The 45,621-nt window shown below is 40.6% G+C and carries 47 protein-coding genes (1 of these 47 cut by a window edge); 12 read left to right on the top strand and 35 right to left on the bottom strand.

Annotation, left to right across the window (positions count from 1 at the left end; genetic code table 11):
- The 8 genes from ABLT31_RS10030 to ABLT31_RS10065 all read right to left on the bottom strand — a co-directional run.
- Window positions 1–154: the start of a MotA/TolQ/ExbB proton channel family protein gene (locus tag ABLT31_RS10030; protein ID WP_367751250.1), read on the bottom strand. It extends 674 nt beyond the left edge of the window; 154 of the gene's 828 nt are visible here — the first part of the coding sequence; the start codon lies at window positions 152–154; its stop codon lies beyond the left edge, outside the window.
- Between the two features lie 257 nt (window positions 155–411).
- The gene (locus ABLT31_RS10035) at window positions 412–1,308 is read right to left on the bottom strand and encodes a hypothetical protein (RefSeq protein ID WP_367751253.1); all 897 of its coding nucleotides are present in this window, start codon (window positions 1,306–1,308) and stop codon (window positions 412–414) included.
- A 137-nt stretch (window positions 1,309–1,445) separates the two neighbouring features.
- Complete coding sequence (locus tag ABLT31_RS10040) at window positions 1,446–2,156, bottom strand: hypothetical protein (RefSeq protein ID WP_367751255.1); 711 nt, start codon at window positions 2,154–2,156, stop codon at window positions 1,446–1,448.
- A 297-nt stretch (window positions 2,157–2,453) separates the two neighbouring features.
- On the bottom strand, window positions 2,454–4,157 hold the full coding sequence (locus ABLT31_RS10045) for an acetate/propionate family kinase (RefSeq protein ID WP_367751257.1): 1,704 nt from the start codon (window positions 4,155–4,157) through the stop codon (window positions 2,454–2,456).
- Between the two features lie 183 nt (window positions 4,158–4,340).
- Window positions 4,341–4,571 (bottom strand): hypothetical protein, encoded by a 231-nt coding sequence (locus tag ABLT31_RS10050; protein WP_367751259.1) that lies wholly within the window; start codon window positions 4,569–4,571, stop codon window positions 4,341–4,343.
- 86 nt (window positions 4,572–4,657) lie between these two features.
- Window positions 4,658–5,770: a hypothetical protein gene (locus ABLT31_RS10055; RefSeq protein WP_367751261.1), complete on the bottom strand. Its 1,113-nt coding sequence runs from the start codon at window positions 5,768–5,770 to the stop codon at window positions 4,658–4,660.
- Between the two features lie 44 nt (window positions 5,771–5,814).
- Entirely contained in the window at window positions 5,815–6,243 is a 429-nt protein-coding gene (locus ABLT31_RS10060; protein ID WP_367751263.1) for a YugN family protein, read from the bottom strand.
- 62 nt (window positions 6,244–6,305) lie between these two features.
- Window positions 6,306–6,992, bottom strand: a complete 687-nt coding sequence (locus ABLT31_RS10065) for a TVP38/TMEM64 family protein (RefSeq protein ID WP_367751265.1) — start codon at window positions 6,990–6,992, stop codon at window positions 6,306–6,308.
- An 88-nt stretch (window positions 6,993–7,080) separates the two neighbouring features.
- Here ABLT31_RS10065 and ABLT31_RS10070 point away from each other — a divergent pair, with 88 nt between their 5' ends.
- From ABLT31_RS10070 to ABLT31_RS10095, 6 genes are all read left to right on the top strand, one after another.
- Window positions 7,081–7,839: a YheC/YheD family protein gene (locus tag ABLT31_RS10070; RefSeq protein ID WP_367751267.1), complete on the top strand. Its 759-nt coding sequence runs from the start codon at window positions 7,081–7,083 to the stop codon at window positions 7,837–7,839.
- A gap of 86 nt (window positions 7,840–7,925) precedes the next feature.
- Window positions 7,926–9,035, top strand: coding sequence for a S8 family peptidase (locus tag ABLT31_RS10075; RefSeq protein ID WP_367751269.1), 1,110 nt, complete (start codon window positions 7,926–7,928; stop codon window positions 9,033–9,035).
- A 187-nt stretch (window positions 9,036–9,222) separates the two neighbouring features.
- Complete coding sequence (liaF, locus tag ABLT31_RS10080; protein ID WP_367751271.1) at window positions 9,223–10,008, top strand: cell wall-active antibiotics response protein LiaF; 786 nt, start codon at window positions 9,223–9,225, stop codon at window positions 10,006–10,008.
- Between the two features lie 12 nt (window positions 10,009–10,020).
- Window positions 10,021–11,169 (top strand): HAMP domain-containing sensor histidine kinase, encoded by a 1,149-nt coding sequence (locus tag ABLT31_RS10085; protein ID WP_367751273.1) that lies wholly within the window; start codon window positions 10,021–10,023, stop codon window positions 11,167–11,169.
- Window positions 11,135–11,779: a response regulator transcription factor gene (locus ABLT31_RS10090; protein ID WP_367751275.1), complete on the top strand. Its 645-nt coding sequence runs from the start codon at window positions 11,135–11,137 to the stop codon at window positions 11,777–11,779. Before ABLT31_RS10085 ends, ABLT31_RS10090 begins: the two co-directional genes overlap by 35 nt.
- Window positions 11,780–11,841: 62 nt before the next feature.
- Window positions 11,842–12,558 (top strand): CAP domain-containing protein, encoded by a 717-nt coding sequence (locus ABLT31_RS10095; protein ID WP_367751277.1) that lies wholly within the window; start codon window positions 11,842–11,844, stop codon window positions 12,556–12,558.
- A gap of 94 nt (window positions 12,559–12,652) precedes the next feature.
- Here the strand turns inward: ABLT31_RS10095 and ABLT31_RS10100 are convergent, their stop codons facing one another.
- The 7 genes from ABLT31_RS10100 to ABLT31_RS10130 form a co-directional block, all read right to left on the bottom strand.
- The gene (locus ABLT31_RS10100) at window positions 12,653–13,093 is read right to left on the bottom strand and encodes a CHRD domain-containing protein (RefSeq protein ID WP_367751279.1); all 441 of its coding nucleotides are present in this window, start codon (window positions 13,091–13,093) and stop codon (window positions 12,653–12,655) included.
- Between the two features lie 177 nt (window positions 13,094–13,270).
- On the bottom strand, window positions 13,271–13,618 hold the full coding sequence (locus tag ABLT31_RS10105) for a DUF1360 domain-containing protein (RefSeq protein ID WP_367751281.1): 348 nt from the start codon (window positions 13,616–13,618) through the stop codon (window positions 13,271–13,273).
- A 208-nt stretch (window positions 13,619–13,826) separates the two neighbouring features.
- A complete protein-coding gene (locus tag ABLT31_RS10110; protein WP_367751283.1) occupies window positions 13,827–14,516 on the bottom strand; it encodes a WbqC family protein in 690 nt (229 codons plus the stop codon).
- Window positions 14,517–14,528: 12 nt separating this feature from the next.
- Complete coding sequence (locus ABLT31_RS10115) at window positions 14,529–15,077, bottom strand: GNAT family N-acetyltransferase (RefSeq protein ID WP_367751285.1); 549 nt, start codon at window positions 15,075–15,077, stop codon at window positions 14,529–14,531.
- Between the two features lie 41 nt (window positions 15,078–15,118).
- On the bottom strand, window positions 15,119–15,799 hold the full coding sequence (locus tag ABLT31_RS10120; RefSeq protein WP_367751287.1) for a PIG-L deacetylase family protein: 681 nt from the start codon (window positions 15,797–15,799) through the stop codon (window positions 15,119–15,121).
- A 3-nt stretch (window positions 15,800–15,802) separates the two neighbouring features.
- Entirely contained in the window at window positions 15,803–16,954 is a 1,152-nt protein-coding gene (locus tag ABLT31_RS10125; protein WP_462976480.1) for a glycosyltransferase family 4 protein, read from the bottom strand.
- A gap of 170 nt (window positions 16,955–17,124) precedes the next feature.
- On the bottom strand, window positions 17,125–18,060 hold the full coding sequence (locus ABLT31_RS10130) for an NAD-dependent epimerase/dehydratase family protein (protein WP_367751289.1): 936 nt from the start codon (window positions 18,058–18,060) through the stop codon (window positions 17,125–17,127).
- Window positions 18,061–18,278: 218 nt separating this feature from the next.
- On the opposite strand from ABLT31_RS10130, the gene ABLT31_RS10135 reads away from it, so the two are divergent.
- Window positions 18,279–18,767, top strand: coding sequence for a glycosyltransferase family 2 protein (locus tag ABLT31_RS10135; RefSeq protein ID WP_367751291.1), 489 nt, complete (start codon window positions 18,279–18,281; stop codon window positions 18,765–18,767).
- An 89-nt stretch (window positions 18,768–18,856) separates the two neighbouring features.
- On the opposite strand, the gene ABLT31_RS10140 is transcribed toward ABLT31_RS10135, so the two are convergent.
- Both ABLT31_RS10140 and ABLT31_RS10145 read right to left on the bottom strand, forming a co-directional pair.
- On the bottom strand, window positions 18,857–19,003 hold the full coding sequence (locus tag ABLT31_RS10140; protein ID WP_367751293.1) for a hypothetical protein: 147 nt from the start codon (window positions 19,001–19,003) through the stop codon (window positions 18,857–18,859).
- 195 nt (window positions 19,004–19,198) lie between these two features.
- Window positions 19,199–20,083, bottom strand: a complete 885-nt coding sequence (locus ABLT31_RS10145; protein ID WP_367751295.1) for a UDP-glucuronic acid decarboxylase family protein — start codon at window positions 20,081–20,083, stop codon at window positions 19,199–19,201.
- A 1,052-nt stretch (window positions 20,084–21,135) separates the two neighbouring features.
- Here ABLT31_RS10145 and ABLT31_RS10150 point away from each other — a divergent pair.
- The 3 genes from ABLT31_RS10150 to ABLT31_RS10160 are packed head-to-tail and all read left to right on the top strand — an operon-like array spanning window position 21,136 to window position 21,624.
- The gene (locus ABLT31_RS10150; protein ID WP_367751373.1) at window positions 21,136–21,294 is read left to right on the top strand and encodes a DegT/DnrJ/EryC1/StrS family aminotransferase; all 159 of its coding nucleotides are present in this window, start codon (window positions 21,136–21,138) and stop codon (window positions 21,292–21,294) included.
- The gene (locus ABLT31_RS10155; RefSeq protein WP_367751375.1) at window positions 21,236–21,367 is read left to right on the top strand and encodes a DegT/DnrJ/EryC1/StrS family aminotransferase; all 132 of its coding nucleotides are present in this window, start codon (window positions 21,236–21,238) and stop codon (window positions 21,365–21,367) included. The genes ABLT31_RS10150 and ABLT31_RS10155 overlap by 59 nt, the downstream gene beginning before the upstream one ends.
- 20 nt (window positions 21,368–21,387) lie before the next feature.
- Window positions 21,388–21,624: a hypothetical protein gene (locus ABLT31_RS10160; protein WP_367751297.1), complete on the top strand. Its 237-nt coding sequence runs from the start codon at window positions 21,388–21,390 to the stop codon at window positions 21,622–21,624.
- Between the two features lie 302 nt (window positions 21,625–21,926).
- On the opposite strand, the gene ABLT31_RS10165 is transcribed toward ABLT31_RS10160, so the two are convergent.
- The 7 genes from ABLT31_RS10165 to ABLT31_RS10195 all read right to left on the bottom strand — a co-directional run bounded on the left by ABLT31_RS10165 (window position 21,927) and on the right by ABLT31_RS10195 (window position 29,142).
- Entirely contained in the window at window positions 21,927–23,003 is a 1,077-nt protein-coding gene (locus tag ABLT31_RS10165; RefSeq protein ID WP_367751299.1) for a glycosyltransferase, read from the bottom strand.
- Between the two features lie 329 nt (window positions 23,004–23,332).
- Window positions 23,333–24,187, bottom strand: a complete 855-nt coding sequence (gene rfbD, locus ABLT31_RS10170; RefSeq protein WP_367751301.1) for a dTDP-4-dehydrorhamnose reductase — start codon at window positions 24,185–24,187, stop codon at window positions 23,333–23,335.
- Window positions 24,184–25,200 carry a dTDP-glucose 4,6-dehydratase gene (gene rfbB / locus ABLT31_RS10175; RefSeq protein WP_367751303.1) on the bottom strand — a complete coding sequence of 339 codons (1,017 nt, stop codon included), beginning with the start codon at window positions 25,198–25,200 and terminating at the stop codon, window positions 24,184–24,186. The genes rfbD and rfbB overlap by 4 nt, the downstream gene beginning before the upstream one ends.
- Window positions 25,201–25,222: 22 nt before the next feature.
- Window positions 25,223–25,768, bottom strand: a complete 546-nt coding sequence (rfbC, locus tag ABLT31_RS10180; protein WP_367751304.1) for a dTDP-4-dehydrorhamnose 3,5-epimerase — start codon at window positions 25,766–25,768, stop codon at window positions 25,223–25,225.
- A gap of 4 nt (window positions 25,769–25,772) precedes the next feature.
- Entirely contained in the window at window positions 25,773–26,654 is an 882-nt protein-coding gene (gene rfbA / locus ABLT31_RS10185) for a glucose-1-phosphate thymidylyltransferase RfbA (protein WP_367751307.1), read from the bottom strand.
- A gap of 160 nt (window positions 26,655–26,814) precedes the next feature.
- Window positions 26,815–27,915, bottom strand: coding sequence for a glycosyltransferase family 61 protein (locus ABLT31_RS10190; RefSeq protein WP_367751309.1), 1,101 nt, complete (start codon window positions 27,913–27,915; stop codon window positions 26,815–26,817).
- A gap of 45 nt (window positions 27,916–27,960) precedes the next feature.
- Window positions 27,961–29,142, bottom strand: coding sequence for a glycosyltransferase family 4 protein (locus ABLT31_RS10195; protein WP_367751311.1), 1,182 nt, complete (start codon window positions 29,140–29,142; stop codon window positions 27,961–27,963).
- A gap of 312 nt (window positions 29,143–29,454) precedes the next feature.
- Here ABLT31_RS10195 and ABLT31_RS10200 point away from each other — a divergent pair, with 312 nt between their 5' ends.
- Window positions 29,455–30,219, top strand: a complete 765-nt coding sequence (locus ABLT31_RS10200; protein WP_367751313.1) for a glycosyltransferase family 8 protein — start codon at window positions 29,455–29,457, stop codon at window positions 30,217–30,219.
- 198 nt (window positions 30,220–30,417) lie between these two features.
- On the opposite strand, the gene ABLT31_RS10205 is transcribed toward ABLT31_RS10200, so the two are convergent.
- From ABLT31_RS10205 to cuyB, 11 genes are all read right to left on the bottom strand, one after another.
- On the bottom strand, window positions 30,418–31,200 hold the full coding sequence (locus ABLT31_RS10205) for a hypothetical protein (RefSeq protein WP_367751315.1): 783 nt from the start codon (window positions 31,198–31,200) through the stop codon (window positions 30,418–30,420).
- 12 nt (window positions 31,201–31,212) lie between these two features.
- Window positions 31,213–32,367, bottom strand: coding sequence for a mandelate racemase/muconate lactonizing enzyme family protein (locus tag ABLT31_RS10210; protein WP_367751317.1), 1,155 nt, complete (start codon window positions 32,365–32,367; stop codon window positions 31,213–31,215).
- Between the two features lie 57 nt (window positions 32,368–32,424).
- Entirely contained in the window at window positions 32,425–33,177 is a 753-nt protein-coding gene (locus tag ABLT31_RS10215; protein ID WP_367751319.1) for a class II aldolase/adducin family protein, read from the bottom strand.
- A 40-nt stretch (window positions 33,178–33,217) separates the two neighbouring features.
- Window positions 33,218–34,345 carry a UDP-galactopyranose mutase gene (gene glf / locus ABLT31_RS10220; RefSeq protein ID WP_367751321.1) on the bottom strand — a complete coding sequence of 376 codons (1,128 nt, stop codon included), beginning with the start codon at window positions 34,343–34,345 and terminating at the stop codon, window positions 33,218–33,220.
- Window positions 34,346–34,686: 341 nt separating this feature from the next.
- A complete protein-coding gene (locus ABLT31_RS10225; protein WP_367751323.1) occupies window positions 34,687–35,610 on the bottom strand; it encodes a glycosyltransferase family 2 protein in 924 nt (307 codons plus the stop codon).
- A 118-nt stretch (window positions 35,611–35,728) separates the two neighbouring features.
- Window positions 35,729–36,910 (bottom strand): glycosyltransferase, encoded by a 1,182-nt coding sequence (locus ABLT31_RS10230; protein WP_367751325.1) that lies wholly within the window; start codon window positions 36,908–36,910, stop codon window positions 35,729–35,731.
- Window positions 36,911–36,950: 40 nt separating this feature from the next.
- Complete coding sequence (locus ABLT31_RS10235) at window positions 36,951–38,882, bottom strand: glycosyltransferase (protein WP_367751327.1); 1,932 nt, start codon at window positions 38,880–38,882, stop codon at window positions 36,951–36,953.
- 158 nt (window positions 38,883–39,040) lie between these two features.
- Window positions 39,041–40,291 carry a glycosyltransferase family 4 protein gene (locus ABLT31_RS10240; protein WP_367751329.1) on the bottom strand — a complete coding sequence of 417 codons (1,251 nt, stop codon included), beginning with the start codon at window positions 40,289–40,291 and terminating at the stop codon, window positions 39,041–39,043.
- A 36-nt stretch (window positions 40,292–40,327) separates the two neighbouring features.
- Window positions 40,328–41,551, bottom strand: a complete 1,224-nt coding sequence (locus tag ABLT31_RS10245) for a glycosyltransferase family 2 protein (protein ID WP_367751331.1) — start codon at window positions 41,549–41,551, stop codon at window positions 40,328–40,330.
- Window positions 41,552–41,900: 349 nt separating this feature from the next.
- On the bottom strand, window positions 41,901–42,935 hold the full coding sequence (locus tag ABLT31_RS10250; protein WP_367751333.1) for a TauD/TfdA family dioxygenase: 1,035 nt from the start codon (window positions 42,933–42,935) through the stop codon (window positions 41,901–41,903).
- Between the two features lie 37 nt (window positions 42,936–42,972).
- Window positions 42,973–43,680 carry a cysteate racemase gene (gene cuyB / locus ABLT31_RS10255; RefSeq protein ID WP_367751335.1) on the bottom strand — a complete coding sequence of 236 codons (708 nt, stop codon included), beginning with the start codon at window positions 43,678–43,680 and terminating at the stop codon, window positions 42,973–42,975.
- Between the two features lie 450 nt (window positions 43,681–44,130).
- Here cuyB and ABLT31_RS10260 point away from each other — a divergent pair, with 450 nt between their 5' ends.
- A complete protein-coding gene (locus ABLT31_RS10260) occupies window positions 44,131–44,949 on the top strand; it encodes an ATP-grasp fold amidoligase family protein (protein WP_367751337.1) in 819 nt (272 codons plus the stop codon).
- Window positions 44,950–45,621 lie beyond the last annotated feature (672 nt).

Consider the following 45,621-nt stretch of genomic DNA (forward strand, 5'->3'; position numbering starts at 1 on the left):
TGGAACAAGCTGTTCCCCCGAAAACAATAAGTACGGAAGGAATATCAACAAATCCTGTCGCTCCCGCCAAACCGCCTGCGACTAAAATGGATGCTACTAGTATGACTGTTCCTGCGGCTAAGCCAGCAATGGTCCCTATATCTTTCTTTTGCATCTTTCTCTCTCCCTGTGGTGAGTTACCCTATCATCCTGACTTCTCCACGGGGCAAGCCCTGTGGGTTCTATGGGTCACATATTGCTTCTCACTATTCGTACATGGATAGGCGTTCTGTGGAACACTTAAACACTTTAGAGATAGGAACTCACAATAGGGGTGATACCCGACGAACAAGCGATCCACTGACCACATTAGCGTTCGTCTTCTCTCCAAAAAGAAGAAGGAAGCGAAGTCGAACTCCCCTGGATATCGAACTAAACTGCTTTTTTTCCCTTAAGTGAAGGAAACTTGATTCCACTATTCATGATGACCTTACGATGAAGGGTTATTTCTTCTATACATTGATCATGTTGAACGATAAAACGTTCAAAGAATTCATCACATCGTTGTTTGTTTGGTTTTTGCAGATCATCTTCTGCACAATACAGAAGAAATGCAGAATATAAATCCCGTTGTATTTTTACCCTATGGGGAAGGATATGCCATCGTTGAGATAAGGGTTTCTTGATTACTCCATCTAATACATGATCATACTGACTGGCTTTAAATGACCAGGTGTTTACCTCTTTTACGGTTCCGCCTGTTATCTCAAAACGGTATTTGGCTTGTTGGATGAAGTAGCCCGGACTTCGTTTGCCGATGCTTTTTCCAAAGCGCTTTCGCCGGTTATATTTGCCGGTCTTCTCGTCGATGGTGACTTCTTTTGCTTTCTTTTGAAGTCCCTGGATATTCATCGATTCGATCAGCAATTCATCACCCATCGCACGCAATCGGTTAACCTCTTCGTTATGAGCGTACTTGCGGCTTTCGGCTGCCTTCCGGTGTAATTCTCGAAGTTGGGATTTGGCTTTTCGATGCCGTTTGGAAAGTCTCCATTCCTTCTTTCCTTTTTTCACCGTACCATCTGGATTGTAAGAATTGGGATTGGTTGCTCGAAGAGAACGGTCTAAATACCGTTGCAGAAGGTAAATCTTGTGCTCGTAGGAAAAGGTGTTTTCTGAACGCTCAGCAAGATTCTTCAAGATGACCTGTTCTTTCGTTACAATGGCAACCGACTGGGTTCCAATGTCACAGGCCGTTCGACCTGATCCATAGGTATGACGGAAAGAGCCGTCTTTTTTTCGTTTGGCAACAGGCAATCCTTCCAACACGACTTGGATAAAATATCGGGTTTTCCTGCGAATGACCTTGCGGACGATTCGATTATTCCGTATCCGATAAGTGGAAAGAAGAGGTTGACCTAACCGATACCGCTCTACATTTTGTTGAACAAGTTGTTCTCCGTGCTTTAGTAGTTAACAATATGGGAGAGGGTTTCCTGAATAAATAGATCCTCCCTTTTCACCAAAAGGGGGAATTTCATCCCGTTAAAACTCACAAAGAAGGCATTTTCTTTTTCATCGTATTTGAGAATAATGCACCTTTCCGCTTGTTTGCCTTGAAACGTAATAAAATCGGACCTCTTGTAGAAGTAAGGTTTCTCTGCGTTTCGAAAAAGCAACCCTTCTATCGAGTTCCAAGCCATTTCACAAACCGTCCATACCGTTACCGCATCAGGCAGGGTATATTTAGTTTTTCGCAGATATTCTCCGTATTTTCGTGCGTATTCGAATGTGACCTCATACTGATTTCGTAATTCCTCCAACTTTTGCTGTAGCTTCTTTTTCTCTTTCTCCAGCTGTTTGATCTCCTGATCTGACCTGGCTTTTTCGATCCGTTCATAGAGTAAGCGATACTGTTTTACGGTCCGCTTATATTCCTTCGTCCGGGTCATTTGTTTGTAATTTTTCAATAATTTCCCGTGAACCGTATTGCGAATGACACGCAAATGCTCACCGATCCGCTGCATTTTCCAATCTTGAGAGGGGGATACAATCAACTCGATTTCTACCACATGAACAGGAGAATCATCACGCATGATTTTTACCTGCTTTTCATACTCGTTTTTCGGTTTCCGTTGGCGGGTTTTTGTTTCTTTGATGGATATCTTCTTTGCCATGACCATTCTCCTTTCCACGTTTTTGGTAAAACACACAGGTAATTTATTACTAAGTTACCATAAAAGAACGTATGTTTCTACCAAAAAGAAAGAGATTGGTCGCTCCATCAAGCAGCCTGATGGCTGCCTTGGAGCGAAGCTGATTCATCCCAAGGGCAAGCCTATTGGGTTTTCTCAGCTGAAAAGTCTATAACATAATCATATCTATTAAATCGGCGGAAATCGACATTTTCTTTAATATTATTTCTGGGAAAATAGAATAAAAAAGGTTCCCTTAACGGAAACCCCACACTTAACCTATATAATGAGCTGATAAGCATCTCTTGCCATAATTAATTCCTCATTAGTCGGAATGACGAGAACTTTGACCGGTGAGAATTTAGTGCTGATAAAGCGCTCCCCGCGTTTATTAAAATTCGCTTCGTGATCAAGGTAAACGCCTGCATGCTCCAAGCCCGTACAGACCATTTCGCGAATTTCAGGACTATTCTCCCCAATGCCAGCTGTAAAAATGATCCCATCTACACCATTTAGCCGAGCTAAATACAAGCCGATATAAGTATGTAGCTTCGTTGAAAAAATATCAATGGCTAATCGACAGCGTTCATTCCCTTCGGCTGCCCCCTTAAGCACTTCACGGATATCATTCGACACACCAGAAATGCCAAGAAGGCCGCTTCGCTTGTTTAAAACCTCTATTGCCCCGTGAACGTCCGTTTGTTCGATCTCTGCCAAATAGGGGACAATCCCGGGATCGATATTCCCGCTCCTTGTTCCCATACTCACCCCGGCCAAAGGCGTCATCCCCATAGAGGTATCATACGATTTTCCATAGCGAAGGGCTGTAACCGATACCCCATTGCCAATATGGCAGCTGATCAACCGGAGCTTTTCCTTTGGAATTTCCATCATCTCCTCAGCTCGCTCCATCACATACCGATGACTTGATCCATGAAAACCGTATTTGCGGATTTTATGGTCCAGATAATACTCGTAAGGAATCGGGTAAATATAGGAAGATGGAGGCATGGTCTGATGGAACGCCGTATCAAAGACCGCCACCTGAGGCAAACCCGGGAACAGTTTTTCTGCCCACTCGATTCCCAGCAAATTGACCGGATTATGCAGAGGGGCTAATGGAGACAGCTTTCGGATAATTTCTTTGGTTTCTTCTGTAATAAGAACGGATTGATCAAAATCTTCACCGCCATGAACCACCCGATGGGCGATCGCATCGATCTGATAAGGCTTCATTTGTTCAGAGATGGCTTGAATGTGGTGACCATAGGCGTCCTCTGTCACTTTCTCGATCACGCCAGATTCGAGGATGGTCTTGCTTGGCATCTCATACAATTTATACTTAATCGAGGAGCTGCCGCAATTGAACAGAAGAATCGTTTTAGGACTCATGACCCGTACCTCGCGATAGGCATCTAGCTCAATAATTTCAACAAGGTCGCCATTTTTTAAATTGGCTGCATTTCCCTCATCCGTATCAACATGAAACTCTAAAGAATAGTTGGGGCTTACGCGACAGAGAACATTTTCTAGAATGACAGAGCGTTCCCCTCTGGTTTTCACACTTACAATATCTTTATCCTTCACCCCGATTCTGCCGGCATCCTCTTCATCCATATGAATATGGCGGACAGGGAGAATGACGCCTTCTTCTAGCTCCACTCTTCCTTTCGTTCCTTCAATAATAATGCCTGGGGTATTTTTTAAGTCTCCGGAATCCCGCACAGGCGGCTTGACTCCCAATACAAAGCTGTCCGTCTTTGATATCTCGAGCTGCGATTGCTTCCTTTCCGGCCCTAATATCCGAACGTGGTGAATCTTACCCTTAGGGCCTTCAATCGTCACGGTCTCTTCGCAAGCATATTGACCAGGTTGCTTTAAGTCCTTCATCTTTTTCAGCTGATACCCTTTTCCGAACAGAATATCTACATGTTCTCTTGTCAGATGGATATGTCGATTGGAAATTCCAACGGGTACTTTCATTTGATCCCTCCGGGCGCCACGCTTTAATTAGGTTTATATGACTTAGGATGTACATTTAGGCTGAAATTACGACAAGAATACTTGGCAAACGCAAAGCTTTGGTTTTATTAATTCCCAATAGGAAAAATGGGATATTTTCACATATTGAGAAATCTCTCGAATCATGTGAAAATATCCCATTCATTATTGGCTGGTATCCTCTAATTTATCTTTTAGAGTCTGATAGAATAGAAAGATCATTTCTGTGGCGATAATGAGAGGAATGATGACGACCATCATCGTCACAAGAATATTGTCCACATCACCCAGCCAGTTCGTAATGTTTAGATTTCGGTACAGATAGAAGAGAAACAAACCTGTGAAAAGGGCAAACAATCCTTTCTGGACATGGATTTTAGCCTGAGGGTTTTCCATAATGTCTCTTTCCCCCTTCTATTTTTCCTGCTTAGTTTTTAAGACGAAAGAGGAAAGAAAATGGTTTCACCTTTTGGATATTTTTCTTAAAATTGTTCAGCTAAGGAACTTAATTCTAGCTTCCACCGATCGAGTAAGCTCCCCCTAGTTACGTGAAAACTCATGGTTTTGCGCTGATCTTTTTGCAGCTTTCTCTTCAGGTTCACAACGGCGGTCACCTGCTTGGATAACAGTTCAGTCCCATCAGTTTGCTGTCCAAGCGAGTCAATCCTCATGCCTTCCACATCATCAAGCTCTGCCAATAATTGCTGAACCTTTTGTTCCTCATATTGATGAAGCAACAACTGAATAACACTTTCATCTTGCTCATTCACGGCCGTGATAAACAAGGAAACCAATTCTTCAGGCTTCCCGTGAACGATTCGATCGTGGAGAGTTCCCGAGGCTTTGCTGATCATGAGATCATGGCCCGGATCCGGAACATCCCGACGGTGCGTCGTGCTGTCTTTAAAGTGGATGCAAAAATGTCCAGGAAAGTTATTCCAGGTAATGGCCCCGCCTCCATGCGGCATACCATGCATCGAAGCTGCGAGGGTCTTCCCTTCCGTCCGAACAAGGATGGCCCTTCTCTTCCAGCTCCACTTCCCGTTGTATATCTTCTTCATGATCTCTGTATCTTCAGCTGAAATTGGCTGAACATCGGCATGCTGGCTTCCTGCCCGCCGCTGGACGGTAAAACGCAGGCCAGTTTCAACATCAATCACTTCTGCATACCCTTTCCGAGGGAGAAGACGCGCCGCGTCCTGCCAAGTCACCGATTGGCCAAAGTGATGCTTTCTCAGCATAGCAATATAGAATCGAATCTTTGCTTTCGTTTCTGGTGAGAGCCATATCTTTTTTCCCTCTTTTAATTCAAAAAGGTTATAGGAATAGCTAACCATAAATACTTTTGCTTCTTTTCCCTTCTTCACTTCCAGAAAGGCATAAGGAAGCTCTGGTCCCCGTTCTACGGGGATTTCCTTTCCTTTTAGAATTTCACGAACTAAGGTTTTGTTCTGGATATGAAGCCGGCTTTCAAAAGAAGCATAGGGAGAAGATTTCACGATGAAGGTCACTTCATCTCGACCTGATCCCCTCGCTTCCGCTGATAGCGGCAACAGGAGGATAAGAATAAGTAAAGAAACATAAGCACGCCACATTTGAGTCAATATCCTCCCTACAAAAAGTGTACCTGGGGATTATTCTAATGAACGAATGGCAAAATTCTCGACAGAGCAGCCCTTGCCTCTTCGACTCTCTGTTCCACATCGTGGATATCCCCATCCACCTCAGCAGGCGTCTGAAACTGGTTGACCAGGGTGTTCAATTGTCCAGGCAGCTGATCAACAAGAGGGATAGAGTCACTGAAATTTCGCGTATGAACAACGTGGCGCAGCAAGAAGGGCTGCTGGAACCTTAAACGAGCATTCCCGTCATCCAACTCCCCATCCACCACTTGTACCGGGACACGCAAGTAAATGGTTTCACCGCCGTCACGTTCCAGCGCTGTATCGAAGTATCCGCTATCGTACTCCCAATTCCCGCCTAACACAAAGCCCTCCTTTGCGAAAGGGTCCTCAATTTCACCGTATCTAGCCTCTTTCCCTTCAATTTCAGAGGGGACAGTAATCATATGCTTTCTCTCCTTTCCCTAAAAAGCGTTCTTGAAAGATAGTTTTCCCATGGCGTGAAATTTCATGAAAGCTTAATTTTTTTCTTCACGACCCTTATGCCAATGGCCAGGATCAGACCGAAGCCTACAACTGCCAATAAAATTCTGGTTTTATTCTCGGAAAAATAAATCAAATCATTTCCAATCACGGATTGAAGGAAGATTGCCGGCATTTTTCCAATGGCCGTTGCAGCAATGTAAGCTTGAGCCTCCACTTGCGAAAGACCCGAGGCCAAATTTAAAGCGACCGGAGGGACCACCGGGAATATTCTTAGGGTTAAGATGGACTTAAACCCATTTTTCTTTAGAAACTCATTGAGTTTCATCAGCTTTGGATACTGATCTACCTTCCGTTGTGCCCAATCTCTTCCTGTCGTTCTTGCCAGGTAAAACATCAGAATGGATGCTGCCACTGCGCTGATCCAATTAATGAAAAAGCCTCCGACCAAGCCAAAGACTAAGACATTGGCAGCCACAAGCACAAGAAAAGGAATCACTGGCAAAAAAGTTTGAAGCATTATTAATCCTCCGCCGATCAGGACAGCTCCCAGCCCCAATTCCCGCAGCCAATCGGCTATGGAATGAATATCGACCCCTGATAGAAACTCTCGCAACGGACTTATATAGAACACCACTCCGGCTCCTAGCATTAGGATTAGAATGATCCAGCCTTTTTTCATTGCTCCGCCCATTTTTATCACCTCGCTCACTTAGTTTGTCAGTCCTGGGCATCCAACCATTCCACTTTTTCCAGAAAGACATACGATAAAATATACCAAATCCTAGGAGAGGATATCTGTGTATAAACGTAGATATCAATACGTCGTAAGCAAATGGACTAAAACTCAATTACTAATGGAAAACGAAGTGATTCGGAGCTATATACCAGAGACCAGGCTCCTGACCCGGCAGAACCTGCTTCAGATGCTCTCAGATTACCCCGTTTTGTATATCAAGCCGGATAATGGAATGAAAGGAAAAGGAATTATTCGTCTCGATCAAGGGGAGGGCTATTACTGGCTGCACACGGGGGAGTGGGTTAAGCCCTGCGAAACTATAAAAGAAGTTATTCAATATTTAAAGAGAATGACAAAACATAATAAATATCTGATTCAAAGAGGGATCCCATTGATTACCCTTGATGATATGCCCATAGATTTTCGAGTTTTGCTCCAAAAACCGCAAGATGACTGGGTTTATTCCGGAATTGTCGGAAAGCTGGGAGAAAAACACAGTATTACAACCAATTTGGCTTGTGGCGGAAAAGCCATTCCCTTTCGCCTAGCCATGGCGGATACATTAGGGCTCGCTTATGAAGAAATCAGAGATTTAAGGGATGAACTGCGTGATCTTAGTTTTCTCATTGCAGATGAATTAACTTTTACCTATCCCGGCCTCCGCGAGCTCGGTATTGATTATGCGGTTGATACCGATGGGCAGGCCTGGATCCTCGAGGTTAATACCACGCCAGGGCACCGCTTATTCAAGGGATTGCCCAATGATAAAATATATAAAAGAATTATCCGCAATATCAAAATGATTGATACTAATACTTGATTTCCCTTTTTTTAGGGTTTTTAACCAATTTCTCCTGATTACATAAGATGATTATGGAATAATCAGGAGAGAAGGCGATTGCCCCAATGAAACATAAAGATCACCTTTGCGTGATGTATGCCAATGAAAACGATTTGCTCCATTTTTACTCCAACCTTCCCGCCATGGCCAAGCAACGAATTAAGCTTTATCCCAAATGGAATGCCCTATCCCTTCACAATCAGGATTATGAGATTCTGAAAAATCGAATGTCGGTACAAGGTGAAGCTGAAACGAAAGGTCTGGTTATCGAGAAAAATATCCTTTATAAGCTTCACTACTCCGATACTTATACCGAAAAACAAGTCATGCCTTGGGGAATCAGCCGAGTCGAGGCTCCTCCCGTTTGGTCCGCTACTGAGGGCGAAGGGGTCAAGGTGGGCATTATCGACACAGGGATAAATGGGCGACACCCTGATCTTAGGGATAATGTCAAAGGCGGCATCAACACCGTCGATTCCTCTAGCCCTTTTGTGGATAGAAATGGACATGGAACTCATGTTGCAGGGACCGTTGCTGCAGTGAATAATCAGATTGGCGTGGTCGGGGTGAGTCCCAAAGCCCAGCTTTATGCCCTCAAGGCCTTTGATGACGAGGGAAGCGCCACGCTAACCGATATTGCTCAGGCCATCGACTGGGCCATCGACAATAATATCCGCATCTTGAATATGAGCTTTGGGTCACGTCAAACCAGTCAGGTTCTCCACCATGCGATAAAAGCCGCTTTTAAAAAAGGCGTGATCATGATTGCTTCCGCAGGAAACAGCTCAGAATCGCTCGACTATCCGGCCCGTCACCCCGAAGTTCTGGCCATCGGCGCGGTTGATAAACGAGGAAAGGTCCCACCCTTCAGCAACTTCGGGAGTACCCTGAACTATGTGGCACCAGGTGTCGACATCCTGTCCACTTGGCCCCAATCGCCCTATTACAACACCCTTTCCGGCACTTCCATGGCCACCCCTCATGTGTCCGGTATCGTTGCCCTCCTGCTCTCGAAGGCACCACAGCTCACCCCTTCCCAGGTCAAACGAATTTTAGACCGCTCGGCCCAGAAGCTGCCGCGCATTACTACCCGAAAACAAGGGCGAGGTTTTGTGAAAGCTAAGCGAGCCCTCCTTGCATTAAACCGATTAACCAAGAAAGCATCTCCGTCTTAGGGCGGAGATGTTTTCCGTTTTCAGGCAGTAGGAGCTTAGAATGAACATCCTTATAATAAGGCTAGGTATACCTTCATTGAGGGAAGCATGCGGCTGTGATATATTGAACATAGCCATAGCTTGACCTTCTTGCTATGGTTTTCCTGTGCATAACCATTACTTCCCCAAAGCGGAGGTGAATCAACCGATGAACCGATCAAGCACCACGAGATACTTTCTTGGACTTATCATTATCTTTACCGGAATCGGAATTTTATTTAATACGCTTGGCATCATGCACTTTCACCCCGGGAAACTGTTCCCTTTTCTTGTCCTTTACTTTGCGGTCCGCCTGCTCGAACGCGGCAAGAGAATCTTCGGGGGAATCCTGCTCCTGTTTGGCGTGCTTTTTTTCCTGGATGCCTGGCTATCCATTCGAGTGGGCGATATTATTGGCTTCGTTATCTCCATCGCGATCATGTACTGGGGCTGGCAGTTCATCCGTTCCAAGAAGAAAGAAATCGAGCCGCCGCCTGCCTCCATTCCCCATGCAACAACGCAGACACACATTGAAACAGACCCTGTTCCCCCCCATCAGAGCGGTTCCGATTACACCATGGGCTTCCCTAAAGTGAAGCAATCCCTGATCGGGAACCTTTTCTTGACAGGAAATCGCTGGGAATTGAAGGATATGAACATCTGGCATGGGATCGGAGAAGTAAAAATTGATCTTTCCCGGGCCCTCATCCATCATGGGGAAACGGTTGTCATGCTCAATGGATGGATCGGTGACATCGATATTTATGTACCGTATGATCTTGAAATCTCATTCATTGCCCAGGTGAATGTAGGAGATATTGATGTGTTTGGAAATAAGCAAGGCGGCCTAAACCGATCTGTATCTTTAACCACCTCGAATTACCAAAATGCCGAAAAGCGTGTTCGCATTATCGTCAACCTTCTCGTCGGCGATATCGATATCACCTACGTGTAGGAGGCTGTAAACGTGCCAGGTAGAACATTGACAAATATCCAGTGGCAGTTTATGCGGCATGCGATGTGGGGGGCATTAGGGGCGGTGACGCTGGGAGGCGGGCTGTTTGCCCTGGCTTGGCATCAGACCGCGCAGTTCGATTCCCTGCAGATATGGCTTAATGAAACATGGGGGTCGACGATTCCCCCTTTCCCTGGCTTTATCGCTATCAGTACCATGATGTTTTTATTATGGCTGGCAGCCCTTGCTCTGGGGACCAGCTTTGGGTATATCTACGGGAACTTATTGAAAAAACGTCTTGAAATCCTTCTCCAGTCTGCCATGCAGCTGGAACGCGGAAATCTCGCTGTTCGCATTCCCGACCTCGGAAACGATGAGATTGGCCAGCTGGCCAGGCAACTCAATGAAATGACGATTCGCTTCCAGCAGCAAGTGGCTTCCCTGCAGCGATTGTCTGCCCATAACGCGGAGTTGACTGACCAAGTCAAGCAAGCGGCTATTGTAGAAGAGCGACAAAGGCTGGCCCGTGAACTTCACGATGCGGTCAGCCAGCAGCTGTTTGCCATCTCCATGACGATGGCTGCCCTTAAACGGACTCTCCTGCAACATCCGGAAAAAGCGAGCAGACAAGCCGAGTTGATTGAAGAAATGGCCTCCGCCGCCCAATCGGAGATGAGAGCCCTCCTTCTGCACCTTCGTCCCGCCCACCTCGAAGGAAAAATGCTCCGACAGGGTATTGAGGATCTATTGCATGAGCTTCAAGCGAAACACGCCTTAGCCTTTCACTGGTCACTGGATGACCTGCCGCCGCTGCCCAAAGGAATAGAGGACCATCTCTTCCGCATCCTGCAGGAAGCCTTATCCAATACGCTCCGGCACGCTAAAGCCACACGCGTGGAGGTAAAATTGGCCATGATTCCCAATAACGTCCGATTGAAAATTACCGATGATGGGATCGGCTTTTCCTTGGAAGATAGCCGCAAAGCCTCCTCTTACGGCATGGCGCTGATGCAGGAACGCGTCGCCGAGATCGGAGGCGTACTGACCGTCTCGTCCGCTCCCGGCCAAGGAACGCTGATCGAGGTAACCATTCCGATTATTGCAAAAAGAGGAGGCGAAGCAAGCCATGAGCAAGACAATCAAGGTGCTGCTGGTCGATGATCATGAAATGGTGCGAATGGGACTCGCAGCGTATTTATCCACCGAAGAAGACATTGAGATTGTGGGAGAGGCCTCAAACGGCCAAGAAGGGGTCAAGCTGGCTGAACAGACTAAGCCGGACGTGATTTTGATGGACCTCGTGATGGACGGGATGGATGGCATTGAAGCCACGAAGCAAATCCGAAGCGTTTATCCGGAAGGAAAAGTCATTGTCCTGACAAGCTTCATTGATGATGAAAAAGTTTATCCCGTCATTGAAGCAGGAGCCTTTAGCTACCTCTTGAAGACTGCCCGTGCCCCGGAAATTGTCCGGGCCATCCGCCAGGCGAATCAGGGCCTGCCCGTACTGGAGTCTCAAGTCGCAGGCAAGATTATGAATCGTTTCCGCCAAGGGGAAAGCAAATCCCTTCCCCACGACCAATTGACCGTACGCGAGCTGGAAGTTCTTGGACTAATTGGAGAAGGAAAGTCCAATCAGGAGATTGCCGAACAATTATTTATTGGAATTAAAACCGTAAAAACCCATGTTAGCAATATTTTGAGCAAACTGGGCGTTGAAGATCGTACCCAAGTCGCGATTTATGCCCACCGGCAGGGGCTTTGCAAGTAACCTTTACCACTGAATGAACCCGTGCCCTTGATGACACCCTAATGGCAGGAGGTGCATCAAGAATGAAGCTCAAACGATTAATTATACCCACCCTCTTGCTTAGCTTAGCCATAAGCGGCTGCGGCCTGAACTCCCAAGGAGCCCTTCCGGCCGAGAAGCCGCCGGTGAATGTACAAAACACAGGAAAAAGCGCGGTAAGGATTCAAAATGCCCAATATCCTTCCGGCGGCAATGCCGGCCAAGCCAACCAGTGGCAATGGCAGATCATCCCGCTGCAGCCGAATCAGCAGCAAACCATTCCTTGGCAGCCTGCTCCTGGACAAGGGAGAGAAACGCCTCCCCCTCACCCGGCACAGCAGCAGCCAGCACAAAATAACGCACCAAACACTGCTGTCACCTTATCTAACGACGAACAGCAGATGCTTAATCTCGTAAACCAGGAACGCCAGCAGAACGGCTTAAGCCCGTTGAAAGCAAATCCGGAGCTGACCCGTTTGGCACGAACCAAATCCCAGGATATGATTAATGGTAATTACTTTTCCCACCAATCCCCTACATACGGATCTCCGTTCGACATGATCCGAAATGCAGGGGTAAGCTTTACCACGGCTGGAGAAAATATCGCTGGAAATCAAACCGTAGAAGGAGCTCATAGAGCCCTGATGAATTCTCCTGGTCACCGCGCCAATATTTTAAGCAATCAATACGATCAGGTAGGAATCGGAATTGTTCCTGGCGGACCGTATGGCAATATGTTCACGCAGATGTTTATTAAGTAGTAGGACATTTAGGGATGAAAAAACCGCCAGTGGATGGCGGTTTTTTCAAGAGAATGATGAGCAGCTGCACCAGCTACTTAAGAAGTTAATGCCCTCAGCCACAAACGTGGCCTCCGCCATGTTTGCGGCGGCGTCCATGGCGTATCTGTCCGCGAACTTCTCCTTCCGGATTTTGCACCGTATGGACGTTCACATACGTGTTCCCAATACTCATTTCATGCAACAAGGTAGATAAAGAGTGTCCAGCTAAGGGCCCTACCAAATCTGCCGCTCTAATAATCCCTCGGACCACCCCACGGCGGGCCGATACTCCCCTTCGGACAGGACCAAACAAGAACGCCACAACATCACCATTTTCACCTCTTCTCCCCAGATGAATATGGGCTTCAGTTGCCTTCCGGATATTATCCACTACCAGCGTGAAATGCAGCCTGCTTCCATCCTCGCTCAAGCGAAAATGAGTCATACCTGTCGCATTGGTTACCACAGGAGGCACCTCTTCCGAACCTCTCAAACGCGCAACAAAAGTCCGCAAATTCCTTCCTCCTCTCCTATCATTGATATACTCTATTCTTCTTGGAAGAAAAAGGATTGGAGGTTTGCCTAATTTTGATAGAGTTGGTTTAAGCTATCGCTTGTCCAATACCTTAAGAAAAAAAAGTGTTGAGAAAGCTTGGATTTCCTACACTTCCGACAAGTCTAATGAAATTTACTACACTCTAGAGGCAATGATTGCCGCTCCACCGGCTACAGCCAATATAAATAAAACCGGCAGTGATAATGGTACAAGCCAATATAGCAACACAACTGCCGTTGTAGACCAGATGCCCATACACCAATGGCAGCTGATCAGGGACCCGATCACGTAACGTAGACCAGATCCTTTGATATCCACATTTCGCATCATGTGACCATGTTCATCTGTTTCATAACGTTCTTCTAGGAAGGGAGCACGCAGAAAAGCTGTGATTTCATCGTAGACAATGAGATGAGTGAGGCGAAAACTGGCGAGGATTAAGATGAACAGATGAAGCCAAGAGATATCCCAAAGAAGTTCCATGGCGAAGACCTCCTATTTCGTTGGTTTGGAGCAGGATTTGCAGGATGAAGAGTTAGCTTTTTTCGGAGCTTTGGTATCCATCCACTTTTTTACACTTGAGGATCTTGAGCATTTGCAGACGGGGGATTTTTTATTCACAGGCACTTACCTCCGATTTGAAATTTTTCACCTGATAATAAGGTATGGAGGTGGTGGGAAGAGGGTGTATCTAGATTTTCTGGTTCAAATAATCTCGGCTGGCTATTCCGCAATTGAACAAGAGATCAATAGACGATAATTGAGGCACAAATTCCTTACTGTGCAATTGAGGATACACGGGATGGTTAAACTGATGATATAAAACACTTATATTATTCTTTCGGAATAATGCTTCATCAAGATAAGCCTTACCCGAGGGTCCTGACAAATAGATATCCGCTCCGGTTTCCTTACAGATATTAAGAAGCAATTCCGATTTGTTCCCGGTGACATGAAGATCGGAGGCTTTTATGATTGTTGTGTTAATCCCAAGTGCATGGGATATATAATCTATTATCGCTATATTCAATTCAGCGAGGTAACCGCTATTCCTTTCAAGAATTCTTTTTATCGACTTATAATGTTCTTTAAAATGCGGGTGCTGATAGTAGGCATAGTAAAGTGTTTTTAGGTACTTTTTCATGATTCGACTATCCTGACTATTGCGGATGTCTTTAATTAGCTTAGAAGCACTAAGTCTAGGCAGAACTGGCAAGGTCAAGTAGGTGATCCCGTTTGAAGTTAGTATGCGATTCCGGTTCTGAAAGTAGTTTTTCCTGTAATCCACATTATCCAGAAGCACCATACAATCCGCATGCTTCATTTTTTGGAAGAACCCTAACCAAGGCAGATGTTCCGGTTGGTGAATAGTAACGATCATACAGCTCCACCCTTATTTTTTTAAGTAAACGAGTACATAGCGAATGCTATCCTCATCCATAAAATGGTCATCAAAGATTTTCATGCTTGTTTTCCCTCTTACTTGGAAATAGCGTTCTAAAAACGGGCCATCAGCTATATTGACACCGAGGTGGTGGGCCAATGGCAAAGATGCCCGATGATCCGTTCTGATGATTGCCGTTCCCCATTTGAGTTGATTATTGCTAAGCCAATTCTCGTATACTTTTGCTAAAAGCATCTTACCAATCTCCCTTCCCGCATAATTTGGGTGTACAGCCAAGCGATGCAGGTGACAGGTATCGGGTAACGGAATCGAACAGATCACAAAGCCGACTAGTCTATTCTTAGCTACCACACCATAACTCACTTCAAATTTTCCTGGTAAGTCAGATAAAAAATGAGATTGATCCCACATTTCATTGGAAAATTTATTTCCCCATTTTTGATGGGATTGTTCTTCTACTTCAAGGAGATCAGGCAAATATTGTTTGAACCTATCTTGATTCAATTTAATAAGTGATAGGCCATTATTTTCAGACATTCTCTATTCACTTCCTCTTATAAGGATGAGCACTTGGCTTATTAAATCATTGATCGAATAATATAAAATTTCTCAGCGAATGGAACTCCTGCTTCCATACCGCGGAATTGGGCCAACAGTTTCACATTTTGCTCCGAAATCAAATCACGGCTTTCACGAAGCTGTGATGCATGTTTTCGCAAGGCCTCGATCTTCTTATCAATGGAATCACTGATATCAAGATACAATTCCCCTATGCTGATAAACCTTGGGTGTTTCCATACTATTAAGGGATACTCAAACATGGCAATCAATTTCAGCTCCAAGCCCGGCTTTGGTCTCATCGCTGCCATGCATGCCTCGTATAACTGTTGGTGGTCCTGATGAAATCCCGGCAAGGGAATAAAAACCATCGTAGGGTGAAAGGTTCTGATGATGCCATCTATTTTGGATATGATTTCCCGCTTGGGAACCGTATCCAGCCAGGACTCTTTATCGTCATACAGCACTTGAACGTCATTGCATCCCAAATATTTCACAGCCTTAACTAGCTCTTTCTTGCGTGTATCCGCGGATATAGTCTGTCCTGCATGGTACATATACGTGTTCCCTACGGCTCCAACCACCACTTTAACGCTGTTCCCCAAACGCGATGCTTTTTCTATCAGACCTGCACATCCCAATACTTCATCGTCTGCGTGAGGCGCAATAATTAATACTCGTTCCTTGCCTAATGAAAGCATCCATCATCTCTCCTCTCCTTTAATCGCAGTTTCATAAATAGCTAGTACTTGTTTCGTCATTTTGTCTAGTGACAGATGTTCCCTCCCCCAAGATGCTGCTTTTTTAGCTAATCGACTTTGGAGTTTTTGGTCTTTCAGTATTTTGTTGATTTTTTTGTATAGTTCTTCGCTGTCTCCCGGCGAGCTAAGCAATCCATTCTTTCCATGTTGAATCATTTCAGTTATCCCTCCCACATTGGAAGCTATGATTGCCTTTCCGGCAACCTGTGCTTCCATAAGTGAATAAGGATAATTTTCCTGAAGGCTTGGCAGTACAAATATATCTGATTCGTTTAGGAGGGAAGGTACATCTTGGCGCCTTCCTAGAAACTTGACACCCTTTCGCAGCTTCAATTGTTTGCATTGTTTTTTTAATGATTTTTCATTTTTTCCACGGCCTACGATCCAGCACTCCCAATCGCTTCGCTTTTCTTTCAGTTTCGCCAGGGCCTCCAAGAGGCATTGCTGCCCCTTGACTTGCTCCAAGCGCCCCGTGCATAATATTACTTTTTTCGAAGATGGCTTCTTAATGTCAGATTTTTTCTTCATTTCTTCTAAAAATGACTTTACATCAAGTCCATTATGAATGACTGACATTTTATCGGTAGATATGTTACAAAGTTGGAATAGATTTTTCTGCCATTTTGAAGGTATGATGGTGTGCTTGCTTTTCTGTATAACTTGAGATTCAACCGAGGAGATGAAATTGAAACCCGGAGTTCCTTGCTTTATTCTGCCGAGATAGAGCCACTCTGCAGTTACGCAGCCATGAAGAGTCAATACGAGGGGAACTTGTTTGAATTTAAGCGATTGTACCGCATATGCGGAAGCAATATCTTGTGCGTGAATGAGATCGTATTCATCGGCACCGATGTACTTTAATATAGCAGTTAAAATATCAATTCGTTCTTGCAAAGTCGTTATATATGGGTCCAGCTCGGGATCCTCTATAAAGGCAAGTTTTTCATTCATTATTTTTCTATCTTTCTTGATTTGCTTTTTGTTTACATATTGACCTCTAGTGTAAATGCCATAGTCTCCAGATTTATTACGTGCAAAAATATCAACCTGATGGCCAGCATTTTCTAGTCCTTGCTTGAGTTCCTTCATATACATTCCTAATCCTCCCATGGGAGGATAGGAAAAAATGGTGATCAATAGAATTCTCAAATCCTTCCCTTCTTTCCGACTAGCAAAACTTAATAGGATATTTTATGTAGCAAGTCGCTTATTTGAAAGGTACAAGGAACTAGGTAAAGAAAGAAGATAGAATCGTTCTGTTTGACTTAAGAATTTTTATCCGAAATTGCCTTATAATATTCAATTGTTCTCATAATACCTTCATCTAACCCAATTGTAGGATTCCAAGCCAAAACCTGCTTGGCTAGGTCAAAATTTAAGCTGCTGTGCTCTATATCCCCCATCCTTTTGTTACGATAAATCGGTCGCAAAGACGAGCTCAGCTGTCCGGAAATAATGTCGCATAGAGTTTTCACACTTGTCTGCTGGTTTCTTCCAATATTAAAAACTTGATTATCCCCTCTGCCAAGTGCAAGAATATTTGCCGCAGCCACGTCTTTCACATATACAAAGTCACGGGTCTGTTTGCCGTCCCCGTATATAACAGGACAGTTCCGTCTAAGCATTTCTTGAATCAAGATGGAAACTACTCCCCCTTCCCCTTGTAAAGATTGCCTCGGACCATAGACATTGGCATATCTAAATATTGTATAGGGCAGTCCGAACAGCTCCCTAAACAATTGTATATATCTCTCTGATGCCCATTTCGATATCCCATAAAAGGACATCGGATTCGGAGGTGTACTCTCCTCGATTGACATCTCTCCTTGATCTCCATATACAGCACAGGAAGACGAGAAAATGAATTTTTGAACCTTATAGCGAACCGATAAGGATAATAATCTGATGGTTGCAAGTATATTAATCTCAGCATCCTCGAAAGGATTATTTAGTGAACGGGACACTTGTATTTGTGCTGCATGATGAATCACCAGATCAGGCCGTTCTGAACGAAATACTTCTTCTATTTCACTTGAGGCAACATCGACTTGATAGAATTTTACAGAAGAAGGAACATTAGTGCGAACACCTGATGATAGATTATCAATGACGATTGGAATGTAGCCCTTGTCGAGTAAAAGATCTACAATATGTGAACCGATAAAACCTGCTCCACCTGTAATTAAAACTTTTTTTACCATACCATTCCCCCCATTTAAAAATTTTCAGGCACATTACTATGTTATTAAGAAATAATAGAAAGGAATGGTCTATGGTTTAGTATTAAAAACACATTTCAGTCCCATTTGATAGTTAGGGCTGGCAAAAGGCAAGAAAACTCCTGCTTTCACTTTTACATCCTTTTGAATACATTATCTTTAAAAGAATATCGATTGAAACAATTAAGGGGGAAGTCCAAATGCAACCTGAGGTTTCTGTCGTTATGGCTGTCTTTAACGGAGAGGATTATCTGCAGGAAGCTGTAAACAGCATCTTAAAACAAACCTACCGAAATTTTGAATTTATTATTATAAATGACGGTTCTCATTATCATACAAAAGAAATTCTTGATAGAATACCAGACCCTAGAGTAAAAACCTACCATTTCCGTAAAAATCGCGGTGTGTCCTTTGGGCGAAATTTTGGGATACAGAAAGCAATAGGGAGATGGATCGTCCTTCAAGACGATGATGATATAAGTCATCCAACGAGAATAGAACAGCAATTGAGGTATATAAAATCCAATCCAGGGTTAGTTGCTGCAGGTTGCCTGGTACAGTTTATTGAAGGAAAAACACCTGTAGGCGAAGAGTTCTTAAAAAGACATGAAAGGAAAATAGACCAATTTCGAACAAGAAAACTGATTAATATTAGAAGATTTTATGGTCCTCCATTCTGCTTTTCCTAAGAAACGAATTGCCCACTTGCTTAAAACAAAAAAGTGTAGAGAAAGGCTTGGTTTCCCCACACTCCACAACAACCCAATTTCCAATTAGGTTACACTCTATAGGCAATAATCGCCTCTCCGTCCGCTACAGAAAAAAAAACAAAACCAGCCATAATAACAGTACAAGCCAATAGAGCAAAACGACAGCTGATCACGTAACTCAAACCAGATCCTTTAATATGAACGGTTCTCATCATATGTCCATGTTTATCCGTTTATATTTTCTAAAGAGTATAAATTCATTCACCAACCCATCTAGCAATTTTTATTGACCACCTTCTGCTCCCCAATAGGTCATAGCAAAACCCATGGAACAAGATGGTGTTCCATTCGTATATTTGCTTATGTCAACAATCTAAGAAAATAGTTAATGGTTTCTTTTAAACCGTCTTCTAATTTGACCTTTGGCTTCCAACCCAGTTTTGATATCGCGAGTGAATATCAGGTTGCCTTTGCTTTGGATCATCCTGCGGAAGCAATCGAAAAGCTATTTTTGACTTCGATCCCGTCAAACGAAGTACCATTTCTGCAAGCTCTAAAATAGATATTTTAGCAGGATTCCCCAGATTTAAAGGACCCATAAATCCTTTTTCTTGTTCCATCATGAGGCTTATTCCCTCAATAAGATCATCAATATAGCAAAATGACCGAGTCTGTGCACCATCACCGTAAATCGTAAGTTCTTCACCTTTTAAAGCTTGAACAATAAAGTTACTTACAACCCTACCGTCATCCGGACTCATGTTCGGACCATAAGTGTTGAAAATTCTGATTACCTTTACATCTAGGTTATATTTGCGGTAATAATCGTAACACAGAGTCTCCGCACATCTTTTTCCTTCATCATAACAACTGCGCTCTCCAATCGGATTAACATTCCCCCAATAATTCTCTTTTTGTGGATTTACAAGGGGGTCACCGTAAATTTCTGAAGTAGAGGCATGCAATAATTTGGCGTTTAATTCCTTCGCCAAATCTAAAACATTGATGGTTCCCAGGACACTTGTCTTTATTGTTTTAATTGGGTTCTGTTGGTAATGCACAGGACTTGCCGGGCAAGCCAAATTATAGATTTCATTCACTTCAAAACACATAGGCCTTACCACGTCATGCCGCACTAATTCAAATCGTGGATTATTTAGCAAATTAAATACGTTTTTCTTTGACGCTGTTAGGTAGTTATCCAAACAAATTACTTCAAAACCTTCCTCTAGCTTTTTCTGACACAGATGGGAGCCAATAAAACCGGCACCTCCTGTAATTAGAACACGCTTCATGGGCAATATTTTTCACCTCTTGATACAAATGGGATGGAATGTTATAATTAAATTTTAGATTTATAAGTAAAGCAAGAATATTCATCATCCGTCCTATAGCAAATTCATAAATTCAATGGAGATCAATTTATCTTAATCATAAGGTATGTCTTAGAGGCAATTTGAGAAACGGCTACTAACATGATTATCTGAAAAAATCTAGTAAATTACACGTAGATAGAGTGCATTTACTCGAATTAAGAGTTAGGCCATGATAAAAAGACTTATGCCTCTCAAGGTATTTTTCCAACGTATAAGGAAGATTTAATGAACCAATTTCTGCTAATCTATCTTGAAGTTGGTCTGAGGCTAATACCTAATCGCCAATATATGTTGATTGAATGTATGAATATTTACTCATTTTATGGCAGTATCTGAACTTAAAAGACGCTGGTGAGTTGTATCTTGATATAAGCGAAACCATTGATAAAAAATAGAGGCTTTACACAAACACAAATCACAACTAAAGGAAACCCAGCATCTTATTCAAGATTTGGGCTGCTAAAAGTGAGGATGAAATCAGTGTAGATTTTGCTAAAAATATCACTTACTTAGAGCGATGTTCAAAATGGAAGAGTGCCTAGATGTTGTTTTTAACGATAGACATAATCGAAGGAGACGATTTTCTTCGTCTCCTTCGTTGAGATTTTATTTATGGAGCGGAATACCCATTGTCTCGGAACCGAGAAGCTAGACGGTATCAACGAAGTATTTCAGAGAGCATGGCTGGGCATCGGTCCGAAAGTCAGATAATTTGGAAAATCATGGAATAATTACATCGGTTGCAAAGTTTCAGTTGGAGTTATTGCTTGTACGGCAGCATTGCATTTAGCTCTGGCAGCGTTTAATTTTCCCAGAGGAAAAAAGTGCTGGTGCCGGTCGTGACTTTGCGGCTACGGCTATGGCTATTCTATACAACAACCTGGAGCGATATTTATCGACATTGATGAAGCTACTCTCGGCATCAGTTTCAGAAATTTGGAAAAAAATATGATCATGATTGTGTAGCTGTTATCCCGGTTCATATGGAAGGATATCCGGTAGCAATGGATCAGCTCGTTTTCTGGGCAAAAACACATAACGTAAAAGTAATCGAAGACTCGGCGCCATGGGATAGGCGGAAAATACAAAGGGAAAACTATTGGGCTGGATATCGGGTGTTTCAGTTTTGAGGATAAAAAAAGCATGACTACGGGGGACGGCGGCATAATATCCCCGATGACGAAGATCAGCTCAAACCACTAAGGCATACGGCCTAGGTAGGAATGAATAAAGACGGTGACTGGCAGCGGTTAAAAGAGAATGACTGTGAACACGGTATCGCAGTAAACCATTGGTATTATGAAATCAATGATGTAGGATTCAAATACGACCGGGTCCATTATATGCTGTTGACTATGCATCCTATATTCTCCAAAAACGTGAACGAGACACCTGTAGCCTATGGGATATGGAAAGAATTTGTTAAACTGCCACTCTATCCAAGCAAGCTTATCCTTTGAAGAAGTGGATTATATTGTGGAATGTATACATCGATTTTCAAACATTTAAAATTAGTGCCAGTATCGATGTCCCAATCTTTTCTGTCCACCACTATTGCTTTCATTAAAGGTGCTATATAGTTTAGGAGATTCAAGTAATAACCTGTTGGCTTCTTGCTTACAATCGTTCACATTGTCTGTCATCCAATATAAATACTCCCTTATGTATTTTCGAAATATACATAAATTGGAGTTCTTGCTATCCCTATAAATTTAAAAATTCCAGTGGCTCAGATTGCTATACCAGTGTTATATTGCAATAACTATCTAGCAGTCCCATTAATCAACCGATCGTAGAGTCCTTTTAACTCCTCTGCACTTTTCTTGGCATCAAAATGCTCCGTCACCCTAATCCTCCCCTCACTGCCAAACTCGGTCCATCTTTTAGGCTGATTCATTAAGTCCAATAACTTTTGAGCTAGTTCCTTGATATTCCCTTCCTCCGCAAGAAAACCACTTCGACCATCTAATACGGCTTCAGGAATTCCGCTGTGTCTTGTAGATATAACGGGTAACCCGGTAGCCTGAGCCTCCAATATAGATACAGGAAGACCTTCCATGTCACCCTTTCTGCCCGTTATACTTGCAAGACAAAAAATGTGGGCTTTTTGTAACTCTGACAAAACTGCAGGAGGTCTGACACTTCCCAAGAAACTTACTCTATCCTGTAGGCCATGCCTTAAAGTTAAGTTGATCAAATAATTTTTTAATTTCCCATCACCTATGATAGTCAAGTGGAATGGCGGGACGCTATCTCGAATGTAAGAAAGTGCTTCTATAAGATGGTGATGACCTTTTTTCTCTACCAGCCTCCCGACTGAAATAAGCCGGATAACATCACCATCTAACGTCCTCGGCTGAAAAGGGAAAAGCTTCAAGTCAATACCTAATCGACAAACAACCAGCTTATTCGCCGGGCACCCAAGAAATAAGAGTTCTTTCAAAATCGCTTCGGAAGGGACAGCAAACAAATCTCCGTTTTCAAATAATAATTTGTAATTCCGCCGATTCTTTGCCTTCAATCTTGGAACCTTTGTAGCGTCATAACCGTGTATAAAAGTCAACATGGGGATTTTTAGCAGCATTTTAGCTTCCAGAACATTTATAGCGTTCGGAGCAAAATGGGCATGTATCAAATCAACCTGATTTTCTTTTAATATATGGATTAGATCTGTCTTTTCCTTATACAAGACTAGCCCATCAATCGGAAAAACTTTTTTATTTAAACGTTTTTTCGCGAAAATCGCATGTCTATACCAGGAATTATCTAAGATTTGACGATAAACAAAAGTTTGAGAAATTTTAAGAAAGGTCTTCGAAATGTGCCCAATCGTTTTCATGGTGGTTTCATCCCCCTTCTACAAAGAATGACGAACTTATGGCAGCCTACCAAAACGTTACTTTTATTATCTCATCAAATACCATTATTTAGTATATAGATAAAATGAGTAATACCAATATTGATATATAATAAATTCGTTTATTACAATTATGTTCATTTAACCATTTTGGTTCAGGAGGAATAGCTAAAAACCATAGTCAAACTTTTACCTCTTGTTACATTGCCAAACATTCCTGCTCGCAAGGCACTTAGCCGTATGATTTAAGAGCAAGCTTATTATCTTAAAAAAATCCCCACAACAAAGCACTTAGAGATGTAGATGCTAAACTACTCATTTTTATCTCTTAACTCTTCCATAAATGCCTTTAAAGCTTGCCTCCAATGCCTTAGGTCCGCCCATCCATTGCTTCGAATAGATTGATGGTCCAATACTGAGTATTTAGGTCTGATCGCTGGTCCGGGAAAATCCTCCGTTCTGATCGGATTCAACTTTATTGGAATTCCGGCCTCTTCAAATATCGCTTTGGCAAATTCATACCAAGTGCACATACCTGTATTTGTCGCGTGGTATATTCCATAATTTTTTGTTTGTGTTAAACTGCATAAAAAATGAGCCAAGTCAACCGCATACGTTGGGGAACCCGTTTGATCATGAACGACTCCGAGCTCATTACGCTCTTTGGAAAACCTAAGCATTGTTTTCACAAAATTTTCTCCATGCGCCCCATAAACCCAGGAAGTACGGACTATAAAATACCTAGAAGATAGAGTTTTTACATATTCTTCTCCCACATATTTTGATTTACCATAAACGCTTAACGGACTCGGAATATCATGCTCTTGGTAAGGCCTATTATTATTACCATTGAAAACATAGTCCGTACTAATGTAGCAGAACTTGGCTCCCACTTCCTGTGCGGCTATGACAACGTTTCGTGTTCCGAATCCGTTGACTGAAAAAGCAAAATCCGCTTTACTTTCCGCTTCGTCTACTTTAGTATAGGCGGCAGTATGGATAACCGCATCCGGCTTTATTTGGGTGAGAGCTTTGAAGACTGAATCCATATCTGTAATGTCTAATTCAGCATGGCTGAATCCAATCACCTCATGATGCTTTTTCGTCAAAATATGGACCAAGTCAGTCCCCAATTGGCCCTTGGCCCCTGTAACAACCACTTTCATGTTAATCCACCCGCTCTATCCTTATACTGCCGGCGGTAATAATCTTTGTATTCCCCGGAGATAATTCGCAACCACCAGGTTTTATTGGTCAAGTACCAATCGATTGTATCCTGCATCCCTTTTTCAAAGGAGTAATTTGCTGTCCAGCCCAGCTCGCGAGAAATTTTGGTTGCATCAATCGCATAACGGCGATCGTGCCCCGGGCGGTCAGGCACAAAACGAATCAAACTCTCGTCCTTGCCAAGATACTCTAAAATTGCTTTTACGATCTCGATATTCGTTCGCTCATTATTGCCGCCGATATTGTAGATCTCTCCGTCTTTACCATGATGCAATACCAAATCAATTGCTCTGCAATGGTCTTCCACATGCAGCCAATCTCTTATATTCAATCCATCACCGTAAATGGGCAATGGCTTATCTTCTAAAGCGTGAATGATCGTTAAAGGGACAAGTTTTTCGGGAAATTGGTAGTGGCCATAATTGTTGGAGCATCTAGTAATATTCATGGGGAGTTGAAATGTTTCATAGTACGCGCGAACCAAAAAATCGGCTCCCGCTTTGCTTGCACTGTACGGACTTCTCGGAGCCAAGGGAGTGTTTTCGTGGAAAAGCCCATGAGTACCTAATGTCCCATATACTTCATCTGTGGATATTTGCAGGAATTTTTTCACTCCATGGGATCTAGCCCCATCTAAAAGAACTTGGGTACCTAAGATATTGGTTCTTATAAAAATATCCGGTTCAGAAATACTGCGATCCACATGAGTTTCCGCAGCAAAGTTGATCACGGCGTCGATTCCATCTTCAAAGATAGAACTGACCAATGGACGATCCGTAATGTCACCTTTTATAAATTTATAATTCTGCGCAATTTCTGCAAGATTTGCTAGATTACCTGCATAGGTCAAAGCATCTAAATTGATAATTTGATAATCCCGATATCGGTTAATCATATACCTCACAAAGTTACTGCCGATAAAACCGGCCCCGCCAGTTACTAGTATTTTCACAGAATGGGTTCCTCCTTTCGGATCAGAAATTAAGTTCCGCATCTTTCAAAAGAGGAAGAAGCCTATCCTTTTCCGATAAGATCGGATTGGTGGTCGGCCAAGAGATTCCCAGTTCCGGATCGTTCCAATGGATCCCTCTTTCGTGGTCCGGTGAGTAGTATGCATCCACTTTATATTGTACTTGCGTATTGGAAACCAATGTGCAAAAACCATGTGCAAAACCCCTTGGTACAAGAAGCCGCCTCTTATTGTCCTCACTTAAGATAAAAGCTTCCCATTGGCCAAAAGTAGTGGAATCCCGACGAACGTCTACAACCACATCATAAATCGCACCTGTTATCACGTAAACCAACTTCGTTTGAGCCACCGGATTCAGCTGGTAATGCAAACCTCGAAGAACACCTGATTCTAAAGACAGCGAGTAGTTATCTTGAATAAATGAAAAATTTATCTCGAGCTCAGAATATTTTTTCAAGCTATAGCTCACCATAAAAAATCCTCTTTGATCTTCAAACACATCCGGTTCTATCAAAAGAACGCCAGACAATTTGGTTTTGCTAGCTTTCATTTTTCTAGCTCCACTCCGATCTTCTTTTCGCCAACTCTACTAGATATTGTCCATACCTATTTTTCATTAATGGTTCTGCTAGGCATATTAACTGCTCTTCTGTAATATAACCCTTAAGGTAAGCAATTTCTTCAAGACAGGCTACCTTTAAGCCTTGACGTTTTTCAATCAATTGAATGAATTGTGACGCTTCCAAGAGAGAATCATGAGTACCTGTGTCTAGCCATGTAAATCCTCGTCCCAAAAGTTCCACATGCAATTGTCCGAGATCAAGATAAGCCTTATTGACATCTGTGATTTCTAGTTCACCTCTTTTGGAAGGCTTAATATTCTTTGCGATTTCAACAACACGATTATCATAGAAGTATAACCCTGTAACAGCATAGTTGGACTTCGGGTCTGAGGGCTTTTCTTCGATTGAAATAGCCATACCGGATGCATCGAATTCAACTACCCCAAACCTCTGTGGATCATTAACACTATATCCAAACACAGTAGCTCCTGATCCTTGCTTTGCTGCTCTTTGAACTAATGCACTTAAGCCATGCCCATAAAATATGTTATCCCCTAATATCAAGGATACTGAATCATCCCCGATGAACTCTTCACCGATCAAAAATGCTTGTGCTATTCCATCTGGATGGGGCTGTTTCGCATAATGCAAAGAAATCCCTAGTTCCTTACCTGTGCCTAGTACTTGCTGATACCTCACAAGGTCTTCAGGAGTTGAAATAATTAAAATCTCTCTTATGCCTGCAAGCATTAGAACAGATAAAGGATAATAAATCATGGGCTTATCATAAACCGGAAGCAGTTGTTTAGTAATAGCTCTTGTGAGCGGATATAAGCGACTTCCGCTTCCGCCGGCCAGAATAATCCCTTTCATCGTTTCCTCCCAGACGTCCTATTCTTCGGTTAGTAACCTATACCTTAAAAATTATGCGCGCTTTTCTCTTTTAGCTTATGAATAATTGATAGGGATTGCTTATGATAAAAGAAAAATATGCATTTATCCAAGTATTCGAGAAGGAGAATTTGGATAAATCTCAGTTCTTTTCCATTCCAGTCATTTCTATAATCTTTTTTAGTTTTTCTATAGGAATTAAGATATCATTCTCTCGTTTTTGCTGAGTATCGCGTTTAACCACATCTCCGATTAAATAGTAATAATCCAGGTTCATTAAAGCGCTAATCTTCCAATAATATTCGGGAACAAAATCCCTTGGGAAGGTTTCTATCACCTTAGTTCCTTTATGGCAAAAAACAAGATTTGTTAGGCCTGCTCCATGCGGTGCAATAACCGCACTTGATGAAGAAAAAAGCCCAATCTGCTCAGCTACTGTCATCTTCTCAAGGTAAACTGTTCGAAAGCCATACTCCTCGAGGACTCCAATAACTTGGTCTTCGTTAAGGATTTTTCTCACACTAGCATTTTTACGGCTAACGTAAATTCGCTTAGATAAATCTGATTTCTTGATAATTCTCTTAGACAGCAATTCGTTTCTAAGGAAGTCGCATGCCTCTTTAGAAATAAATCCTTTTCGTGAAGGCACAACTAATCTCTTAGCTTGCAAATGAAAATGATTATTGCACTCTATTATCTTTTCTTTAGGAATTCCAAGGAGATCAAGTATTTGCTGATGAAATGGCTGTGGCGAAATCCGATTAATTACATATTTATTAAAATTAATTCTGCTGCGGCGCAGAAAATCCAAGCGTGATATAACGTCGAACATCCAGTGGAAATAGTTGTTGGGAACACAAAAAGTTAAAACGGCAACAGATTCTTTGGTATAAACTGCAGGAGGTAGCTTCTTTTGGCGAAAAATGGAGTGATTTGAAGGACTTTTAGAAGGTTGCCATGAAACATCCCATAATAGCTTATTATCAGGTGTAATCACAGAACCGGTTCTTCCCCACACGCGTCCCTCTGGTATTACGACAACATACCTACGGGGCAATGGCTTTTCGGAAGCGAATGGATTGGCGAAATGACGACCATCAATACCCTTTGCTTTAGGAAAATTTGTAGGGATAACCGGTTCAAATTCAATGTATGTTGGAGAAAATTTTTTTGAAGAGGTCTTTTCGACCCATTCCGATGCGGAATGATAAACACCGTCTGGCGGTTTTAAATAATTTGACATTCTTTGCCACATCCTAAGCAAGGATTTATTCGTTTCCAAAAGATTCTAATTTTCTAGAAAATATTCTAGGATTTTTTTGCATCTTTTTTCCCATGTATACTCTTGTACTTCATAATAGGCTTGATTAGACAATTTATTACTTAATTTTTTATCCTTTAATAATCTTTTTATCGCTTTACAAAAATCATCTATATCATCAGGACGAACGAGCAAAGAATTAGATTCGTGAACCAAAACCTTGCTTATCGTCGGGATATCTGTTGCCACAATGGGTCTTTTGGAAGCCATGTATTCAAATAACTTTAATGGAGATGTTGTATGAATATCTATCATTCTATATTTCATATTTTTGATTTTATAGGCTAGCAGCAAACAATCAGCTGCCTTTAAATACTTCGGAACTAGAGTGTTGGGTACAAAACCGATAAACCTAACATTGCAGATCCCGTTTTCCTTGCAGTAATCTTCCCATAGCCGCTTATCCTTTTCAAAACCTCCGACTAGCAGGAAGACGAGATCCTTCAAATGCTGCAACTTTTTGGCCGCCTGCAATATCAGTTCAATGCCTTTATCAGGATATAAGTGGCCGGAATAAACCGCATAGCATTTATCTTTATCCAAACCCAATCTCTCTCTCCATAACATCCGATCATCTGATATCTCAAATCCTTTCAAATCAACACCGTCTTCTAATACAAGTATTTTATCATTTGGCATTCCCCTCTTTGCATTTTCCTTTTTAATTTTTTCATGAATAGTAACGAGCCCTTTGAATGACTCCAGATGGGTTAACTTATCTAGTTTTCTCAGCAAATGATCATTATAATTCCAACTGTGCGTCTCAATTAATGTGGGGATTCCTTCTCTAACCGTAAGGTATGGCAAAAAATGGTTGCGGCAATACACAAAATCAAACTTCTTCTCCCTCGCGTATTCACACGCTTTCTCACAAAATGTAGGATCATGTTTCGTGTTACAGTTTAGGAACGCTTCCTTGGACGGGGACAAATATTTTATACTGATTTTGCTGTTTATTCCGTAATGATCATAAATATTTGGGATTTCCTTTTTTAATTTGATGGTGTTTGCATTTTCAGAGGTAATTACCTCTACTTTGCAACCAATGTTATGGAAACCTTGAGCCATTTTCATAACATTAAAGCTATGTGCATAATAAGAAGGAATACTCTGACCTAGAAAAAGCCCAATGGAAAGTTTCCTCATCATTATTCCCTCCAAATATTACATCGTTTTCCTAAAAATAATTAAGAACTATCTTTTACACTATATGGCGAAAAAATAAAAATGTAATGGTGATAAGACCAAATCAAATAAAACAGATTCCTGACTAGCCACCTTTATAATTCCAGTACAAGGCAGCCAAATCCGAATAGTTTTTTTTCTGCAAGTTAAATGTATAATCATTTTTCTGTTCTACTCATAAGCTATTATAGATTAGTTAATTATCCCAATAGTGAAATAAATTTTGTTTAGAAAAGACCTCTCAAATCTTATTAATTAATAAGAAGGTGATAAAATTTGGAAACCATTCATATCGTAACTGCAAGTAATGATTGTTATTCTAAGCCTTTGGCAGTTATGTTAAATTCCCTATTAGAAAATAAGGTCACAAAAAATAAACTTAACATTTATATTATTAATAGCAACATTTCGGAACAAAATAAGTTGAAATTAACCAATTCCATGAAAAAATTCAAACAGAAAATCAAATTCTTAAAAGTTGACCCTTTAATATATGCTGGTTTCATGACACGTGGATACTTAACCATGGAAACCTACTATCGTATATCTATACCCGAACTCCTCAATAAGGACATTGATAAAGTAATTTATTTGGATAGCGATCTTATTGTAAAAAAAGATATTACAAGTTTGTGGAACATAAATGTAGACAAATATTATTTGGCTGCCGTTACTACACCTGCAGGGAATACTAGGTATAAAGACCTTTCTATTCCCATAGAATCCAATTATTTCAATGCAGGCGTTCTTTTAATAAATTTGAAGAGATGGAGGGAAAACAATGTATCTGAAAAAATTATTCAATTCATTAATAACAATGCCTCTAAAATTAAATTTTGCAGCCAGGATCCATTGAATGCCATTCTTCATGATAAGTGGCTCCAATTGGATCCCAGATGGAATTACCTCGCACCTTATCGACGAGACGTTGAAGACCCTTATATCATCCATTATAACGGGGAAGGAAAACCCTGGAACCATAATCATCGGTTTAAAGGGGAATATTTGAAGTATTTAAAGACAACTATATGGGATGATTAATTTATTATCCTTTTAATTATAAAGCCCCACACTTAAATCAAAAAATTGAAGGCTCTGAATAGTGAAATAGGCATAATGCCCGTAACCCAGATATATCATGAGATTATGGTCATTTTCATCAGAAGGCTAAATCTTAACCTTTAATGGAATGGTTACATGGTTTACCTCGCAAAGTTAGAATAACGTATTATTCATTTATTATTTAATATTGGCCATCATCCATTCGCGAACATGATCGTCCTTTACGGGGTGCACGAACATTATCCCATCTTTTTGCACCGCACTCTGTATTTCTTTAATGGAAAGCGCAGGCTTGAAACGATTAAACTTGCTAAAGTGCTCGTCGTAACGACGCAGTCTGGCACCGCATTTGGCTGCTAAAGTCGGATAGATCATTTCGCCTAAGCATTCTGCAGTACTCGATGCGAGCAAAAGTTCTAGTTTTTTTCCGTCAATGATTTTTAGCATTTTCCTTACAATTTCTGAGCGATAGGTTTGAAAGGGATTGGATGTTTTATAAAAATAGTCTTGTTCAAAAAAGGGCTGCCATCGATCCCAGTCCTGAAACATCGACCGTGCTGTTGTTGGAGAGTCTACGAGTGGATGCAATTTCTTGAGATTCTGACCTATCCAATCATACCCTACCATTCTTTTATTCAGGTATTCTTTAAAACCGTGTTTTATAAACATCGTATCAAATTCAAAGTACATCAGAAAATCATAGGCAGCCTTCTTTTTTTCCAGCCATCTCATGACATCATATAAAACCCGCCCAATTCTTCTGTACTCCAATTTCCTGCTGTAGGGGCATAGCTTTACATTATCGTGCTTATCACATACTTTGCGGCCGAATTTTTCATCTGTACCCCCATTATACACAACAATCATACAATTGTTTTTACCGATGAAACGATGAATATTTTCTACTTGGTCAAGCACGGCCTTTTCGTTTTCATGGGCCAGCAGCGAAAAGCAAATCATGGACTTCCCTCCTCACAGGTTAAGAGTTATTTGCCATCCTGATTCCTGTACTGCTTTTGCAAAATGGTCATCATCCAGATGCAAACCGAAGCCGGGAGAGTTGGGAACGCGGATTTTCCCTTCAACTAATGTGTAGCCTGGTGCGTCAAGCCCATTAACCTTCACCTCATCCCACTCCACGGTCAGAAACCGTTCCATCGCCGGTGCGATATGGCAGGAAGCATAGTTTCCATATGGTCCCCCATAGTTATGAGGGGCCTGCATAACCTTTGATCCCTTGAGGCGATCTTCTAATTCCAATAACTTGTTAAAACCATAAAACCGGATATCATATTGGATGACATCAATGAACCCCTGCTTAGCCCAATCTACCAGGGCAGGAGCTGCAGTCAGCCCCTCCCCGTCTGCAATCAGCACAGGGATTTTCTCTTTATCCATCCAGTTTTTTAAGTCTTCGTACAAAATGGGATCTTCATAGAACGGCTCTTCAATAAAAATAAGATGCGCATCAGCCGTAGCATACAACACTTCTTTGGCGATATTAAGATTATAGCTGTTGTTTGCATCAATCATGATCTCCGCCTTGGATCCCAGGGCCTCCCTAATCCCTCTAATGATTTCGATATCACGCTTTATCCCTTTCAGCAAGGGCATATGCCGTGCCCCCCGACCTACCTTGATTTTAAAAGCCCGATACCCCCGATTCCATCCTTCCAGGGCTTTCTCCTGCATCAGCGGGACAGCATCCGAATCTTCACGTAAGTGGAGGTCATTGAAATAGAGAGTTGTGTCATAGCATGGGACGTTAAGAGTGGGAGCATTTTCTTTTTCAAACTCATCCCCCGCAACGAGAGCGTAAACCGGCAATTGTTTCATACGGCCCCACCAGTCCAATAAAGGGTATTCTATACTCCTATACTCCGAGCGAATCCTCCCGGCATTATTGAACATCTCTCTTAGTGGGGTTCCTACTATTTTTTCTGCATGATCCTTCGTGATGCTTGACCACCCAAATCCCGTCTCGCCATCAATGGTTATACGCACCAAATCAAGATAAACCGTTTTTCCATGCCATCCCTTTCTTGCGTTACAGCCTATATCTCTCCATCTCTCGCCAAGAAAGCGCGCTTTCTCCACTCTTTCAATTCGCCCTTCGCAATTTTGCAATGTTCGTCATCCTCCGATCTGGGATGAGCAGCAAATGCTTCTCCTCTCCCGTAAAACTCATTTAAGCAAATCAGGCTGATCTTTCACGATCAAGTCCCATAACGGCTGGAAGCTGCGAAAGCCCTTTTTCTCTGATCCCGTACTCTTCTTAAGCGATTCGGCAAGATGGGGTGGGAGTAAAGTTGGTTTCCCAACAGATTCGGCTAACAATTGAGATTGGCAAAGCCGTTCCATGGCAATGAACCACCAGACCGCGGAATCAACAGTTTGCCCTACCGTAAGCAATCCATGGTTTTGCATAATCAATGCTTTCTTTTTGCCCAATGCCTCCCCGATTCGTTTTCCTTCCTTCAGGATAGAACCCTTAAGTACAAAGAGGGCATGATCCTTATAAAATTGACAAGCATCTTGCGTTATTGGATCAAGCAGACGTCCTAGGGTCGACCAAGTTTTGCCGTAAATGGAGTGGGCATGGGCAACGGCTGCCACATCGGGACGGGCTTTATACACTCCGGAATGAATAGCAAATCCCGCTCGATGGAGAACTCCATTTCCCTCTACAATGTCGCCGTCATGGTTAACACAAATCAAGTCAGAAGCCTTAATCTGACTGAAATGCATCCCACGCGGATTGATCCAAAATCGATTGGGATATTCCGGATCCCTGGCGGTAATATGACCTGTGGTTCCCTCATCGAATCCGTATTTTGCAAACAGCCGGAAAGCCCCTGCCAGACGTATCTTGCGAAACCTTCTTTCCTCTTTCCCCGTTGCATAGGGGGGAGGATTCTCTCCGTTATTCTTTGGCATTCTACTAATCAGTCCTTTCTTAAAAATGAATCTGAAAAACCTACTCTTGCTTTTCCGCTATTTCCTTAAATAGAGTTAAAGCTCGCGCTACAGCTTGATCCATATTGTAGTATTTATAATCAGCCAGTCTACCTGCAAAAAGCACTTTTTCCTTAATTTGCTCAGCTTCATTGGCGTAGAGATTATAGAGCAGACGGTTTTCTGCTCGGGGAATAGGATAATAGGGTTCATTCTTTCCCAGATTGTGCGGCTCCGGATAAACAAAAGTTACTGTCGTTTTGGGGGAGAGTTGACCGGTGAGGTGTTTTTGCTCGAGAATGCGAGTGAATTTATATTCATTTGGGTAATTGATGGTTCCAACCTCTTGGTAATATTCCTGGTTTAATGTATGATAATCAAAGTTAAGACTTCGGTACGGAAGTGTACCATGCCTGTAATCGAAGAAGGCATCAATAGGTCCAGTGTAAATCATTCGCTTAAAGCTTATCTGATCTATGATTTCACGGTAGTCGGTATTCAAAAGCACCTTGATATTGCGATGCTTGAGCATTTTACTGAAAAGTGCAGTGTAGCCGTGCATAGGAATGCCTTGATATGTGTCCTGGAAATAACGGTTATCCCTGCTGATATAAACCGGTACGCGTGCGGTGACAGAGGGGTCCAATTCTTCGGGCTTGAGTTCCCAATGCTTTAAGGTATATCGGTAGAACACCTTCTGGTAGATATAATCCGCCAAAAAATTAAGATCTCGATTTGCGTTCTCGCGTAGTTTCAGAATAGGAACTTTGATACCAAAACCGTAATGACCTATGAGTAATGACTCCAGTTTTTCCGCATATTTCTTTGGGAAAAGATTATAAAGAGAGTTTAAGTTGAACGGAATCGGGACCTTCTTGCCATCAGCAACTACCAGCACCTGGTGAAAGTAAGGTCTCCATTTAGTGAATGTAGATAGATAGTTCCATACCAGTAAAGAATTTGTATGGAAAGTATGCGAACCATATTTGTGAATCAGGATTCCGTCCTCATTAAAGCAATCATAAGAATTCCCTCCGATATGATCCCTTCGTTCTACTACCAGTACCTTTTGATCCAGTTGAGAAGCGATCCTCTCTGCTAAAGTAGCACCAGTGAATCCAGCACCGACAATAATCCAATCTACTTTCATATTTTTGACTCCTTTCTGAAAAAGCTATAGATCTTAATTACTTCATAATGGAGCTGGAATATTCCACAATTAAAGTGAAAACTATCTAACAAACTAAGTTTTTCCCACCCTTTCTCTCTTTGCGTTAATCACTGACATACTATTCATAATATTTTTTCAATGTTTGTGCATTAATTGAAATCCTTATAAAACGGGCTTAGAATGTAGAACTCTGCCATTTTTTGAGTTACTCTGCGTCTGTACATTCCTATTAATACACAAAACTTGAGCCTATTCATAATCGCTTGATTTGCGATTCACAATATGACCTTCACCCCAAGGAATTAAAAAAGTTAAAGTATTTAACGTTTTTCTAAATCAATTAATTTTTTTCTTACCTTTGCATACTCTGCGGCTAGCAATTCACTAAACAAGAGGAGATTTCTAAATAGATTAACGTCATTATGGTTGGTATAATTGATATGGATTGGTTTGCAGAATGAAAGATCAATTGGCTCGACTTTTTTCGGACTACCTAAGAGTTCATAGATTCCTATATTGGGATTTGCTTTAATCCTGTTAAACCATTTTTCCAAATGGACACTATTGCCTTTCTTTCGATTATATGCTGCCAGGTTATTAAGCCATCCTAAAATAACTTTTGACTTCATTTGTTCAGGAGAACGAACTATAAAGTGGGCAATCTTTAATGCTCCAAAAGGTCGCTCTATCTTTGGATGTTCTCTCTTGTTCTTAAAAATCAGATTATGATTTCCCTTAGAAATGGATGGCGAATATTTGTTGAGTACCCCTTTTGTAACAACCACTTTAAAGCCATCGCACCTACCCAACGAATGGGTTATTCGTTTTGGAACAAAAAGCTCATTATAGTTATCGTTAACAGATGGAATATAATTCACCCTTTCTAAATAATAGATAGTTTCCAAATCTAGTTTGTCAATAATTTTTCTCGGATGCTCCTTGTTATTGGCTAAAATTAAAAATTCGTCTACATCCAGAGGGAAAATGAGGTCAGGTTTGTATTCCCTATAAGTACTGTACATAAGTGAAGTTGTTTTTTCTGCTTGCAAATATTCAAAGTTATCAACCAAAACATCAATGGGGAGCCCTTCAGCCTTAAGATTATTCAATATAGTCAATGTACAATCTGTGCTTCCGTTATCTAAAATAACCATTCGGTCAAAAATATTCAGATGGTATCTTACAAACGATTCAATAATATCCGCTTCATTTTTGACCATGGTAATCGAAAAAGCCTTTTTCATTATCATCATCCTCTTACTTCCTTTTTATTGCCTTTCCACCCTTGCTTTGATTTGGATTGCCCTTTTAATATATATAACCCATTGACTTCATCATAGCTCAACAATTCATTTATCAAGGTTAAATGCATTTATAAAGTCTCTCATAAGCATACGCTTCTTGCTCAATTGTTGGAATGTGTACTTTCTTCAGATTATCCTTGATTTTATTAAGTATTTCTGGCTTAGCACTTATCATAGTCAAAACCTTTCTCAATTGCTCTACCTTGCCGACATCGAAAGTAAACCCATACTTACCGTTTTTTATCTTTTCCGCCATTCCCCCAATATTGGAGGAAATTACAGGAATTTGGCACGCCAATGCTTCATGTAAAACTAAAGGGTAATTTTCGTACCAAATTGAGGGAATAATCATAACATCAATTTGGTTAAAGATATGTCCTAGTTGGGTTTGGTCAAATACACCACAAAATTCAATCCTATCATCGCCCTTTGCTAACCCCTTCAATTTTTTTACATAATCATTTTGTCCAGTTCCTAGAATCTTTAAAGAAGTGTTTCTGGAAGGAACCTTCCTGTAAGATTCTAGTAAGATATCGGCACCCTTGTGATATTGCAATGTCCCTGCAAAACCAAAGGTAATATGAGAGCCCTCCTTATAAACTCTTTCGTTACGTTTTATCTTACTATAGCTTACGCCATGATGAATGATACTAATTTTTGAAGAAAATTCCTGTTCAAACATTCTGCCTAGAAATTTGGATGGCGAAATGATTTTTTTTGCCGAACCTAACATATCCTGTGCTTGGTGTAACCTTCTCTTAATATATTCCGGTTGGATCTCAGAACAAAATCGCGCACATGATTCTCCATTAGAGGGTCCATTGCATGTTTGACCTTTTGAATTAAGTAAGGTTACTTTAGGACACAGAAAGAAATAATCCGTTAGCGTAATAATGTATGGAATTCCCAATTTCTTTGCTGATTTTATAAACTCACCGACCCTCATGATATGACCAAAATGAATCAAATCCGGGCTTTCATCTTTTATTAGCGATTCACTAAACAACTCTAGCTCACTATTATCTTGAAGCAGGTTCATATTGTTAAAATGCTTCTTACATTTAAACGCGACAACTGGAATTCCTTTATAGGTGAATTCCCGAATTAATATATCCCCTGCTTGCTTTTCATATTGCCTATCCTCATAGTAACTATAAGTCACAACTTTGGCATTATGGCCCATTAACTGCATCATGGTCGCCATATTGAAAACAAATTTTTCCGTTCCTGTATAGTGCATGGGATAGAACTGGTGGACGATATATAGTATTTTCAAATTCTCACACTCCCTCCTTAAGAGATTTAATTAATTGTTTAACATTTCCTTCAATATTATTTCTTTTATAACATTGTGCTAGCATTGAACCTATTCTAGAGGCAAATGCCTTAAAAATACTTTGGATATAATCTTCCAGTAATTTTTCATCTAATACATCATTCATTCGATGCATATAGTCACTTGAAACCTTCAACCATTTTAATAATGATCGAATTAGACAACCATCATATTTCTGATCTTGACTAATGGAGTACAAAGGATGAAGTTCTTCTAATAAAGAATAAAGGGCACTATCAATATATTTGCAGGGAGATAATGAAATAGATATCGGATAATTTATACACTTATAGTTTTCAAAACTGTTTCTAACATAGCCTTCAAAGTTTTCTAGTCTAATCTTCTTCCTTGTTTGTACATTTTCAGGAAATATGGAGTATAAAGCATTATAGGTATACAAAATATCTTTAACCAAAGGTTTGAATGTAATGTTTGAAATGGGTAAATCTTTAAAAATTTCAGATAAGGAAATAGTATCCGCGAATGATCGCTTTAAATAATAATAGGGAGAACGATTATGTGAATGAATAACTTTTGTACTTACCATTAGACCTAATTTATATCCTTTACCAATTAGCCTTACACCTAAATCCAGATCTTCTGCAAAGCTGTGTCTATATTTATATTTCATGAAAATTTGCTTATCTAATAAGCATGTAATATCCGTAATACTTGAACTTTTACGTAATTCAAGATAATTTCCTTCTTTTGGTTTACATAGAATCTTATCCGAGTTTTTTAATTTTAAAAATTTGCAATGATGTAACCACGAGGATATTCTATAATATAAGTCAGCATCTTCACGTGGCGTTTCTGCACAAGAAACTGCTGCAAGGTTATTATTCTTCAAATAAGTATATATTTCTGATAGCCAATGTTCAGATGGGGGTAGGATATCCTGAGTAATAAAAAGGATATATGGATGAGTAGCATGCTCTGCTCCTAAATTCCTTGCATATGAATGTGAAAATTCTTTTTGTGAAATTCCAATAACTTTGGCCCCATACTTTTCTGCAATTTCACTCGTCCCATCTGTACTTCCCGAATCGACAACAATTATCTCCTTCTTTTTAAATCCTTTTTGATATTGCAGCATCCTAAGTAAAGTGACAAAGTCATAATCACTCATTGCATTAAATGTAGGGATGACAATGGAAACGGAGTCTATGGGATTCAATTCCAGCTTATGGCGCTTCCCCTCTATTCGCTTTTTACTTTCGATTAATAAATTATCTTTTTTGGGGGGCGCTGGATATTTAATAGAGTATGCCTGGGACCCTTCAATATTCAGTAAAAAATGTTTACTATTCCAATGGACAACTAAACTTTTTTCGTTTTCTTTCATTGAAGAGTTTGTAAAATATTTAATTTGTTCTGGTGTTCGGGCATGATCCCATAACCTTAGTTCATTGATATTTCCCTCAAAAAAGCCATATCGATCATGACCACCAAAAAGCCCAGATGCATAAATTGTTTCCTTAGAACTCTTGAGACCTCTTTTTTTAAACTCCCCATTTATATACAAATAAGGGATCCTGTTATAATATACAACCGCAATGTGACACCAATCTTTAATTTTAGTTCTATAGGCCAATGTGGCAGGGAGATAATTTTCGGTATGTTCAAACACGCAAATCCCATTCCTGCCGACAGATACTCCTATTCCAGCACAAATAGGCTTAACTCCATACTGTGGACCAATAATATATTTCTGACTTTTAGTTCCTGTTGTCCCATTGGTAGATTCTTCATAAATTTTGAGTTTACCGACTGGTTTAACCCAAAATTCATATGTGAAGTTATTTTTTATTTTGGGGATTTTATGAGATATGTCTATCATGGTTGATCCGTCAAGATAAACTCCAACCAGTTTCATACTCTGCATCACCTCTTTATAAAAAATTTAACAAAAACATACAGAGCATAAACACAGTTTCTGAAATAAATACTTTTTCGCAGAGCTTTGCTATACTTTGTCTAATGACAGACGACATGCAGCATTTCATTCCCTATTTTCCGCCAATTGCATCAGGCTTACCATACTAAAATTCGCCTATACTCTTTTTCATAAGCATACGCTTCTTGCTCAATAGAAGGGATCAAAGAAGAGCTCAAGTTCTTTTTCAATTCATTTAATATAGTTGCATCACGAGTTACCTTTTCAATTATTGATCTTAGCTTTTTCTTATCTCCAACGGGAAAAGTAAACCCATTCCAACCGTCTTTTATTTTTTCCGACATTCCACCCGCATCCGAACAGATCACGGGCAATCTGCAAGCTACTGCTTCGTGGAGAATCAGCGGATAATTCTCATACCAAAGGGAAGGCAAAATCACCGCGTCTACCCCACTTAAAACCTCCCCTACGTGCTGTTCTTCAAATATGCCACAGAATTCGATTCTGGGATCATCCCCAGACTTACTCTTTAATTTTTTGAGATAACTTTCACAACCTGACCCAAAAATTTTCAACTGTACGTTTTTAAACTTCAATTTTAAAAATGCGTCTATAAGTAAATGAACTCCCTTATGGTTCTTCAATCCTCCTGCATAGCAAAAAACGAGAGAATCGTTTTCCTTGTATATTCTGTTATTCATTTTTATGGTACTGTATTTGATCCCATGATTTATAACCTTAACTTTTAACCCGGGGAATTCCTCATTGAATTTGCCAGCGACAAACCTGGAAGGAGCAAACACCTTATGAGCTCCGCATAATATGTCTTTTCCCTTCGCATATCGGTCGGTCACCCACTCTTGAGAAAATTGCGGACACGAATACCTGCATTGATGACCGCAACGAGGACCGTCGCATAATTCACGCTTGGAATTAAGCAGGACACCTTTCGGACACATAAGAAAAAAATCTGTAAGCGTAATTATATAGGGAATTCGTAAGGTTTTAGCTACCGTAATGAATTCAGCCACTCTTTTGGAATGCCCGACATGAATAAGATCTGGCTTAATGTATTCCAGGATCTTTCCTGCAAATATTTTCAAACTTTCATTTCCTAAATTATGGTTTAGCTTTTTGGAGTTTCTTTTCATTCGGAAAACAATCACTGGGATCCCTTTATACATCATTTCCTTATAGTATACATTTTCCATTTGTTGGTCATAAAAAGAAAAGTCATAGCTGCCATGCGTTAGTACCGTTACTTGATGGCCCATTTTCTGCATCATGCTCGCCATGTTTAAAACAAACTTTTCGGTACCCCGGTAATGTTCAGGATAAAACTGGTGCACTAGATAGAGGATTTTCAAACACCCTTTCATCCCTTTCATCTTTGAATTAACTCATTGATATCCCATCCTGCCTAATCAATCTTTGATAAAGTTTACTAAGTCTTTAAACTTCTCAGGATTTCTTATATAGCCGCTGGCCAACCTCTTGCCGATCTGATTGGCGAATTCCTTGAAAAGACTTCTGTTGAAATCTTGCGATACGGTGTAATCGATATTGCGATAAATATTTAGCATATACTCTTTATAGTCGCTTACCGCATTTTGGATGGACTTTAAAAGCTTTCTATCGCATCCCATTTCTTTCCCAACACTTTGCTGTGCCAATATGCTTTTAAGGAAGGTTTGGAACTCCGAATCGCAATAGGGATGGTCACGTAAAAATACAGAGTGAGGATTATAAGCAGGAGTATGAATGTGTAATTTATCTTCTACAATTCTAAAATAGCTTTCAATGGAACAAGGAAGGGGGATTTTCTCCAGCACTTCTGTAGCAAGGAAATTTAAAACAGTGAGAGTGTAGGCAATATCCTCACATAACTGTTTTTTGCGAACTTTTCGGGGTTGGTACTCTGAAAACAGTTGGGATAATGAAATCGTATCGATATATCCTCTCTTTAAGTGATAATAAGCCGTTCGATTGTGGGAATGGATGATTTTAAATTGATTTTGCAAAGCTATTTTCTTTCCATCCCGGATTAATCTTAGGCCTAAGTCAAGATCTTCGGCATAATCATGACGGAAGTGATATTCCATAAATATCTCTTTCTTTAACAGACAAGCAATATTGGATATGCTTGCCCGTTTTCTCATACGTGAATAGCTTTCCTTTTTCGGCTTTGACCAAATTTTGTATTTCTTTACCACACCAAGGTATTTTTTGTAATAACGGTATGAATGGACGCGAGAATAGAGATCTGCATCTTCCCTCGGGGTCTCACTGCAAGAGACGGCGGCAACTTTATGTTTTTGCATGAAGCTAAAAAGTTCAAAAAGCCATGAATCTGTCGGCGGCAATGCATCTTGCGTAATGAATAGGATATAATTGTGTGATGTACATTCTCCCCCCCTATTTCTTGAATAAGAATGGGAGAAGTCCTCATGTGGAATGTTTATTACTTTGGCTCCATATTTCCTGGCTGTCTGAACCGTCCCATCACTACTGCCGGAGTCGACAACTATAACTTCTATTTCCTGAAAACCCTTTTGACTTTTTAGCATGGCTAAAAGAATATCGAACCGGTAAATGAGAGCATTGTAGGTAGGTATCACAACCGAAATATTTGTTTCACCCTCAGGCATAAGGCAATGTCTCCTGGTTATATTTTCTACTATCTTATGTACAATACATGAGGAGGGAATAGGATGAAAACCTATATTTTCGTAAACCTATCAACCTAAATGGTAACAACTGCAGTGTTTCCTATTTTATTGTACAAGCCCCACTACTCCCACATCATATCTCCCTCATCTATCCAGTTATTAATATGGAGAGGGAGCCCATTAATAAGTTTTTTGGCCCCTCTTTTATTTAATGTTCCGAAAACCATCTTAAATAAAAATCTAAATCTACTTAGATACCAATTTCCAAATAGAAGGTTGGTAAATAAAAAAAGATCACATATCAGCTTTCTTTAAGGCATTCAAACTGTTATTCATTTTTAGCGTTAATTTTATTAAAATTCTCTTCATTACGTAGCCCCTCCTCAATAAAGAGCGGGGTACACTTATGTTGTTTAGATCCCCTGCTAAAACTTGTACGCCTGAAATCTTCGACTGTGAACATTCGTTGTAGCCATCGGTCATTCCCGTCATATCGAGCTTGGAAAGAAGTTCTTGCATGAGCTGCAAAGCGATTATCAATTATTAACATATCCCCGGGTAGCAGTACAAATTCTTCTGCAACACTGCATAGCGCAGCTTGAAGTGCTTCTAATGCCCATTGAGCCTCACGGTTAATACCTTCCATTGTCGGAAGATGTACACACATGTGAGGAGATAAAAGACTTCCTGTCAAAATAGGAATTACAGTGGAGTATCGTTCGGAGCCAAATTTAATGAACGAAGAAGGGGCATACAGCCGATAAAGTGGTTTCCTAAGGAGTGTTACAGCGGTACTTGGGAGGTAAGGCAGGGCTCTTAATATGCTTGCAGTTAGAGTTTTTGCTTTTTGTTCGTGATCCGCACGTAAACAGATCAACCCTAGATGATCAGGTTTATATGGGTGTATCGCATCTTCAGTGTGAAATTTGAAAAACTGATTGGAACCTGTATTCTCCTGCTTGCTTTCTTTACCTTTTACAGGACATATATTTTGGATTAATAATCCTTCTTTTTCTTCCTCGTATGATATTGGCTCTCCAAAAAATAGCATTATCATGAGCAGACAATACTCACTTAGAAAGGAGAATTTTGCAGGGCTAGCTCCCCCATCACTTGGAGTCGGCGGCAACATACGATCGACAGGTAAGTTTCTGATCACTAAAGTGCCGTATGGATTAGAACTCCTCCGAAATTCAATAAGTTTTCTTGCTATGGTGTCCTTGATCTCCCGTCCTATCATAATCACTTCGGTCATTACTTCATCGGTAATAGACCGAATGTCCAAGGGAGGGAGTTTTTGAATCAATGACTCAACATGATTTCTCTCACATTCCTTTAAAGTGATAGTTATTTCTTCTACCATTTAAATTTACCTCCATTTTCAACATAATATAAAAGTCTCAATTATTAGGTGATTCATCCCGTGCAAGAGCTACAGCTCTACTTGCCAACAATTCTGTAGGATCAATCATCTTTACTCGTTGTTCCAGAAAAGGAAAGAGAAGAGGTATTTCGGTACATCCCCCGATTACGCTAGTGACACCAAGTGAGCAGTAGTGTTTGATTAAATCGTTTAAACTTTGGATAAACTTGTTTTTACTAATAAAACCAGCTTTCACATCGTTTATAGCCGAAACTATCATCCCCTGTTCGTCAGGCTTTGGATACAATAAGTGAAGACCTCGAGATCGAAAAGGGATTTCGAACAGTTTTCTTTTTAAGGTGTTAGTATTCGCTAGTAATAGAATTGAATCTTCTTCATGATACTTTTCTACATAGTCAACGGTAATATCAATCATACTGCAGATCGGTATGTCTACTGTCTTTCTTAAAGACTCAATCCAATAGTGAGCAGCGTGGCAAGGAATAAGGATAAAGTCTGCCCCCGAGGATTCCAGTAACCTAGCTGACCTAATCAGCTCAAAAAGCGGATCCTCCTTTCCCCCCGTGATTTCCTGATTACGGGAAGGAATCTGAGGATTATTGTAGATAATAATCTTTAAATGATCTTGATCAGTCTTAGCAGGAGTAGATTCAATGATTTTACGGAACAAGTCAACGGTAGCCATCGGGCCCATACCACCAAGAATTCCCACCGTTTTGTTCATTATGTCACACTCCTTGTTCATATGTTTAACTACATAGATTATCCTCTCACTACTAAACTATGAAAATAAGTGTAAAAGGTTTGGGTATGAGACTTAGTATGAATAGCCTGTTTTTTATAGATACGGCAGATGAAAAATTCTTGAAACATACCAGGTGAACTCATTCCGCTGCCTCTATTTTTACATTCAAGTTTCCAACGATTTTCAGAGAAATGAAGAAGTGGACTATACCCTAAATTTTTATATCTTAATATTCTGTACCCTATACTCAAATGAGCCGCGTAAAGCAAAGCGCCATTGGCATCCCTCTTATGTCAAATTACCACCTCTTGCAAGGTAGGTTAAAGTAATTTCATCTTAAATCAACTCACATCTATTACAAATTCCTTATTATTTACATAAGATATACTAGAATATATAGATTAATAGAAAGGTGGGCTTATTTATAGCATGAAAGATGACATCAACTTTATTAAATTACATTTTAAGAAATGTCATGGATACGAATTAAACTTGGATAATCCTCAAACATTTTCTGAGAAAATACAATGGATAAAACTATACGGGAAATTAGATAGGTTTGCAAAGTACGTCGATAAATATAAAGTTCGTGAGTTTGTAAAAGAAAGAATTGGAGAACAATACCTAATTCCCCTTATAGGAGTTTATGATAATGTAAATAAAATTGATATTAGCTCCCTCCCTAAATCATTTGTCATTAAAGCGACCCATGGTTGCGGCTGGAATATTATCGTTAAAGACAAATCAAAGCTTGATTGGAACCTTGCAAGGAAACAGATAACTAGCTGGATTAACACCAATTACTATCATCTTTTTGGTGAGCGGCAGTATAACCCATTAAAAGGACGCATCATAATTGAAGAATTACTTCAAGATCCATCAGGTGATTTGAAAGATTTCAAGCTTTTCACCTTCCATGGGAATCCTATGTACATTCAAGTAGATGGAAATAGATTTAGTGGACATAAGCGTGATGTCTATGACTCCAATTGGAAAAGGCTCCCCTATAAAATTATCTATAAAAAATTTTCAGAACCTATTCAAAGACCAAAACGATTAGATGAGATGATTGAGATCGCCTCTAAACTAGCCCATGATTTTGCGTTCGCCCGAATTGACCTTTACTATCCAAATGACCGGATTTACTTTGGTGAAATAACATTTACCCCAAGCAACGGCTTTAAACGATACCCAATTGAGTATGAGAATTTATTGGGTAAATTTATTGACTTGAAAAAATATCACTAATCCATAATTTGGTGAGGGAGCCCATTAACAAGTTTTTTGGCCCCCTCTTTTATTCATGCCCCGAAAACCATCTAATAATAAGCCAATCTACTCATGCACCAATATCCAAAAAGATAGTTGGTACATAAAAAAGATCACTTAACAGCTTTCTTTAAGACATTCAAACTGTTATTCATTTTTAGCCTTAATTTTATTAAAATTCTCTTCTGAAATCTTCGACTTTTTCAATGATTTCACGGAACAAGTAAACGGTAGCCATCAGGCCCATACCACCAAGAATTCCCACCGTTTTGTTCATTATGTCACACTCCTTGTTCATATGTTTAACTACATAGATTATCCTCTCACTATTAAACTATGAAAATAAGTGCAAAAGGTTAAGGTATGAGACCTACTATGAATAGCCTGTTTATATAGATGCGGCAGGGGTAAAAATTCTTAAAATATACCAGAGGTGAAATATTCCTCTGCCTCAAAAGTAATTTTATCTTAAATCAACTCTCATCTATTACACATTCCTTATTAATTGCATAAGATATACTAGAATATATAGATTAATAGATTAATAGAAAGGCGGGATTATTTATTGCATGAAAGATGACATCAATTTTATTAAACCCGAATTTCGAAAGTAACCTGATATCAATCTAATGAAAAAAGTGCCCAGTCTTT

Source organism: Ammoniphilus soli, assembly GCF_040813775.1.

Excerpts from the sequence above, each read along its gene's own strand:
- rfbD (WP_367751301.1), bottom strand. The coding sequence starts at position 24,187 with ATGAAAGTGGTTGTTACAGGGGCCAAGGGCCAATTGGGGACTGACTTG.
- ABLT31_RS10115 (WP_367751285.1), bottom strand. The coding sequence starts at position 15,077 with ATGTCTGAAAATAATGGCCTATCACTTATTAAATTGAATCAAGATAGG.
- ABLT31_RS10105 (WP_367751281.1), bottom strand. The coding sequence starts at position 13,618 with ATGGAACTTCTTTGGGATATCTCTTGGCTTCATCTGTTCATCTTAATC.
- ABLT31_RS10060 (WP_367751263.1), bottom strand. The coding sequence starts at position 6,243 with ATGATTACTGTCCCCTCTGAAATTGAAGGGAAAGAGGCTAGATACGGT.
- ABLT31_RS10190 (WP_367751309.1), bottom strand. The coding sequence starts at position 27,915 with ATGTCAAATTATTTAAAACCGCCAGACGGTGTTTATCATTCCGCATCG.
- ABLT31_RS10250 (WP_367751333.1), bottom strand. The coding sequence starts at position 42,935 with ATGGTAGAAGAAATAACTATCACTTTAAAGGAATGTGAGAGAAATCAT.
- rfbA (WP_367751307.1), bottom strand. The coding sequence starts at position 26,654 with ATGAAAGGGATTATTCTGGCCGGCGGAAGCGGAAGTCGCTTATATCCG.
- ABLT31_RS10135 (WP_367751291.1), top strand. The coding sequence starts at position 18,279 with ATGCAACCTGAGGTTTCTGTCGTTATGGCTGTCTTTAACGGAGAGGAT.
- ABLT31_RS10045 (WP_367751257.1), bottom strand. The coding sequence starts at position 4,157 with ATGAAAGTACCCGTTGGAATTTCCAATCGACATATCCATCTGACAAGA.
- ABLT31_RS10125 (WP_462976480.1), bottom strand. The coding sequence starts at position 16,954 with ATGTATATGAAGGAACTCAAGCAAGGACTAGAAAATGCTGGCCATCAG.
- liaF (WP_367751271.1), top strand. The coding sequence starts at position 9,223 with ATGAACCGATCAAGCACCACGAGATACTTTCTTGGACTTATCATTATC.
- glf (WP_367751321.1), bottom strand. The coding sequence starts at position 34,345 with ATGAAAGTAGATTGGATTATTGTCGGTGCTGGATTCACTGGTGCTACT.
- ABLT31_RS10130 (WP_367751289.1), bottom strand. The coding sequence starts at position 18,060 with ATGGTAAAAAAAGTTTTAATTACAGGTGGAGCAGGTTTTATCGGTTCA.
- ABLT31_RS10235 (WP_367751327.1), bottom strand. The coding sequence starts at position 38,882 with ATGAAACTGGTTGGAGTTTATCTTGACGGATCAACCATGATAGACATA.
- rfbC (WP_367751304.1), bottom strand. The coding sequence starts at position 25,768 with ATGAAAGCTAGCAAAACCAAATTGTCTGGCGTTCTTTTGATAGAACCG.
- ABLT31_RS10160 (WP_367751297.1), top strand. The coding sequence starts at position 21,388 with ATGAATAAAGACGGTGACTGGCAGCGGTTAAAAGAGAATGACTGTGAA.
- ABLT31_RS10215 (WP_367751319.1), bottom strand. The coding sequence starts at position 33,177 with ATGCCAAAGAATAACGGAGAGAATCCTCCCCCCTATGCAACGGGGAAA.
- ABLT31_RS10205 (WP_367751315.1), bottom strand. The coding sequence starts at position 31,200 with ATGATTTGCTTTTCGCTGCTGGCCCATGAAAACGAAAAGGCCGTGCTT.
- ABLT31_RS10145 (WP_367751295.1), bottom strand. The coding sequence starts at position 20,083 with ATGAAGCGTGTTCTAATTACAGGAGGTGCCGGTTTTATTGGCTCCCAT.
- ABLT31_RS10230 (WP_367751325.1), bottom strand. The coding sequence starts at position 36,910 with ATGCACTATACAGGAACGGAAAAATTTGTTTTCAATATGGCGACCATG.
- ABLT31_RS10090 (WP_367751275.1), top strand. The coding sequence starts at position 11,135 with ATGAGCAAGACAATCAAGGTGCTGCTGGTCGATGATCATGAAATGGTG.
- ABLT31_RS10225 (WP_367751323.1), bottom strand. The coding sequence starts at position 35,610 with ATGAAAAAGGCTTTTTCGATTACCATGGTCAAAAATGAAGCGGATATT.
- ABLT31_RS10040 (WP_367751255.1), bottom strand. The coding sequence starts at position 2,156 with ATGGCAAAGAAGATATCCATCAAAGAAACAAAAACCCGCCAACGGAAA.
- cuyB (WP_367751335.1), bottom strand. The coding sequence starts at position 43,680 with ATGAACAAAACGGTGGGAATTCTTGGTGGTATGGGCCCGATGGCTACC.
- ABLT31_RS10110 (WP_367751283.1), bottom strand. The coding sequence starts at position 14,516 with ATGATCGTTACTATTCACCAACCGGAACATCTGCCTTGGTTAGGGTTC.
- ABLT31_RS10095 (WP_367751277.1), top strand. The coding sequence starts at position 11,842 with ATGAAGCTCAAACGATTAATTATACCCACCCTCTTGCTTAGCTTAGCC.
- ABLT31_RS10165 (WP_367751299.1), bottom strand. The coding sequence starts at position 23,003 with ATGAAAACGATTGGGCACATTTCGAAGACCTTTCTTAAAATTTCTCAA.
- ABLT31_RS10240 (WP_367751329.1), bottom strand. The coding sequence starts at position 40,291 with ATGAAAGGGATGAAAGGGTGTTTGAAAATCCTCTATCTAGTGCACCAG.
- ABLT31_RS10050 (WP_367751259.1), bottom strand. The coding sequence starts at position 4,571 with ATGGAAAACCCTCAGGCTAAAATCCATGTCCAGAAAGGATTGTTTGCC.
- ABLT31_RS10260 (WP_367751337.1), top strand. The coding sequence starts at position 44,131 with ATGAAAGATGACATCAACTTTATTAAATTACATTTTAAGAAATGTCAT.
- ABLT31_RS10140 (WP_367751293.1), bottom strand. The coding sequence starts at position 19,003 with ATGATGAGAACCGTTCATATTAAAGGATCTGGTTTGAGTTACGTGATC.
- ABLT31_RS10120 (WP_367751287.1), bottom strand. The coding sequence starts at position 15,799 with ATGCTTTCATTAGGCAAGGAACGAGTATTAATTATTGCGCCTCACGCA.
- ABLT31_RS10245 (WP_367751331.1), bottom strand. The coding sequence starts at position 41,551 with ATGCCTGAGGGTGAAACAAATATTTCGGTTGTGATACCTACCTACAAT.
- ABLT31_RS10055 (WP_367751261.1), bottom strand. The coding sequence starts at position 5,770 with ATGTGGCGTGCTTATGTTTCTTTACTTATTCTTATCCTCCTGTTGCCG.
- ABLT31_RS10195 (WP_367751311.1), bottom strand. The coding sequence starts at position 29,142 with ATGATGAGGAAACTTTCCATTGGGCTTTTTCTAGGTCAGAGTATTCCT.
- ABLT31_RS10075 (WP_367751269.1), top strand. The coding sequence starts at position 7,926 with ATGAAACATAAAGATCACCTTTGCGTGATGTATGCCAATGAAAACGAT.